The sequence below is a fragment of the Streptomyces sp. UC4497 genome, from assembly GCF_054871485.1.
The window spans coordinates 1-55,262 of record NZ_JBTYHB010000032.1 but is presented as its reverse complement, the minus strand read 5'-3'; the positions used below and the strand labels follow the sequence as shown (position 1 = coordinate 55,262).

Annotated in this window: 55 protein-coding genes and 2 pseudogenes (1 of these 57 running past the window's edge); 35 read left to right on the top strand and 22 right to left on the bottom strand. The window is 69.1% G+C overall.

The window, feature by feature from the left end:
• From ACYSUO_RS32465 to ACYSUO_RS32440, 6 genes and pseudogenes are all read left to right on the top strand, one after another.
• A protein-coding gene (locus ACYSUO_RS32465; RefSeq protein WP_461779828.1) for a hypothetical protein crosses the window boundary here: on the top strand, positions 1-23 show its end. The gene continues 490 nt to the left of window position 1, outside the view; only the last 23 of its 513 coding nucleotides appear in the window; its start codon lies off the left edge, out of view; its stop codon occupies positions 21-23.
• Between the two features lie 209 nt (positions 24-232).
• On the top strand, positions 233-694 hold the full coding sequence (locus ACYSUO_RS32460) for a hypothetical protein (protein WP_461779785.1): 462 nt from the start codon (positions 233-235) through the stop codon (positions 692-694).
• A pseudogene (locus tag ACYSUO_RS32455) lies at positions 691-924 on the top strand (Imm50 family immunity protein); the annotation flags it as partial. The gene ACYSUO_RS32460 and the pseudogene ACYSUO_RS32455, both read left to right, overlap by 4 nt.
• Before the next feature lie 60 nt (positions 925-984).
• The gene (locus tag ACYSUO_RS32450; protein ID WP_461779830.1) at positions 985-1,176 is read left to right on the top strand and encodes a hypothetical protein; all 192 of its coding nucleotides are present in this window, start codon (positions 985-987) and stop codon (positions 1,174-1,176) included.
• Positions 1,166-1,573: an Imm50 family immunity protein gene (locus tag ACYSUO_RS32445; RefSeq protein ID WP_461779784.1), complete on the top strand. Its 408-nt coding sequence runs from the start codon at positions 1,166-1,168 to the stop codon at positions 1,571-1,573. Before ACYSUO_RS32450 ends, ACYSUO_RS32445 begins: the two co-directional genes overlap by 11 nt.
• Before the next feature lie 168 nt (positions 1,574-1,741).
• Entirely contained in the window at positions 1,742-2,452 is a 711-nt protein-coding gene (locus ACYSUO_RS32440) for a polyamine aminopropyltransferase (protein ID WP_461779783.1), read from the top strand.
• Positions 2,453-2,538: 86 nt separating this feature from the next.
• Here the strand turns inward: ACYSUO_RS32440 and ACYSUO_RS32435 are convergent, their stop codons facing one another.
• Positions 2,539-2,979 (bottom strand): CBS domain-containing protein, encoded by a 441-nt coding sequence (locus ACYSUO_RS32435; RefSeq protein ID WP_461779782.1) that lies wholly within the window; start codon positions 2,977-2,979, stop codon positions 2,539-2,541.
• 102 nt (positions 2,980-3,081) lie between these two features.
• Positions 3,082-3,861, bottom strand: a complete 780-nt coding sequence (locus tag ACYSUO_RS32430) for an OBAP family protein (protein ID WP_461779781.1) — start codon at positions 3,859-3,861, stop codon at positions 3,082-3,084.
• A 173-nt stretch (positions 3,862-4,034) separates the two neighbouring features.
• On the opposite strand from ACYSUO_RS32430, the gene ACYSUO_RS32425 reads away from it, so the two are divergent.
• The 4 genes from ACYSUO_RS32425 (at position 4,035) to ACYSUO_RS32410 (ending at position 6,590) form a co-directional block, all read left to right on the top strand.
• Positions 4,035-4,556 (top strand): DUF6328 family protein, encoded by a 522-nt coding sequence (locus ACYSUO_RS32425; RefSeq protein ID WP_461779780.1) that lies wholly within the window; start codon positions 4,035-4,037, stop codon positions 4,554-4,556.
• 135 nt (positions 4,557-4,691) lie between these two features.
• Positions 4,692-4,925: a hypothetical protein gene (locus ACYSUO_RS32420; RefSeq protein ID WP_461779779.1), complete on the top strand. Its 234-nt coding sequence runs from the start codon at positions 4,692-4,694 to the stop codon at positions 4,923-4,925.
• A gap of 107 nt (positions 4,926-5,032) precedes the next feature.
• Positions 5,033-5,518 (top strand): DUF5709 domain-containing protein, encoded by a 486-nt coding sequence (locus ACYSUO_RS32415; protein ID WP_461779778.1) that lies wholly within the window; start codon positions 5,033-5,035, stop codon positions 5,516-5,518.
• Positions 5,519-5,675: 157 nt separating this feature from the next.
• Entirely contained in the window at positions 5,676-6,590 is a 915-nt protein-coding gene (locus ACYSUO_RS32410; protein WP_461779777.1) for an SDR family oxidoreductase, read from the top strand.
• Positions 6,591-6,612: 22 nt separating this feature from the next.
• Here the strand turns inward: ACYSUO_RS32410 and ACYSUO_RS32405 are convergent, their stop codons facing one another.
• The 3 genes from ACYSUO_RS32405 to ACYSUO_RS32395 are packed head-to-tail and all read right to left on the bottom strand — an operon-like array spanning position 6,613 to position 8,574.
• Positions 6,613-7,674, bottom strand: coding sequence for an iron-containing redox enzyme family protein (locus ACYSUO_RS32405; protein WP_461779776.1), 1,062 nt, complete (start codon positions 7,672-7,674; stop codon positions 6,613-6,615).
• On the bottom strand, positions 7,671-7,922 hold the full coding sequence (locus tag ACYSUO_RS32400) for a CDGSH iron-sulfur domain-containing protein (protein ID WP_461779775.1): 252 nt from the start codon (positions 7,920-7,922) through the stop codon (positions 7,671-7,673). The genes ACYSUO_RS32405 and ACYSUO_RS32400 overlap by 4 nt, the downstream gene beginning before the upstream one ends.
• On the bottom strand, positions 7,906-8,574 hold the full coding sequence (locus ACYSUO_RS32395) for a HemK2/MTQ2 family protein methyltransferase (RefSeq protein WP_461779774.1): 669 nt from the start codon (positions 8,572-8,574) through the stop codon (positions 7,906-7,908). The genes ACYSUO_RS32400 and ACYSUO_RS32395 overlap by 17 nt, the downstream gene beginning before the upstream one ends.
• A 318-nt stretch (positions 8,575-8,892) precedes the next feature.
• Between ACYSUO_RS32395 and ACYSUO_RS32390 the strand changes: the two genes are divergently transcribed.
• The gene (locus tag ACYSUO_RS32390) at positions 8,893-10,416 is read left to right on the top strand and encodes an MFS transporter (RefSeq protein ID WP_461779773.1); all 1,524 of its coding nucleotides are present in this window, start codon (positions 8,893-8,895) and stop codon (positions 10,414-10,416) included.
• 64 nt (positions 10,417-10,480) lie between these two features.
• Here ACYSUO_RS32390 and ACYSUO_RS32385 read toward each other — a convergent pair whose 3' ends face one another.
• The 4 genes from ACYSUO_RS32385 to ACYSUO_RS32370 form a co-directional block, all read right to left on the bottom strand.
• Positions 10,481-11,569, bottom strand: coding sequence for a glutamate--cysteine ligase 2 (locus tag ACYSUO_RS32385; RefSeq protein ID WP_461779772.1), 1,089 nt, complete (start codon positions 11,567-11,569; stop codon positions 10,481-10,483).
• Between the two features lie 113 nt (positions 11,570-11,682).
• Positions 11,683-12,489, bottom strand: a complete 807-nt coding sequence (locus ACYSUO_RS32380) for a SigB/SigF/SigG family RNA polymerase sigma factor (RefSeq protein WP_461779771.1) — start codon at positions 12,487-12,489, stop codon at positions 11,683-11,685.
• Between the two features lie 180 nt (positions 12,490-12,669).
• Entirely contained in the window at positions 12,670-14,751 is a 2,082-nt protein-coding gene (gene glgX / locus ACYSUO_RS32375) for a glycogen debranching protein GlgX (protein WP_461779770.1), read from the bottom strand.
• On the bottom strand, positions 14,748-15,251 hold the full coding sequence (locus ACYSUO_RS32370) for a pep a2 (RefSeq protein ID WP_461779769.1): 504 nt from the start codon (positions 15,249-15,251) through the stop codon (positions 14,748-14,750). Before ACYSUO_RS32370 ends, glgX begins: the two co-directional genes overlap by 4 nt.
• Before the next feature lie 282 nt (positions 15,252-15,533).
• Between ACYSUO_RS32370 and ACYSUO_RS32365 the strand changes: the two genes are divergently transcribed.
• The 10 genes from ACYSUO_RS32365 to lpdA all read left to right on the top strand — a co-directional run bounded on the left by ACYSUO_RS32365 (position 15,534) and on the right by lpdA (position 29,428).
• Complete coding sequence (locus tag ACYSUO_RS32365) at positions 15,534-15,761, top strand: DUF5133 domain-containing protein (protein WP_461779768.1); 228 nt, start codon at positions 15,534-15,536, stop codon at positions 15,759-15,761.
• Complete coding sequence (locus ACYSUO_RS32360; RefSeq protein WP_461779767.1) at positions 15,758-17,743, top strand: alpha-1,4-glucan--maltose-1-phosphate maltosyltransferase; 1,986 nt, start codon at positions 15,758-15,760, stop codon at positions 17,741-17,743. The genes ACYSUO_RS32365 and ACYSUO_RS32360 overlap by 4 nt, the downstream gene beginning before the upstream one ends.
• Before the next feature lie 52 nt (positions 17,744-17,795).
• A complete protein-coding gene (treS, locus tag ACYSUO_RS32355) occupies positions 17,796-19,556 on the top strand; it encodes a maltose alpha-D-glucosyltransferase (RefSeq protein ID WP_461779766.1) in 1,761 nt (586 codons plus the stop codon).
• Complete coding sequence (locus ACYSUO_RS32350) at positions 19,553-20,893, top strand: maltokinase N-terminal cap-like domain-containing protein (protein WP_461779765.1); 1,341 nt, start codon at positions 19,553-19,555, stop codon at positions 20,891-20,893. The genes treS and ACYSUO_RS32350 overlap by 4 nt, the downstream gene beginning before the upstream one ends.
• Before the next feature lie 42 nt (positions 20,894-20,935).
• On the top strand, positions 20,936-23,182 hold the full coding sequence (gene glgB / locus ACYSUO_RS32345) for a 1,4-alpha-glucan branching enzyme (RefSeq protein WP_461779764.1): 2,247 nt from the start codon (positions 20,936-20,938) through the stop codon (positions 23,180-23,182).
• 21 nt (positions 23,183-23,203) lie between these two features.
• A complete protein-coding gene (locus ACYSUO_RS32340) occupies positions 23,204-24,004 on the top strand; it encodes a VOC family protein (RefSeq protein ID WP_461779763.1) in 801 nt (266 codons plus the stop codon).
• A 119-nt stretch (positions 24,005-24,123) separates the two neighbouring features.
• Positions 24,124-24,918 (top strand): alpha/beta fold hydrolase, encoded by a 795-nt coding sequence (locus tag ACYSUO_RS32335; RefSeq protein ID WP_461779762.1) that lies wholly within the window; start codon positions 24,124-24,126, stop codon positions 24,916-24,918.
• 294 nt (positions 24,919-25,212) lie between these two features.
• Positions 25,213-25,557: a hypothetical protein gene (locus ACYSUO_RS32330; protein WP_461779761.1), complete on the top strand. Its 345-nt coding sequence runs from the start codon at positions 25,213-25,215 to the stop codon at positions 25,555-25,557.
• Positions 25,558-25,756: 199 nt separating this feature from the next.
• Complete coding sequence (locus ACYSUO_RS32325; protein WP_461779760.1) at positions 25,757-27,745, top strand: GTP-binding protein; 1,989 nt, start codon at positions 25,757-25,759, stop codon at positions 27,743-27,745.
• Positions 27,746-28,024: 279 nt separating this feature from the next.
• Positions 28,025-29,428, top strand: a complete 1,404-nt coding sequence (lpdA, locus tag ACYSUO_RS32320) for a dihydrolipoyl dehydrogenase (RefSeq protein ID WP_461779759.1) — start codon at positions 28,025-28,027, stop codon at positions 29,426-29,428.
• 41 nt (positions 29,429-29,469) lie between these two features.
• On the opposite strand, the gene ACYSUO_RS32315 is transcribed toward lpdA, so the two are convergent.
• Entirely contained in the window at positions 29,470-29,961 is a 492-nt protein-coding gene (locus tag ACYSUO_RS32315; protein ID WP_461779758.1) for a PaaI family thioesterase, read from the bottom strand.
• A 118-nt stretch (positions 29,962-30,079) separates the two neighbouring features.
• Here ACYSUO_RS32315 and ACYSUO_RS32310 point away from each other — a divergent pair, with 118 nt between their 5' ends.
• Positions 30,080-30,553 (top strand): winged helix-turn-helix transcriptional regulator, encoded by a 474-nt coding sequence (locus tag ACYSUO_RS32310; protein ID WP_461779757.1) that lies wholly within the window; start codon positions 30,080-30,082, stop codon positions 30,551-30,553.
• A gap of 403 nt (positions 30,554-30,956) precedes the next feature.
• On the opposite strand, the gene ACYSUO_RS32305 is transcribed toward ACYSUO_RS32310, so the two are convergent.
• The 4 genes from ACYSUO_RS32305 to ACYSUO_RS32290 all read right to left on the bottom strand — a co-directional run bounded on the left by ACYSUO_RS32305 (position 30,957) and on the right by ACYSUO_RS32290 (position 34,074).
• Positions 30,957-31,517: a GNAT family N-acetyltransferase gene (locus ACYSUO_RS32305; RefSeq protein ID WP_461779756.1), complete on the bottom strand. Its 561-nt coding sequence runs from the start codon at positions 31,515-31,517 to the stop codon at positions 30,957-30,959.
• Positions 31,518-31,976: 459 nt separating this feature from the next.
• The gene (locus ACYSUO_RS32300; protein ID WP_461779827.1) at positions 31,977-32,444 is read right to left on the bottom strand and encodes a DUF4352 domain-containing protein; all 468 of its coding nucleotides are present in this window, start codon (positions 32,442-32,444) and stop codon (positions 31,977-31,979) included.
• Between the two features lie 315 nt (positions 32,445-32,759).
• On the bottom strand, positions 32,760-33,344 hold the full coding sequence (locus tag ACYSUO_RS32295) for an SUKH-4 family immunity protein (protein ID WP_461779755.1): 585 nt from the start codon (positions 33,342-33,344) through the stop codon (positions 32,760-32,762).
• A gap of 58 nt (positions 33,345-33,402) precedes the next feature.
• The gene (locus tag ACYSUO_RS32290) at positions 33,403-34,074 is read right to left on the bottom strand and encodes a TetR/AcrR family transcriptional regulator (protein WP_461779754.1); all 672 of its coding nucleotides are present in this window, start codon (positions 34,072-34,074) and stop codon (positions 33,403-33,405) included.
• A gap of 196 nt (positions 34,075-34,270) precedes the next feature.
• Here ACYSUO_RS32290 and ACYSUO_RS32285 point away from each other — a divergent pair, with 196 nt between their 5' ends.
• On the top strand, positions 34,271-35,521 hold the full coding sequence (locus ACYSUO_RS32285; RefSeq protein WP_461779753.1) for an FAD-dependent oxidoreductase: 1,251 nt from the start codon (positions 34,271-34,273) through the stop codon (positions 35,519-35,521).
• 47 nt (positions 35,522-35,568) lie between these two features.
• Here ACYSUO_RS32285 and ACYSUO_RS32280 read toward each other — a convergent pair whose 3' ends face one another.
• On the bottom strand, positions 35,569-36,795 hold the full coding sequence (locus ACYSUO_RS32280; protein WP_461779752.1) for a serine hydrolase domain-containing protein: 1,227 nt from the start codon (positions 36,793-36,795) through the stop codon (positions 35,569-35,571).
• A gap of 192 nt (positions 36,796-36,987) precedes the next feature.
• Between ACYSUO_RS32280 and ACYSUO_RS32275 the strand changes: the two genes are divergently transcribed.
• A complete protein-coding gene (locus ACYSUO_RS32275) occupies positions 36,988-37,764 on the top strand; it encodes a MerR family transcriptional regulator (RefSeq protein ID WP_461779751.1) in 777 nt (258 codons plus the stop codon).
• 56 nt (positions 37,765-37,820) lie between these two features.
• On the opposite strand, the gene ACYSUO_RS32270 is transcribed toward ACYSUO_RS32275, so the two are convergent.
• The 4 genes from ACYSUO_RS32270 to ACYSUO_RS32255 form a co-directional block, all read right to left on the bottom strand.
• Positions 37,821-39,149 (bottom strand): ROK family protein, encoded by a 1,329-nt coding sequence (locus tag ACYSUO_RS32270; RefSeq protein WP_461779750.1) that lies wholly within the window; start codon positions 39,147-39,149, stop codon positions 37,821-37,823.
• A gap of 125 nt (positions 39,150-39,274) precedes the next feature.
• Positions 39,275-40,198, bottom strand: coding sequence for a sugar phosphate isomerase/epimerase family protein (locus ACYSUO_RS32265; RefSeq protein WP_461779749.1), 924 nt, complete (start codon positions 40,196-40,198; stop codon positions 39,275-39,277).
• A complete protein-coding gene (locus ACYSUO_RS32260) occupies positions 40,195-40,593 on the bottom strand; it encodes a C-glycoside deglycosidase beta subunit domain-containing protein (protein ID WP_461779748.1) in 399 nt (132 codons plus the stop codon). Before ACYSUO_RS32260 ends, ACYSUO_RS32265 begins: the two co-directional genes overlap by 4 nt.
• 48 nt (positions 40,594-40,641) lie before the next feature.
• Positions 40,642-42,189: a GMC oxidoreductase gene (locus ACYSUO_RS32255; RefSeq protein ID WP_461779747.1), complete on the bottom strand. Its 1,548-nt coding sequence runs from the start codon at positions 42,187-42,189 to the stop codon at positions 40,642-40,644.
• 200 nt (positions 42,190-42,389) lie between these two features.
• On the opposite strand from ACYSUO_RS32255, the gene ACYSUO_RS32250 reads away from it, so the two are divergent.
• Positions 42,390-43,829 carry an MFS transporter gene (locus ACYSUO_RS32250; RefSeq protein WP_461779746.1) on the top strand — a complete coding sequence of 480 codons (1,440 nt, stop codon included), beginning with the start codon at positions 42,390-42,392 and terminating at the stop codon, positions 43,827-43,829.
• Between the two features lie 106 nt (positions 43,830-43,935).
• Complete coding sequence (locus ACYSUO_RS32245; RefSeq protein ID WP_461779745.1) at positions 43,936-45,891, top strand: acyl-CoA dehydrogenase family protein; 1,956 nt, start codon at positions 43,936-43,938, stop codon at positions 45,889-45,891.
• 11 nt (positions 45,892-45,902) lie between these two features.
• Here ACYSUO_RS32245 and ACYSUO_RS32240 read toward each other — a convergent pair whose 3' ends face one another.
• Positions 45,903-46,418 carry an SRPBCC family protein gene (locus ACYSUO_RS32240; protein ID WP_461779744.1) on the bottom strand — a complete coding sequence of 172 codons (516 nt, stop codon included), beginning with the start codon at positions 46,416-46,418 and terminating at the stop codon, positions 45,903-45,905.
• A gap of 196 nt (positions 46,419-46,614) precedes the next feature.
• Between ACYSUO_RS32240 and ACYSUO_RS32235 the strand changes: the two genes are divergently transcribed.
• From ACYSUO_RS32235 to ACYSUO_RS32210, 6 genes are all read left to right on the top strand, one after another.
• Positions 46,615-47,172, top strand: coding sequence for a Dps family protein (locus ACYSUO_RS32235; RefSeq protein WP_461779743.1), 558 nt, complete (start codon positions 46,615-46,617; stop codon positions 47,170-47,172).
• A gap of 104 nt (positions 47,173-47,276) precedes the next feature.
• Complete coding sequence (locus ACYSUO_RS32230) at positions 47,277-47,711, top strand: ATP-binding protein (protein WP_461779742.1); 435 nt, start codon at positions 47,277-47,279, stop codon at positions 47,709-47,711.
• Positions 47,712-47,825: 114 nt separating this feature from the next.
• Positions 47,826-48,695, top strand: a complete 870-nt coding sequence (locus ACYSUO_RS32225; protein WP_461779741.1) for a SigB/SigF/SigG family RNA polymerase sigma factor — start codon at positions 47,826-47,828, stop codon at positions 48,693-48,695.
• A gap of 163 nt (positions 48,696-48,858) precedes the next feature.
• Positions 48,859-49,146 carry a TspO/MBR family protein gene (locus tag ACYSUO_RS32220; protein WP_461779740.1) on the top strand — a complete coding sequence of 96 codons (288 nt, stop codon included), beginning with the start codon at positions 48,859-48,861 and terminating at the stop codon, positions 49,144-49,146.
• 117 nt (positions 49,147-49,263) lie between these two features.
• Positions 49,264-49,767 carry a MarR family winged helix-turn-helix transcriptional regulator gene (locus ACYSUO_RS32215; RefSeq protein ID WP_461779739.1) on the top strand — a complete coding sequence of 168 codons (504 nt, stop codon included), beginning with the start codon at positions 49,264-49,266 and terminating at the stop codon, positions 49,765-49,767.
• Positions 49,768-49,934: 167 nt separating this feature from the next.
• Positions 49,935-51,116, top strand: a complete 1,182-nt coding sequence (locus ACYSUO_RS32210; protein WP_461779738.1) for a PP2C family protein-serine/threonine phosphatase — start codon at positions 49,935-49,937, stop codon at positions 51,114-51,116.
• Between the two features lie 96 nt (positions 51,117-51,212).
• Here the strand turns inward: ACYSUO_RS32210 and ACYSUO_RS32205 are convergent, their stop codons facing one another.
• A complete protein-coding gene (locus ACYSUO_RS32205) occupies positions 51,213-51,386 on the bottom strand; it encodes a CsbD family protein (protein WP_461779737.1) in 174 nt (57 codons plus the stop codon).
• Between the two features lie 354 nt (positions 51,387-51,740).
• On the opposite strand from ACYSUO_RS32205, the gene ACYSUO_RS32200 reads away from it, so the two are divergent.
• From ACYSUO_RS32200 to ACYSUO_RS32190, 3 genes are all read left to right on the top strand, one after another.
• A complete protein-coding gene (locus tag ACYSUO_RS32200) occupies positions 51,741-53,414 on the top strand; it encodes a PP2C family protein-serine/threonine phosphatase (protein WP_461779736.1) in 1,674 nt (557 codons plus the stop codon).
• Positions 53,411-54,544, top strand: a complete 1,134-nt coding sequence (locus tag ACYSUO_RS32195) for a cobalamin B12-binding domain-containing protein (protein WP_461779735.1) — start codon at positions 53,411-53,413, stop codon at positions 54,542-54,544. Before ACYSUO_RS32200 ends, ACYSUO_RS32195 begins: the two co-directional genes overlap by 4 nt.
• 345 nt (positions 54,545-54,889) lie before the next feature.
• On the top strand, positions 54,890-55,069 hold the full coding sequence (locus tag ACYSUO_RS32190; RefSeq protein ID WP_164300995.1) for a hypothetical protein: 180 nt from the start codon (positions 54,890-54,892) through the stop codon (positions 55,067-55,069).
• Positions 55,070-55,111: 42 nt separating this feature from the next.
• Here ACYSUO_RS32190 and ACYSUO_RS32185 read toward each other — a convergent pair.
• Positions 55,112-55,262, bottom strand: a pseudogene (locus ACYSUO_RS32185) (MerR family transcriptional regulator); the annotation flags it as partial.

The window sequence follows — 55,262 nt, the reverse complement described above, 5'->3', positions numbered from 1 at the left end:
GAGTCGTCACGGGCAAACTGTGAGACGGGCCCTTCCGAGGCCTGGCTCGATACTGGGCAGCAAGCCCCCGATCGTCGTGGCAGCGATCTTGTTCATCCGCCTGAGTAGGTACTCGAGATGCTCGAACGGTGAAGTCGAACCCGCGTCGCTGCTGACCGGCACGGCGACGCAGGTGACGCCGGGGGCGGCCGTGCGGTGCAGGGCAGGTCGACAGAGAGTCGGAAACGAGTACATGAACAGGGACGAGCTGGAAAAGCTCACGACGACGTTCTACGTTGCAGCGCCCGAGGGCAAACCCTGGGGCCTCAACGCCGAACAGTTCGAAGCCGGACTGCGAAGGCTGACCGCCCAGGCCATGACGGCACCTCTGGCGGCGCCGCAGGACATGACCGAGCAGCTCGCATTTGACGGCCACTCACTGGTGTTCGCCGTGCACATGGGGGACGTTCCGGTCGAGGGCCAATTCATGGACGCAGCACAAAGCCTGAACATCGGACCGTGCACCGTCGGCGAGGCCGCAGCGTTCATCGAATGGTTCCAAGCCTTGCTGCCCGAGGGAGCGCGCATGCGCTTCAACAGTGAAGAGGGAGTCGAGAGCGGCGACATGAGCGACTACTGGATCCCAGTGGGTGCACAGCGCGACGCGGTTGCCGAGGAACTGCTCGGCCACCTCGAGGAGGTAGTGGACGAGTGATTCCAGCAAACCCTGAACCACTCCAACGTCTCTACGGTGAATTTCCCAGTCTGGGCAAATTCCGGCTTCGTTCGATCAACCTCGACGTGCGAGGCCCCTCTCTCGCTCTCCGTGTCGACCTTCCAGACTTCCCTGCGCACCCGCCCGAGGACTGGGCGGCGAACGAGTGCGATGTGGTGCAGTGCCAAATTCACTTTGCGGCAGTCGAGCACCTTGACCTGCAGGCCTGGAGTCCACCGACGATGGCACAACTCGCTGCGGTGCCCACGGGGCAGCCACGGATGCTTAGCGTGTCCGTCAACGGGCCCGGTGTCTCGCTCCGGTTCCGTAGCCACGAGTCCGTGGTCATCCGTCACATCAGCGCCTTCCGGGCCACGCCCGACGCGTCCGACGAGGGTCCCCATCACTTCCTGGGCAAGGTCGACGCGCGTCTCTTCTCGACGCTGCCAGGAACCCATGAAAGGACCTTCTATGAACGGTGACAGATGGGCTCAACTCCTTACTGATCCGCACACCATGACGGACCTGTACGACTTGCTGCCCGAGCTGAGTTGCTGCGACCTTTTCTACGTACACATCGACGAGCGCGAGAACTCTGTCACGCTGGGCTTCGACACCTCATACCTCCCCGTACGCCCCTTCCCTGAATGGCAAGCAAGGGACTTCAACGCCTTCGAGTTCCACCTGCGGTTCAGCTCGATTTCGGAACTGCGCGTTTCGGGATGGGCTGCGCCGGCGCAGAAGACCGTACTGATGGCCGCTGGTGACCACGGAGGGCTGCAATTCTCCGCGCGCGGACCCGGGTCACTTCTCGAATTCACGGCAGGTCAGGTAGAGGTCGCCCGCACGCGTACCTACCTCGCCTCTGCGGCGCCCTGACCACTCACTCATCGGTGGCGTGCGCAGGGCGCGCGAAGGCGTGGGTGGCGGCGAGGTACGCCAGGCGGGCCAGCGGTCGTCGTCGAGTGGTGCCGAGCCTGGCGAGCGTGCGCCTCTCCGTGCGCGAAGATGGTCGCGTTTCCCGGTTCGACTCGGCGGAGGCCGCGTATGAGTACTCGTTTTCAGGAGATCGACTGGCGTCCCACGCCCCTGGGGGACATCAGCCTGCGCCGCAGACGGGACCCGGTCTCCGGTGAGGACGTGTACGAGGTGAAGCTGGGGGAGGAGTTCCTGATGTCGAGCCTCTTCACCGCGGCCGAGATCGAGCTTGCCCGGCTCGGCCTCGGTGTCCTTGCGGACACGGAGCTGGACGTCGCCGTGGGCGGTCTCGGCCTCGGATACACGGCTGGGGCCGCACTCGACGATCCGCGGGTGCGTTCGGTGACGGTGATCGAGGCGCTGGGAGAGGTGATCGAGTGGCACCAGCGCGGGTACGTGCCACTGGGCAGTCGTCTTGTGTCGGACCACCGGTGTCGGCTGGTCCAGGGCGACTTCTTCGCGATGGTCGCCGAGGGCGCTGGCCTGGACCCGAGTGAACCGGACCGCCGCTTCCACGCCATCTTGCTCGACGTGGACCATTCTCCCCGGCACGTGCTGCATCCCCGGAACGCGGCCCTCTATCGGCCTGACGGGCTGCGCGCGCTTGCCCAACTGCTTGTCCCGGACGGTGTGTTCGCCCTCTGGTCGAACGACCCGCCGGACCGCGAGTTCGAAGCCGAGGCCGAGGAGGTCTTCTCGAGCGTGCGGAGCCACGTCGTGGAGTTTCCCAATCCCCTGCAAGGCGGTACTTCCACCAACACGGTATACGTGGCGCGGTAGTTCCGCGGCGAGCAGCCTGAGCAAGGCGGACAGAGAGGTCACCACTCTGCATCACGGTGAACGCGGACGCGCCGGGCGAAGATGCCTCAGGGAGCCACGGTGCCCTGGTCGGGGCTCGGTTCGGACCTGCTGATGTCGGCGAGGGTCGCGCCGGTGTCGTGGTGCTCGGTGAGGTCGCCGATGCTGACCATGCCGATCGCCCGGCCGGCGCTGACGACCGGCAGCCGGCGCACCGCGTGCCGACGCATGAGGGCCGCGGCGTGCTCCGTCTCTTCCTCCGGGCCGACGTATACGGGGTCCGGGGTACACACCGTGCCGACATCGACGATCCGCGGGTCGGCGCCGTCGGCGATGACGCGCAAGGTGATGTCCCGGTCGGTGACGAGGCCGAGCAGCCGGTTGCCGTCGCAGACCAGCACGTTGCCGATGTCGTGCTCCCGCATCAACTGCGCGGTCTCCGCGACGGGAGTGTCGGGTGCGACAGCGGTCACGCGCGGGGTCATCACGTCATGTACGAGTTGCGGCATGAAGCGGTCTCCATAGGTGGGCTCGACGTCAGTGGAGTCGTTATGTGTGGGGGGTGTCTGCGAGTACCCGGAACGGGCGGCGTGCATTCCGCGGCTGCCCGGCTATCGCTTGAAGTCGATCTCTTCGACGCGGGTCTGTACGGTGCGGCCGCTTTCCCATGCGTTGGCGCCCGGCGCCACTTCCGGCATGGGGATGTCCGCCCGGTTCCGCTGCTTGTGGGCTGTCGAGATGCCGAGCCGCTCGTCCCTGGCCCGGATCAGCTCCTGCGTGGCCTGCCCGTCCTCGGTGAAGCCCATCATCAGCTGCGGGATCCCGTACGGGAAGTCGTCGCGGTCGTACTGCCACGTGTGGAAGGTCTTGCCATAGGTGGTCACGAGGTCCTCGAAGTACGCGTGTTCCGCCATGTCGGGGATGCCGGGGGCGGTGAGGATGCCGGACTTCACCTCGTAATGGTGGCTGTGCCACAACCGCTTCTCGTCCTCGGGCAGAGCGCGGAAGCGCTCCTCGCTGATGATGTACTCGATGCCGATCAGGCGTGCGTCGGGCGCGTTGCGGTCGAAGATCACGCACTGGTGCAGGTCGTGCTCGAGGTGAATGCAGAAGTGGGTGGCTTCCACCTGACGGCCCATGTCGTCGGCATACATGTGGAAACCGTTGAGGTACGTGCTCATCGCGTCGATCGGGTACTTCGGCTGCATCGCGCCGGCCGCCAGGTCCAGCGCGCGGTGCTTGAGCGGATGCCCCTTGCCGATCTTGCTGATCGTCGCCGCTTTGCGGCCGGACAGAAGGCCGAGAGCAGCCGTCAGTCCGGCCGCGGCGCCGGCGCCGAAGGTCGCGGCCGATCCCCAGCCCGAGCGGTGCGTTCTCCGAGTGAATGACATGTGCGGCGAGTGCCCCGTGCCCGGCGGCCGTAACGGGCAGCTCATCGGTGGCGCAAAGCAGGCGGACTCGGCTGTACGACGCTGCGCGATTCCCGGCCGCGCCGACCTCACTCGTCCCGCGGATGATGCGAATCTACGCAGGAACCAAGAGACGCATGAGCCAAGGGAGAAGCATGGAGGGGCCGAATCCTCACGATGGGCGCGGCGAGTCCGTCGAGCAGCGGGCGGACCGGCAGTGGATGGACCTGGTACAGGAGATGCGGGTGGCCCTCACGGGTGTGCAGATCCTCTTCGGGTTCCTGCTCACCGTGGTCTTCACCCCGCGCTTCCCGGACCTGTCCGACACCGACCGCACGATCTACGTCATCACGGTCCTGCTCGGGTCGGCCTCGACGGGCGCGCTCATCGGGCCCGTCGCGTTCCACCGGCTGGTCAGCGGACAGCGGATCAAACCGCAGGCGGTCCGCTGGGCCTCCCGGCTCACCATGGCCGGCCTCGTCCTGCTCCTGTGCACGCTGACCTCGGCGCTTCTGCTCATCCTGCGGGTCGCGATGCACGACGCGCTCGTACCGGCCCTCGTCGGGGGGATCCTCTTCTGGTACGTGCTGTGCTGGTTCTTGCTGCCCCTGTGGGCCAGGTCTCGCTACACGGACAACGAGACGGACGACACCGACGCGCCGTCCCCCTGTACCTGACCCGGCCGTGCCGAAGCATGGCGTGCGCCCGCGTGGTTACCCGCCCGGTCCACGTCGATTGGCGGAGCGCGACAGCCATCCGGCGTGGTGCCCGCGCACGACACGGTGCGCGTGGAAAGGCGAGAGGAGCAGGGGATGACCCATTCCGCCGAGACCGGTCACGTCACCGGCACTCAGGACAAGGACTACAACCTGGTCTGGTACGTGGAGGCGTGTCTCTCCAACGCGCTGCGCCTGGAGACCTATGTCCAGGACGCGGAGCGCGAGAAGGACACCGAAGTCGCCGAGCTGTTCCGCAAGGCGCAAGCGGACAGTCAAAAGGGAGCGGAGCTCGGCAAGCGGCTCCTGGGGGCGCGCTTGACCAGCTGACGACAGGGTCGTCGGTCCGCCGCGGGCCACGTCGTTCGGCCGACCCGAACGGCGTGGCCCGCGGTCCCAGCGCTGGAGAGGCCGGAGAGAACGAACACGAGGCGATCATGAGCGACCAGAGCATGGCGGACGACGCCTACCAGCCCACGGGCAGCAACGAGGAACAGGAGGACGCCGCGCCCCTGGATCTCCAGGACGCGGTGGACGAACGGGACTACGACGAGATGCTCGACGAGGGGTACTCCCCGCCGGAGAAGCCGCTCGGTGTCACCAAGCCAGGCGTCACGGCGGCGGAACAGCACGAGGGCGAGACCCTGGACGAGCGGCTGCGCCAGGAGACCCCCGAGGCGGACGAGATCCCGGGCGACGGGATCGGCGACCTGCCCGACGGATCCGGCGAGACCCTCGATCCCGAGACGGGTACGGACCGCGCCGGGCGACTGGTCGCACCGGACGAGGGCTCCCACCCGGATACGACGAAGGAGGCGATCGCCTTCGACCAGGGTGTGGACGGCGGTGCGGCCGCGGCCGAGGAGGCCGCCGAGCATGTGGTGCCCGACGAGCAGCTGCCGCCCGGGGAAGAGGACCAGTAGCCGTGGAACGGGCCGATCACCATGCGGTGCGTGCCGCAATCTCCTCCGCCCGACCCTTGGAGGTGCCGCGCTTCCTCACGCCCGGCTCCGTTTCACCGGCTGAAGCCTGGTTACGCGACGGACAACCACTGATGCCTGTGAGCTGGAGGTCTGTCTGATGACTGACGCGCGTGACGTTCCTTCCGCCCGTCCGGACGAGGCCGGGGAGCCGGCGCCGCCGTACCGGTTCGAGCGACAGCCGCGGCCCGGCCTGGAGTCGAGGATGTCGACGCCGCCCCGCTACATGGCGCCGCGGTACCACGGCTCGGGCAAGCTGCGGGACAAGGTCGCGCTGATCACGGGTGGTGACTCCGGCATCGGCAGGGCGGTGGCCGTGCTGTACGCGCGTGAGGGCGCCGACGTGTCGATCGTGTACCTGCCGGAGGAGCAGGAGGACGCGGAGCAGACCCGCAAGGCGGTCGAGGGGGAGGGGCGCCGGTGTCTGCTGATCCCGGGTGACCTGTGTGATCCGGACTTCTGCCGGCACGCGGTGGACACGACGGTGCAGGGCCTGGGCGACCTCAACGTCTTGGTGAGCAACGCGGCCCGTCTCAACAGCCAGAACTCGCTCGAGGACCTGAACTTCGAGGACTTCGACCTGGCCTTCAAGACGAACGTCTACGCCTACTTCCACCTCGTCCAGGCCTCCCTGCCCCACCTGGAGCGCGGTGACGCGATCATCGCGACGGCGTCGGAGGAGGGCCTCAAGGGCAGCGACATGATGATGGACTACGCGGCGTCGAAGGCCGCGCAGATCACCTTCACGAAGTCGATCTCCTCGCACCTGGCCAAGCGCGGAGTCCGGGCCAACGTGGTGGCACCCGGCCCGACCTGGACCGTCCTCAATCTCGCAGGCCAGCGTTTTCCCGACGACTACCTGAAGGAGAACCTGGCGGCCGCGGATCCCATGGGCCGCGCGGCCCAACCGGAGGAACTCGCCCCGGCGTACGTCTACCTCGCCTCGGAACCCGATTCCAGCTACACGATCGGCGAGACCATCGCGGTGACCGGCGGGATGACCGACAGCCGCTGAAACGGGCCAGGTGCCCTGGACCTCAGGAGGTCCGCCGTGCGTCCGGCAGGGGTTGCAGCAGCGCGCTCCTGCCCTGGCGCCAACGGGCCAACAGCCTTTCGCCCAGGCGGTCTTCGAGAAAGCTGGTGGCGCACACGCCGAAGGCGATGTCGCCGTCGAGGGAGGGCTCGGCTTCCAGCAGGCCTTCGACGACCTCGTGGCGCACCACCTGTTCGTGCACCGCGTCGGCCTCCACGTGCTCGTCGTAGAACCGCTGGGCCGCCGGGCCCGCGCCCAGCCGCCGCAGGGCTGCCGCGAGGCGTCGCGAGCCCGGCGACGAAGTGATCTCGACCGTCGCGAAGTGGCCCACCAGCGCGCCGCGCAGACTGCGGTGCAGCCCGAACAGGGACATGACGTTCACGGTGGCGAGGGCGGCCGCCGGCGCGAAGTCGAGGTAGTGGCCGTAGGCGGTCTCCAGGTGGAGGTCCGTCATCAGGTCGGCGAACAGGTCGGCGTGGATGTCCTCGGCGCGGCCCGCCCCGAACTCGTCGTACTCGACGGCCACCATCGCGGCCTTGGCCCGGCCGTGCAGGCGGGGGATGACCCAGGCGTGCGGGTCGGCCTCCTTGAGGTGGTAGAGCGAGCGCAGGGCGGCGTACTCCCTGAACTGCCCTGTGTGGCCGTCGCGTTCGAGGTAGTGGCTCACGCTGTCGTCCTGGTGGCCGACGGGCTCGACCTGTAGCTCGGCCAGCATCCGGGCGGCGCCCGCCTTCGGTGCGGCGTCGGAGCGCAGCGCGTCGAGGAAGCGGCGTTCGAGCCGGCGTCGCAGCGCCAACAGGCCCGGCTCCCACTCCAGTTCGGGATCGACGCCCTGAAATCCTTGGTAGTGGAGCTCGTAGAGCGTGTACAGGGCGAGTTGGAGGTCGTCGCCGTACGGCTCGGCGCGCGTGATGGTGTGCTGGTGCGCGGGATCGTCGGGAGGGGTGCCGTCGCGCAGCGCGGTGATCACCTGGCGGGACAACTCGCCGCGCGGAGCGGGGAGTTCGGGCCGGTGTGTGCGCGATGCGGGCGGACGTGGCGGGGACTTCAGGTGTGCAGCGGTCATGTCTCCTCTCCTTCGGCACGGTCCGGCTGTGGGGCGGCTTTGCGGCGGCGGTGGCTGGTGTCGCACCAGGGGAACGTACGGCTGCGTCGGCAGGTGCAGATCGCGACCTGGAAGCGGTCGGACTCGTGCACCACCCCGTCGGCGTCGGTCACCTCGACGGGCCCCTCCACGAGCAGGGGGCCCTCGCGGTCGACCCTGATGCGGCGCGGGCGCTCAGGGGAGCACGGGCGCTCAGAGGAGTTCGGCACGGATGACCACCAGCTCTTCCGTCGTCGCTTCCCTGTCGAGCAGGCCCTGGGCACAGAGCCAGCCACGGCGCGCACGCATCACCGGGCCGAACGGCACGAAGGCCCGGTCGATCACCGCCGGTTTCATGCCGAGCCCGTCCAGGCGTTCCAGGGTCTCTTCCTCGTCGCACAGTGCGGAGTGGACCAGCAGCAGCGTGCCGCCGGGGCGCAGCGCCCGAGCCGCGCCATCACAGACCCGGTCGACGACCGTACGACCGGAGGGTCCGCCCTCCCACGCCACCGCGGCGCCGTGCGACGGCAGCGACTCCGGGGACGGCACATAGGGCGGATTACTTAGGACAAGGTCGAACGTGCCGAGACCCGGTACCGCCCCGAGATCGCCGTGCCGGACGGTGACGGCGGCACCGTTCAGAAGAGCGTTGAGCCGCGTCGTCCACACCGCACGCCACGAGATGTCGACCGCGGTCACCCGCGCCCCGTGCCGCGCCGCGGCGAGGGCCAGCGCACCCGAACCGGTACCCAGGTCCAGCACTGCGGTGCCCCGGTCGAGAGGTTCGTCGTCGAGGGACTGGAGCAGCAGCGCGGTGTCCGCGCCGGGCCTGTACACGCCCCGAGGCGCCAGCAGGCGGTGTCGACGGGGTGGCAGTGCCATGTGTGCCGTCCTGGGCTGTGTCGTCATGCGGTGCTCACCACACTGGGGATCACAGAGTTCAAGACCGGTCCGTCCCTTCACCTTGCGACGCCGTGCCTCGATCGGCCACTCGACGCATGCCGTGACGCGCCGTACATCTCGGCCATGGGTACGCGCCGACACGTAGGAGTGCCCCGGTGTCGGCGGATGAACCGTGGCGGGTTCTCCGTGATCGGTCGGCCGGCGTCTGCCACGGATGGGTTTGCCGTGAGCGAAGGAGGTCAACCGGTCTAGTCGGACGTGTGAGCCGATGTACGCCACGAACGAAAGGAGCCCGGTATGACGAAGGCGCCTTCGGGTGGCGACGGCCAGGGTGGTCGGGTGGGCGGTCAGGAGGCCGGGTACACACCGGACCCGCATCGGTGGCGGGCCCTGTGGGTCACGTTGGTGGCCGGATTCATGAGCCTGCTCGACGTGACGATCGTGGCGGTGGCACTGCCCACCATCCAGCGCGACCTCGGCGCCTCACCGGCACAGGTGCAGTGGGTGGTCTCCGGTTACGCACTTGCCTTCGCCCTCGCCCTGGTGACCGCCGGCCGCCTCGGCGACGCCCTGGACCGGCGCCGCATCTTCCTGCTCGCGCTCGGCGGCTTCGTGTTCTGCAGCGCCGCCTGCGGGGCCGCCCCCAGCGTCGGGCTGCTGGTGGTGGCGCGGCTCGCACAGGGCCTGGCCGCCGGGTTCATGGCCCCGCAGAATTCGGCGTTCATCCAGCAGCTGTTCCGCGGCGCCGAACGCGGACGCGCCTTCGGCCTCTTCGGCGCGACCGTCGGCATCTCCTCGGCCATCGGCCCCCTGGCCGGCGGCGCGATCCTCGGCCTCGCCTCAGGACCGGACGGCTGGCGCTGGATCTTCTACGTGAATGTGCCCATCGGCCTCGTGGCCGTCCTGCTCGGCCTCCGTCTCCTGCCGCGCGTGAGCCGCTCCGGCCGCGGCCATGTGGACGTTCCCGGCGTCGTGCTCCTCGGACTCGGCGTACTCGCCCTGATGTACCCGTTGGTGCAGGCGGACTCGGGTGGCCTCGCCCGGCTGTGGTGGATGTTCCCGCTCGGCGCCGCGCTGCTGATCGCGTTCACGGCGTGGCAGCGCCGCCTCGTGGCCCGCGACGTTCAGCCGCTGCTCGACCCGCGGCTGTTCACCACCGTGCGCGGCTATGCCGTCGGCGCCGGTGTCGGCACCCTCTACTTCATCGGATTCAGCGGCGTATGGCTGGTGTTCGCGCTCTTCTACCAGCACGGGCTCGGCTTCTCGCCGCTGCGCTCCGGGCTCGCCGTGACCCCCTTCGCCCTGGGATCCGCGAGCGCGGCGGTGGTCGCGGGGCGCCTCGTGGACCGGTTCGGGCGCCTGCTCACGGTCTGCGGCCTGACCGGCGTGATCGTCGGCCTCGGCGGCACCGCCCTGCTGCTGCGCCTCGCCCCGCTGGACATCGCGCCCTGGGTGGCCGCGCCGGTGCTCTTCGTCGGCGGGGTGGGCAGCGGCTTCGTGGTCTCACCGAACATCACGATGACGCTGCGTGACGTGCCGGTGCGGATGGCGGGCGCGGCGGGCGGCGCCCTGCAGACCGGGCAGCGGCTCGGCGCGGCGGTCGGGACGGCGGCCCTGCCCGGCCTGTTCTACCTGGTGCTCGGTGAGGGCGAGGACTACCGGGGCGCTCTGGCCATCGCACTGGGAACCGCCCTGATCGGGATGGCGGCGTCGCTGGTGCTCGCCACGTTCGACTGGCGACGTGACCGGCTCGCCCGCGGCGCCCACCGCACATGCCCACAGGAGCTGGAGAACGACCCGGTGCACTCGCGGCAGACCTGACTTCGGTGTGACTTCAGCGTCGCCTTCGCGGAGGTGGGTGTCTCTATGCGGAGGCAGGGGTGCCTCACACGCCGCTGTGGGTCCTGCGCACACACTCCGCGACCACCTCCCGCAGGCTCTCCGTACGCCGGAAGGCCTCGCGCTGCCGGTAGGTGCCGTTGCCGTCGCGCAGCAGCCGGGACACCAGCGCGCGGGCCTCCTCGAAGTCACCGGCGTCCTCCAGCGCCGGCCGCACGTGTTCCAGGAGCGAGTCCACCGCGGCCCGGGCCGGAACCGGCTGCATCAGCCGGGGGCTCACGAGCTGATCGTCGAGGCCCGAGCGGCTCGCGCGCCAGGCCGCGAGGCGCAGCAGCGCCACGGCGTGGTCGGCAGCGGGCCCGCCGGAGCGCCACTCGCGCGCCGCCGTCTCGACCAGACCACGTACCAGCATGGCGAGCAGAACGGTCGTCGACGGCTCGAGACACACATCGGCGACGCGCACCTCGACGGTCGGGTGGGCGGCCGACAGCCGGGCGTCGAAGTAGACCATGCCCTTGTCCCGTACGACGCCGGTGGCGACCATGGCCTCGACCTGGCGGTGGTACGCGGCGGCGTCCTCGAAGAGCTCCACCGGCCCCGCCGACGGCCACCGCCCCCACACCTGGCTTCGATAGCTGCTGTACCCGGAGTCCTTGCCCTGCCAGAACGGCGAGTTGGCGCTCAGCGCGACGAGCACGGACAGCCAGGGGCGGATCCGGTTCAGCACGGCGACGCCCTCTTCGTCCGACTCGATGGCCACATGGACGTGGCAGCCGCAGGTGAGCTGCTCCTGCGTGGTCAGGCCGAACTCCCGCGCCAGCCACTGGTGGCGTGCACCGGCACCCACGGTGGGGCTCACCGGGAGCGGGGACGTGGCGAGAGCGGCGGCCGCGCAGCCCAGCCGCTCCGCGTGATCGGTGGCGGCCCTGCGCCACTGGGCGATGTCCTCGGCGAGATCCGACATCGCCTCGTGCGGACGGGTGGCGAACTCCAGCTGTTCGCGGTGCAGTTCAGCCTCGAAGTCCTCGTCGCCGCTGCGGGCGGCCACCGCCATGACCGCGCTCGACATCGAGCGCGGCTCTCCGCTGTCACGGTCGACGAGCAGCAGTTCCTCTTCCACCCCGACAGTGCGCATATGTCACGTTCCCTCTCGGTGTCCCGGATCCGCCGCGTACCCAGGCTCACCGAAGCGAACCGGCGGGCAGGCCCCCGCCGGCCCGTGTCGGGGTACGGCGAGGGCCTGAACCGTCAGGCGGCCTGTTGAGTCTCGGGGACACCGTGTGTCGCGTACTCCCTCACCTGGGCGCAGCTGCGGCTGATGAGGCGGGAGACGTGCATCTGGGAGACGCCGATCTCCTGGGCGATGTGGGACTGGGTCATGTCCTCGAAGAAGCGCATGTAGAGGATGGAGCGTTCACGTTCCGGGAGTGTCCGCAGGCCTTCCTTGGCGGCTTCCCGGTCGGCGACCAGGTCGTAGTGGGGCTCCTCCTGGCCGAGCGTGTCGGCGAGACTGATTCCCTCCCCTCCGTCCGGGGACGAGCCGAGCTCGGCGTCCAGGGACAGGCTGCTGTAGCTCTCCAGCGCCTCCATACCGTCGCGGACCTCGTCCAGGGTCAGCCCGGCGCGGGCCGCGATCTCCTCCAGATCGGGTTCGTGCTGGTGATCGGGCTCGTCGAGCAGGGCTCGGCGCGCGACTCGGACCTTGTTGCGCAGGTCCTGGACGCGCCGCGGGACGCGCACGTCCCAGGTGTGGTCACGGAAGTGGCGGCGCAGCTCGCCGGTGATCGTGGGAACCGCGTACGCCTCGAAGGCCCCGCGCCCGGGCTCATAGCGTTCGACGGCCTTCACGAGGCCCAGAGCCGCGACCTGGTTCAGGTCGTCGGGGCTCTCGCCCTTGTTGCGGTACCGGCCGGCCAGGCGGTGTGCCATGGGCAGCCAGGCCTCCACCAGTTGCTCGATCAGGGCGTCCCGTTCGCGCCCCTCGGGTGTGTTCGCGAGCCGGAGAAAATCCTGTTCGGTATCAGGGGCGTCGTCGTGCACGTGACGTGTGGCCATGGTTCGCTCCTCATCGTCGCGGTCCGCAAGATGACCAGGGGCCGATCAACACCCGTTCCGGGTGGCTCGTGCTCCTGGAGCGAGCCTGTTTTCCCAAGCTCGTGCTCGTTGTGTCTTCGACTCTACAAAAGAGCGGGCGCTGTCGACCACCGGGGAGGAAAGTCGCACGTTGTCTGCCTCTCACATGCCGGAGCGGTGGGAGAGGACGGCCAGCGAGTGCGCCTCCAGCCGGATGGTCGCTTCAGCCTTGAATTCGGACTCGTCCGGCACGCCGTCGGCCTCCGCCGTGTTGATGCGTGTCGTCCAGGAGACGCCGTACGACGCGTCGGGCAACTGGAACTCCATCGCGTTCCAGTAGAAGTTGAAGAGGAACAGGAACGAGTCGTCGACGACCCGCTCTCCGAGGCTGTCCCGCCCGACCATCGCGTCGCCGTTGAGGAACGCGGCCAGGGCATGTGCGTCGGGCCGGTTCCAGTCCTCTTCCGTCATCTCTGTCGCGTCGGGGCGGAGCCAGACCAGGTCCGGCAGGCCGTGGTCATGGCCCGAGGGGGCCTCGCCGCGGAAGAAGCGACGCTGACGCAACACCGGGTGGGTGGTGCGCAGTTCGATGAGATCGCGGGTGAAGGCCAGCAGGGAGGCGCGCTCGTCGTCGAGGTCCCAGTCGACCCATGTCAGTTCGTTGTCCTGGCAGTAGGCGTTGTTGTTGCCCTGCTGGGTGCGGCCCAGTTCGTCCCCGTGACTCAGCATCGGCACGCCCTGGGACAGCACCAGGGTCGCCAGAAGGTTGCGCTGCTGTCTGGCGCGCAGGGACAGCACACCGGGGTCGTCGCTCGGCCCCTCCTGCCCGCAGTTCCAGGACCGGTTGTCGCTCTCACCGTCGTTGTTGTGCTCGCCGTTGGCCTCGTTGTGCTTCTCGTTGTAGGACACGAGGTCACGCAGAGTGAATCCGTCGTGCGCGGTGACGAAGTTGATACTGGCCCGCGGGCGGCGGCGCTCGTGCTGGTAGAGGTCCGCGGACCCGGTGAGCCGGGAGGCGAACTCCGCGAGGGTGCCGTCCCGGGCCCGCCAGACGTCCCTGACGCAGTCGCGGTACTTGCCGTTCCACTCGGACCACAGGGGCGGGAAGTTGCCCACCTGGTATCCGCCCTCGCCGAGGTCCCAGGGTTCGGCGATCAGCTTGACGCGGCTGATCACGGGGTCCTGCTGGATGAGGTCGAAGAAGGCCGACAACCGGTCGACCTCATGGAACTGGCGGGCCAACGTGGCCGCCAGGTCGAAGCGGAAGCCGTCCACGTGACACTCGGTGACCCAGTACCGCAGCGAATCCATGAGCAGCTGCAGCACGTTGGGGTGCCGCATGAGGAGGCTGTTGCCGGTGCCCGTGGTGTCGTAGTAACGGCTGAAGTCGTCCTCGGCGAGGCGGTAGTACGCCGCGTTGTCGATACCGCGGAAGGACAGGGTGGGCCCGTTCTCGTTCCCCTCCGCCGTGTGGTTGTAGACCACGTCGAGGATCACCTCGAGGCCCGCGGCGTGCAGCGACTTGACCATGCTCTTGAACTCGGTGACCTGTTCGCCGAGCGTGCCGTGTGCCGCATAGGCATGGTGCGGTGCGAAGAAGCCGATCGTGTTGTAGCCCCAGTAGTTGGAAAGGCCGCGGTCCCGCAGGAAGCCGTCCTGTACGAACTGGTGGACAGGGAGCAGCTCGACCGCGGTCACCTTCAAGTCGGTGAGGTGGTCGAGGACCGCGGGCGTGGCCAGGCCCGCATAGGTGCCCCGCAGGTCCTCGGGCACACCGGGGTGTCTTGCGGTCAGTCCCCGCACATGTGCTTCGTAGATGACGGAATCGGCGTAGGCGTGATCCGGCGGTGTGTCGCCGGACCAGTCGAAGGCCGGGTCGACGACCACGCCGCACAGGCCCTCCCCGTCGACTCCTGCCGCGCCGGCGCGACAGTGGACCGCCTTGGCGTAGGGATCGAGAAGGAATGCCTCGGCATCACACCGGTGCCCCGACGCCGGCTCCCACGGGCCGTGGATGCGGTACCCGTACTGCTGGGGCGGCCCGGCATCCGGCACGTAGCCGTGCCACACGGATCCGTAGACCTCGGGCAGTGGCACCGTGCGTTCGGTGCCGTCGGCGTCAAGGAGGACGAGATCCACCTGGTCGGCCACGGCACTGAACAAGGCGAAGTTCGTGCCGTGGCCGTCGTAGGTCGCTCCGAGCGGGTAGGGACGCCCGCTCCGAACGCGGACCCCGGCCGTCACGAAGCGGTGCCGGTGGTGACGGGCACGGACTCCGGAGCGGCCGTCGGCAGCGCGGAGCGGGGCAGCTGGAGCGCTTCGCTCGCATCCGGAACCGGAAGCTTGGGGACCAGGATCTCCCGTACCCCGGCCCTGCTGCGCAGGGAGAACCACACGATGCGCCGGGCTTCCTGCGTGCAGCTGCCCCACCCGTCGCTCAGGGCCGCGAGCTGCGCGGAGCAACGCTGGGGGAACCCGCGAGCGGCTCCGCAGGCCGGGGCCTCGTAGGACACGGCGTTGATCAAGTGCTGCCCGTTCCACCACGTCTCGACCTCGATGCGGCTGTCCGGCCGCCCCTCCACGGCCATTTCCAGCAGGACGCCGAGACCGCGGATCGTCGAGGGCGTCAGACGCTCGAGTCCCCAGTAGCGGGTGTGTGCGGCCACGATGCGCTGGACCTGGCCGACGCGCTCGGGGGCCGGCTCCACGGCGATGTGGTAGTAGCTGGGCGTTGCCTGGTGCATGGTTCCTGCTCCTCACCGCGTAGCTCACGGCCTTGCCGGGACGGCGGAGGAATGTGGACGGACCGTGAGCATGAATCGCTTGAGAGTCATCGATCAGCCTGTGCGCTGTACTCCATTCGTGCAACCGGACGTGACCGCGGGGCGACGCTGCGCTCAACAGGACGGATCGCCGACCGCGTCGCAAGATGGGGAAGGAGCAGCCCACGGTAACGATGGGAACTCTCTCCGTGAACGGCAGGCGAGCCCGTTGGGCTCGGCGTCGCGGAGGCCCGGAGGCCAACCATGGCGACACCGCGTGTCACCGCAGAGGTTGACCAGTGCCTGGCGAGCTACCGCTTCTGGGAGCGTCGATTCCTGGCTTCTCCGGACGATGCCGAGGCGCGCGAGAACTTCGAGCGTGCCGTCGCCGCCTTGTGCCGGGTCACGGGTGAGCGGTGCGGCCGGGAGGCCGCCGAAGCGGCCCAGCGCTCACGTCACGCGCTTGCGATCGAGAAGGGTGACACCGCATGACGACGCCGTCGAACACCGCTGTGCCCATCCCGATCGAGGATGTGAGGCCGTCCGTCGACGGAGGCCGACGTCCGGCCAAGGCGGTCGTGGGGGAGTCCTTCACCGTCACGGCCCTGGTGTTCGTCGAGGGCGACGGGATCCTCGGCGCCGAAGTGGTGCTGCGCACGTCCGACGGGGACGAGGCGGGCCGGTGGCCGATGACACCGGTGGCTCCCGGGACCGACCGCTGGAGCGCCGAGGTCGGCTCCGACAGGTGCGGGCGACTGAGCTACTGCGTCCGGGCATGGCGCGATCCCGTGGCCACGTGGCTGCGAGACGCCACGATCAAGGTACGGGCCGGCGTCGACTGCGAGAGCACGCTGGAACAGGGGGCCGTGTACCTGGAAGAGGCCCTGGCCCGGGCCTCGACGAAAGAGACGCGCGAGGTTCTGGCCGCAGCCGCGGACGCGCTGTGCGATGCGGCCCAAAGCCCGCTGGACCGATTGGCCACGGTCGCGGCCCCCGCGGTGCGCGCCGCGCTGAGGGACGCCCCGCTGCGTGAACGCCTGACCGAGAGCCGGCCTTTTCCGTTGCTCGTGGAGCGGGAGCGGGCGTTGTTCGGGTCCTGGTACGAGTTCTTTCCGCGTTCCGAGGGTGCCGTGGTGGAGCCGGGCCGGCCGCCGGTGAGCGGTACGTTCCGTACGGCGGCCCGTCGTCTTCCGGCCATCGCGGAGATGGGTTTCGACGTGGTGTACCTGCCACCCATCCACCCCATCGGCACCACGTTTCGCAAGGGCCCCAACAACTCGCTGTCTCCGGGCCCGTACGACGTGGGTGTCCCCTGGGCCATCGGCTCGCCCGAGGGCGGCCACGACGCGATCCACCCGGACCTGGGCACGTTCGAGGACTTCGACGCGTTCGTGGACCGGGCCCGAGGCCTGGGCATGGAGGTGGCCCTGGATTTCGCGCTGCAGTGCTCGCCCGACCACCCCTGGGTGGACAAGCACCCCGACTGGTTCCAGCACCGCGCCGACGGCACGATCGCGTATGCGGAGAACCCGCCGAAGAAGTACCAGGACATCTATCCCATCGCCTTCGACAAGGACATGCCGGGCCTGATCGCCGAAACGACCCGGATCCTGCGCCTGTGGATGGACCACGGCGTCCGCATCTTCCGCGTCGACAACCCGCACACCAAACCCGTCGTCTTCTGGGAACGCGTCATCGCCGACATCAACGGCACGGACCCGGACGTGATCTTCCTGGCGGAGGCCTTCACCCGGCCGGCGATGATGCACACCCTGGCCGCGATCGGCTTCCAGCAGTCGTACACGTACTTCACCTGGCGCAATTCGAAGCAGGAACTCACCGAGTACGCCGCGGAGTTGAGCGGGGAGGCGGCCTGCTACATGCGGCCGAACTTCTTCGTGAACACCCCCGACATCCTGCACGAGTTCCTGCAGGACGGCGGCCGCCCCGCCTTCGAGCTCCGCGCCGTCCTGGCCGCGACCCTCTCACCGACGTGGGGTGTCTACAGCGGCTACGAACTCTGTGAGAACACCCCGCTGCGCGCCGGAAGCGAGGAGTATCTGCACTCCGAGAAGTATCAACTGCGGCCCCGTGACTGGGAGTCGGCCGAACGAGAGGGCCGCACGATCGCCCCGCTGATCACCGCGCTCAACGCGATACGCCGCCGCAACCCGGCCCTGCACACCCTGCGCGACGTGCACTTCCACCACGCCGACCAGGACGCGGTACTCGTGTACTCCAAAACCACCACGTCCGCACAGGGCTCGAACACGGTACTGGTGGTCGTGAACCTCGACCCGCACCACACCCAGGAAGCCACGGTCCGCCTCGATTGCGAGGCTCTGAAGGTCCCGCCGGACAGCACTTTCCGCGTGCGCGACGAGTTGACCGGCCGGACGTACACCTGGAGTGCCACCAACTACGTCTGTCTGACGCCGGGCGAGACGCCCGCGCACATTTTCACCATCGGTTGAGTCAGGAAGCGCTCTTCCGCAATTGTCATGAACGACCGAGGGAGAAGCCCTCATGACAACGGACGAATACATGCGTCCCGAACGGCCAGGAATCCTGTCCCGGGACCCTGATTGGTTCAAGCGCGCGGTCTTCTACGAGGTCCTGGTCCGCTCTTTCCAGGACAGCAACGGAGACGGCGTAGGCGACCTGAAGGGCATCACGGCGAAGCTGGACTATCTCCAGTGGCTGGGCGTCGACTGCCTCTGGCTGCCGCCCTTCTTCAAGTCACCGCTGCTGGACAACGGTTACGACGTCGCCAACTACATCGTCACCTTGCCCGAGACCGGTGACCTGGTCGACTTCGTCGAGTTCGTCGACGCGGCGCACCAGCGCGGGATGCGCGTGATCATCGACTTCGTCATGAACCACACCAGTGATCAGCACGAGTGGTTCCAGCAGTCCCGCTCCGACCCGGAGGGGCCCTACGGCGACTATTACGTGTGGGCCGACGACGACAAGCAGTACGAGGACGCCCGGATCATCTTCGTGGACACCGAGGCGTCGAACTGGACCTTCGACCCGGTGCGCAAGCAGTACTACTGGCACCGCTTCTTCTCCCACCAGCCGGACCTCAACTACGAGAACCCGGCCGTCCAGGAAGAGATCCTCGCCGCCCTGCGCTTCTGGCTCGACCTCGGCATCGACGGCTTCCGCCTGGACGCGGTCCCCTACCTCTACGCCGAGGAGGGCACCAACTGCGAAAACCTCCCGGCCACCCACGAGATGCTGAAACGGGTCCGCAAGGAGATCGACTCCCAGTACCCGGACGTGGTGCTGCTCGCGGAAGCCAACCAGTGGCCGGAGGACGTCGTCGACTACTTCGGCGCACCCGACACCGGCGGCGACGAGTGCCACATGGCCTTCCACTTCCCCGTCATGCCGCGGATCTTCATGGCGGTGCGGCGCGAGTCCCGCTATCCGGTCTCGGAGATCCTGGCCAAGACGCCGCCGATCCCGTCGGGCTGCCAGTGGGGCATCTTCCTGCGCAACCACGACGAGCTGACCCTCGAAATGGTCACCGACGAAGAACGCGACTACATGTACGCGGAGTACGCCAAGGACCCGCGAATGCGCGCCAACATCGGCATCCGCCGCCGCCTCGCACCCCTCCTCGACAACGACCGCAACCAGATCGAACTGTTCACCGCACTCCTCCTCTCGCTGCCCGGCACGCCGATCCTGTATTACGGCGACGAGATCGGGATGGGCGACAACATCTGGCTCGGCGACCGCGACGCGGTACGCACCCCGATGCAGTGGACCCCGGACCGCAACGCCGGCTTCTCCTCCTGCGACCCGGGCCGTCTCTTCCTGCCCACGATCATGGATCCGGTCTACGGCTACCAGGTCACGAACGTGGAGGCGTCGATGTCCTCCCCGTCGTCCCTGCTGCACTGGACCCGCCGGATGATCGAGATCCGCAAACAGAATCCGGCCTTCGGCCTCGGCTCCTACACCGAACTCCCCTCCTCCAACCCGGCCGTGCTCGCGTTCCTGCGCGAGGCCCCCGCGAGCGAGGACGGAGCGGACGACCTGGTCCTGTGCGTGCACAACTTCTCCCGCTTCGCCCAGCCCACCGAACTCGACCTCCAGTCCTTCGCCGGGCGGCACCCGGTGGAACTGATCGGCGGGGTGCGCTTCCCGGCCATCGGCGAACTGCCGTACCTGCTGACACTGGCGGGACACAGCTTCTACTGGTTCCGGCTGAGCGAGGCCTCAGCGCCGGACGACCACACCGCGGGGGGCTCCGCACGATTGGACCTCACGCCATGACCCGCCCCCTGATCGAACTCGGCGACCCGCGCCCCGCGCTTCTCGGCTCCTCGCTCAACGAACTGCTCAGCCGCTGGCTCCCGAGACAGCGCTGGTACGCGAGCAGCGGCCGCCGGATCACCGAGATCTCGGTAGTGGCCGCGACCGCACTGACACCCGAGTGCTTCCACCTGCTCGTGCGCGTGGAGGAAGCCGGTCAACAGGACGAGAACCACTACCAGTTGATACTCGGCGCGGCCGTCGACCCACCCCCGCGGCTGTGGCAGCACGCCCTCGGGCAGATGGACGGACCCGCCGGCGGCACCCTGATGGTCTACGACGCCCTTCATGACCACCGCGTCGCGGTCCTGCTGCTGGACCGTCTGCGCGAGGGCGGGAAGGTCGGGGCGCTCCGCTTCGAGTCCTTCCGCCATGCGTCGGTGCCGACGGGTCTTGCCCCCCGCGTCCTGGACACCGAGCAGTCCAACTCCTCGATCGTTTATGGCGACAGGCTCATTCTCAAGCTGTTCCGTCGCATCCAGCGAGGCATCAACCCCGACCTCGAGGTGACCGCTCGGCTGGGCCGCTGGGGGCACCCCTCGGTGCCGGCGCCCGAGGCCTGGTTCTTCGTGACCGAACCGTTCTGGGGCACCCTCGGCATGGTCCAGCCCTTCCTGGCCGGGGCGACGGACGGCTGGCAGCTGGCCCTGGACTCGGCCGCGGCCCAAGGTGACTTCGTCAAGCAGGCGTGGGGCCTTGGCCGCACGACGGGCGAACTGCACGCGGCCCTCGCCCATGTCTTTCCCACCGCGAAGCCCGAGGAGCATCACCGCGCCCGTCTCGCCGAGGAGATGATGCACCGGCTGAAACGCTCGGCCGAGACGGTGCCGGCCCTGCGCCGTCATGTGCCCGCCATCCAGGGCATCTTCGCGGCTGCGGCAGCGACCCACAGTGAGCCGTCCCTGCAACGGATCCATGGAGACCTCCACCTGGGGCAGGTCCTGTGGGCCGACGGGAGTTGGCATGCGGTCGATTTCGAGGGGGAGCCCTCGCGCCCGCTGGCGGAACGCCGTGCGGACCGATCGCCTATCCGCGACGTGGTCGGCATGCTCAGGTCCTTCGACTACGCGGCGCACATGGGCGCCACCCCGTGCCCCCAGTGGGCCGACCAGTGCCGCACCGCCTTCTGCTCCGGCTACAGCGAAGCCGGGGGCTTCGAGCCGACGGCGGCGCCGGAACTGATGCGTGCCTACGAGGTCGACCGCGCCGTCTATGAGGTGCTGTACGAGGCGACACACCGCCCCGACTGGATCACCGTCCCCCTGGAGGCCGTGGCCCGTCTCACCGGCACACGCTGAGGTTGTCGTGACGCTGCCCCACACCTTCCGAAGGAGCCGACCATGACCGCCGACACCACCGCCGATCCGCTCCTGCAGCGACGCGCCGGGCCGGGGCCGGGCGTCGACGGAGGTACGCGTACGGCACTGCTGAGCGGAACCCACCACGATCCGCATGCCGTGCTCGGGGCGCACCCGGGGCCGGAGGGCGTGATCGTACGCTGTCTCCTCCCGTACGCCCTCGATGTGGCGGTGCTGGCAGGTGACACGTCCTGGGGACTGCCGGAGACGGGCGACGGCCTGTTCGAAGGCGAACTCCCGAACGCCACCGTCCGTGAATACCGGCTGCGGGTGACCACCGCCGAGGGCGTCGTCGAGGTGGAGGATCCCTACCGATTCCTGCCGTCCTTGGGGGAGTTGGACCTGCATCTCATCGGCGAGGGCCGGCACGAGGGACTGTGGACGGCGCTGGGCGCACATGTCATGGAACATCAAGGTGTGCGAGGGACCCGCTTCGCCGTGTGGGCCCCCAACGCGCGTGGTGTCCGCATGGTCGGCGACTTCAATTGCTGGAACGGCACATCAACACCCATGCGCTCGCTGGGTCGTTCCGGGGTGTGGGAGCTGTTCGTGCCGGGCATCGGCGAGGGCGAGCTGTACAAGTTCGAGATCGTCGGCCCCGACGGCTCGCCCCGACAGCACGCGGACCCCATGGCGCGCCGCACCGAGAAGCCGCCGGCGACCGCGTCCATCGTCGATGTCTCCCATCACACGTGGGGTGACGAGGCCTGGCTGGAGCGGCGCACCGCGCACCCCGTCCACGAGTCGCCGTTCTCGGTGTACGAGGTGCACCTGCCGTCCTGGCGCCCCGGTCTCACCTACCGCCAACTCGCCGAGCAACTCCCCGCCTACGTACAGGACTTGGGCTTCACACACGTAGAGCTGCTCCCGGTCGCCGAACACCCCTTCGGCGGCTCCTGGGGCTACCAGGTCACCGGCTTCTACGCACCGACGGCCCGCCTGGGCAGCCCCGACGACTTCAAGCACCTGATCGACAAGCTCCACCAGGCCGGCATCGGCGTCCTCATGGACTGGGTCCCCGCCCACTTCCCCCGCGACGACTGGGCCTTGGCAGAGTTCGACGGCCGCACACTCTACGAACACGAGGACCCGCTGCGCGCCGCGCACCCCGACTGGGGCACCCTCGAGTTCGACTACGGCCGCAAGGAGGTCCGCAACTTCCTGGTGGCGAACGCCCTTTACTGGTGCCAGGAGTTCCACATCGACGGCCTGCGGGTCGACGCGGTCGCCTCGATGCTCTACCTCGACTACTCGCGCGAGGAGGGCCAGTGGACGCCGAACCAGTTCGGCGGCCGCGAGAACCTCGACGCCGTCGCCTTCCTCCAGGAGATGAACGCCACCCTGTACCGGGAAGTACCGGGCGTGGTGACGATCGCCGAAGAGTCGACCGCCTGGGACGGCGTCACCCGCGCCACCCACCACATCGGCCCCGGCGGCTTCGGCGGCCTCGGTTTCGGCCTGAAGTGGAACATGGGCTGGATGCACGACTCGCTGGACTACATGAGCCACGAGCCGGTGCACCGCAAGTTCCACCACCACGAGATGACGTTCTCGATGGTGTACGCGTACAGCGAGAACTACGTACTCCCCATCTCCCACGACGAGGTCGTGCACGGCAAGAAGTCCCTGGTCTCCAAGATGCCCGGCGACTGGTGGCAACAACGCGCCAACCAGCGCGCCTACATGGGCTTCATGTGGGCCCACCCCGGCAAGCAACTCCTCTTCATGGGCCAGGAGTTCGCCCAGGGCGCCGAATGGTCCGAGGAACACGGCCTGGATTGGCACCTCATCGAAGAAGGCAATGCCGGCAGAGAAGACCATCTGGGAGTGCAACGCCTGGTCCGGGACCTCAACCGACGCTACACGGACCTCCCCGCGCTCTGGGAGAGGGACTCCGACCCGGCAGGCTTCCGTTGGGTCATCGCCGACAACGCGGACGACAATGTGCTCGCGTTCCTGCGCCACTCGGCCGACGGCAGCCCTCTGCTGGCCATCTGCAATTTTTCGCCCGTGGTACGGGAGGGTGTCCGGCTCGGCGTCCCGCAGACGGCCTCCGGCACATGGCAGGAAATCCTCAACACCGATGCGAAGCGATACGGCGGCAGTGGGGTTGCCAACCGCGCCCCGCTGACTCAGGAGCCGACCGCCTGCCACGGCCTGCCCGCTTCGCTGGACGTATGCCTTCCGCCGCTGTCCACTCTGTGGCTGACGCCGAAGGCCTGCACGTAATGAACCTCGGATCGGTATGAAATGAACACCTCTACGACAGCTCAGTGCACGGATCTGAACAGCAACTCGGTGCTGGGCGCGCCCTGTTGGGTGAGCCTGTCCACACATGACCTGGGCGAGGCGGAAGACTTCTACCAGGCGGTCTTGGGCTGGGACTGGCGTGTGGGCAGACTGGGCGAGCGGTACCGGTTCGCGAGTGTGCGCGGGGTACCCGTGGCGGGGGTGTCCGCCATGGGGATGGGCTCGATGCCCGGCGTGTGGACACCCTTCTTCGCTGCGGCAAGCGCCGACGACACGGTGGCCCGCAGCCGCGAACGCGGTGGGACGACCGCGGTGGGGCCCTTGTCCTTCCCTCCGGGGAGGGCGGCCGTGCTCGCCGACCGGGACGGGGCGGTCTTCGGCGTGTGGGAGGGCGAGCTGGTGAGCGACTGGGAGACATGGCGCCGTGCGGCACCGGCGTTCGTGGAGTTGCATACGCGCGATGCCTTCGACGCGACGATGTTCTACGCAGAGGTTCTGGGGTGGGCGTCCGAGGAGCCCGGATGCTGTGAAGTCCGCTACGAGAACGAGGAAGTCGTCCTGCGCAGCCACGGTGATGTCGTGGCCCGCATTCATTCGGGTGCGGTGGACTCGGCGCCTGATCCGGCGGTCCGCCCGCGGTGGCAAGTCCACTTCTCGGTCGACGACGTGGCCGCGTGCATGCAGGCGGCACGAGCCCACGGCGGCCAAGCCCTGCAACTGGGAACGGACTCGTCCGAGGCAGTCCTGACCGACCCGGCCGGAGCCAGATTCGTGGCGAACGCGACAGCACGTGCCGCGTAGTCGGGCCAGGGAGCACGGCTACGAGGTGGTGGACCACGCACGCGTGCGCACCGAGATTCATACGGCCGTATTAAACAAACGTATTGTACGCTCGTATAGATCTGCTCTACGGTGACGCCATGGACACCGACATCGCCAAGCGCTCCGCGCTCACCATCGACGGCCGCACCCTTTCCTACGTGGACTTCGGCGGCCCCGGCCGTCCGCTGCTCGCCCTGCACGGGCACATGTCCGAAGGCCTGTCGTACGCCGGGCTCGCCGCCACGCTCGCCCCGGAGTGGCGGGTCATAGCCCCCGACCAGCGCGGCCACGGCGAGTCCGACCGGGCGGCCGACTACAGCCGGGAGGGCTACCTCGCCGACCTGGAGGCCCTCATGGATCACCTGGATCTGGATCGGGCGGCCCTCCTCGGCCACTCGCTCGGCGCGATCAACGTCTACCAGTTCGCGGCCCGCCACCCCGAGCGCGTCACCGCGCTGGTCAATGCCGAAGGATGCGCTGAACTCGGCCTGGACGGCAGCAATCCGCTGTCGTTCGTCCTGAACCTGCCGCAGGGCAGCGCCCCCGACCGGGAGGCGTTCGTCGCGCAACTCGGCCCGTTCGCACCGCACTTCGAGTCGGCCGTCCGTGAGCGGCCGGACGGCACCTGGGGCCTGCCCTTCCACCCCCAGGACATCTACGACTCCGAGGATCAGGTGCACGGCGACCACTGGGCCGACTGGACCGGCTCCACCTGCCCGGCGCTGCTGGTGCGTGGCACCAAGGGCGGCGTGCTGTCGGCGGAGCAGGCCGAGCAGATGGTCGCCCGACGCCCCGGCACCCGCCTCGTCGAGCTGGAGACCGACCACTTCGTATACGCCAACGACCCGACCGGCTTCGCGGCCGCGGTCCGCGACTTCCTCGCCACGGCCTGACGGGGGTCCGCAGCCGTCCCCACGGCCCTGTCGTGCGGGACTCCAGCCGTGGAAGTTGGTGGTCATCTCCAAGGTCGCCCGGTCGGTCGCGATCCGGTTCACCGGCGCGGTCTCGTCCGCGTAGCCGAAGGAGACCCCCGCCTGCGCCTGGGCCTGTTGCCCGTGGCTGACCACCGGTATCAACCGCAGGCCCCGACGCACCCCAACCGCCCCTCGCACGAAGGACGTTGACGAGGTCTCCGCGCCACGGGAGGATCGGGAGAGTCGGCGCTGGCCAGCGAAACGGGGTTCACCGTGAGTGAGGACCGTAGGGAAGATCCCTCGAACGCGGACATCGATCGGCAGTTCGCCGCCATCGTCCAGGGCATAGCCGCCGACATGGAGGCCGGAGGCCCATACGATCGCATTCAGCCCGCAGGGGCCGCGAGCGAATTCAAGCCGGCGTGGTACCTGGTCCCGCTGCGAATGCTCTGCTCGATCATGTTCTTCATGACCCTGTGCTCCTGCCTCGCGGCCTATGGCTGCGTCATGAACGACCAACGTTGGGGCACTGCCACGCTGATCAGTTTCTGCGTGGCGGTCGGGAGCGGCGTCTGCCGTCGCATGGCCAAGGCACGGTACGACCGACGCAACCGATAGTCGGCGCCGACAAGTACCGCATCTGCTGCATCATCTGTTGCGACCCAACCGGACCCGTGCGGAATTGCGTTGACAGCGCTGGATGCCGCTTGGAACATCGCCCCTGACCAAGCGATCCCTGATCGACCGAGAGAAACGGACTTCAACATGCGCCAACTCGTGTGCCCCGCCGTCGCCGCCGACCCGCACACGAGGAGCCATGAACCGTCCGAACTCTCCCGCCCCCACACACCATGACACCGCTACCACCCGCCCGGCGCTCAGCGCCCGGCGGCTCAACTTGGGCGTGGTGGCCCACGTCGATGCCGGCAAGACCAGTCTGACCGAGGCGCTGCTGCATGTCGGCGGTGCCATCGAACAGGTCGGCCGGGTGGATGACGGCACGACCCAGACCGACACCCTCTCCCTGGAGCGGCAGCGGGGCATCACGATCCGGTCCTCCGTCGCGGCGTTCGCGATCGACGACGTCACCGTCAACCTCGTCGACACTCCGGGCCACCCCGACTTCATCGCCGAGGTCGACCGCTCGCTGGCGGTCCTCGACGGCACCGTCCTGGTGTTGTCCGCGGTGGAGGGTGTGCAGGCTCAGACCATCGTGCTGTACCGGGCATTGCGTCGCCTCGGCATCCCCGTCGTCTTCTTCGTCAACAAGATCGACAGGTCCGGCGCGGCGCCCGAGCGGGTCCTTGAGGGAATCCGGAGCCGCCTGAGCCCCGCACTCGTACCGCTCGGTCACGTACGCAACCCGGGCACGGCCGCGGCCGAGGTGGCACCGTGCGCGTGGGACGACCCGGTCGAGTCGGAGCATCTGACGGAATTGATCGCGGACCATGACGACGACCTGCTCGAGTACTGGCTCGCCTGGGAGGGGCTATCCATCGGACCGCAACGGCTGCGTGCAGCCCTCGGCGCGCTGACCCGTGCCGGTGGTGGTGTCCACCCGGTTCTGTTCGGTTCGGCCAGGACCGGTGCGGGCGTCCGCCCTCTGATCGAGTCCGTCATCGACCTGCTTGCCGTAGCGCTTCCCGTGGCGGCCGGCGATGACGACGCACCGGCGGTGGCGCAGGTGTTCAAGGTCGAACGGTCGGGAGGGCAGCGGGTCTGCACGGTGCGGATGCGTGCCGGAACGCTCGGCGTCCGCGATCGGGTGTCGCTCGGCGGTGACCGGTCGGCGACGGTGACAGCTCTGGAGGTCTTCAGGCCCGGCGGCGCCATGCGGTGCGACCGTGCGACGGCCGGTGAGATCGCCCGCGTGCGGGGCCTGGACGGTGCCCGGATCGGAGACTGGCTCGGTTGCCGCCCGTCCGCCACCGCGGCGGCGGCAGCGTTGCCGGCACCGGGCTTCGAGACCAGGGTGGTTGCCCACGACCCGTCCCGGCAGGGCGAGTTGCACCGGGCCCTGTCCGAACTCGCCGACATCGACCCGCTGATCGGCCTGCGGCCCGAGCGTGGTGCCGCGCGGATCAGGATCTACGGCGAGGTGCAACAGGAGGTGCTGGCCGACACGTTGGCAGCCGAATACGGCATCGACGTCGACTTCCGCGACACCGGTGTGGTCTGCATCGAACGCCCTTCCGGTACCGGCAGCGCCGCGCTGTATCGGGGCACCCCCGGCCATCTGTACGACTACACGCTCGCAGTGACCGTCGAGCCGGCCGCACCCGGCACCGGAGTCGAACTCGTCATCGCTGCGGACCGTTCCACGCTGCCCCTGCACGTGTACGGCAACGTCGACGGATACCGGGCGGCGCTGCTGGACTACCTCCACGAGCCGTTGTCCGTGGGCCCGCACGGCTGGCGGGTGACCGACGCGCGGATCACGGTCACCGACAGCGGCTACCAGCCGCCGGCACCACAGGCCGCAGAGGTAAGGCGCACCACCGGCCTGGTGGTCCGCCAGGCCCTCGAACGGGCCGGGACGACTGTCTGCGAACCCGTCGACCGGTTCGTACTCGAAGCGCCAACGCAGGACCTGTCCCCGGTGCTTGCCCTGCTGGCCCGCCACGGCGCCGTCCCCGATGCCCATCGGACCACCGGCCCCCTCGCCGTGATCACCGGAACCCTTCGGAAGGCAGAGGTGAACGCGGTACGCGGAGGCTTGCACGGCGCGGCTCGTGGCGAAGGCGTCCTGGAATCCACCCACGACCACTACCGGCCCGTACGAACCACCGGCAGGAGGCGTGAGTGACGCTTCCGGCGCGGCCAGGTACCGCCCATCACGATCCGCGCCGGCTCGTACGTGGTTCGGGCGCGTATCGGAAGCGGATCTCGCAGGATGCGGATCAGGACGGAAAAGGGCCGGCCGGATCCATACCCGCACCTACGAACACGCGCCCTGTGGTTGAGGAGTTGCTGCGCAGAATCAGCGAGGGTGACTCCGAGCGCACCGCCGAGCTGTGTGCCAAGCCGTACGCCCTTCTATCCCCGGCGGGACCATGACCGGGGTGGAGCGACAAGGAGAAACCGAATGAGCAACACGCACTACGACGTCGTCGTCCTCGGCGCGGGTCCCGGCGGCTACGTCGCCGCGATCCGCGCCGCCCAGCTCGGCAAGAGTGTCGCCGTCGTCGAGCAGCAGTACTGGGGAGGTGTCTGCCTGAACGTCGGGTGCATCCCCTCCAAGGCGCTGCTGCGCAACGCCGAGCTCGCCCACACCTTCCACCACCAGGCGAAGGAGTTCGGGATCTCGGGCGAGGTGACGTTCGACTACGGCGCCGCGTACGACCGCAGCCGTCAGGTGGCCGACGGGCGGGTCAAGGGCGTCCACTTCCTGATGAAGAAGAACGGCATCACCGAGATCGACGGGCGCGGCACCTTCACCGACGCGCGCACCCTCGACGTCGCCCTCACCGCGGGCGGCACCGAGATCGTGACCTTCGACGACGCCATCATCGCCACCGGCTCGACGGTGAAGCTGCTACCCGGCGTCGAACTCAGCGAGAACGTCGTCACGTACGAGACCCAGATCCTCGCGCGCGACCTGCCCGCCTCGATCGTCATCGTCGGCGCCGGGGCGATCGGCATGGAGTTCGCCTACGTACTGCGCAACTACGGCGTCGAGGTCACCGTCATCGAATTCCTCGACCGGGCCCTGCCGAACGAGGACGTCGAGGTGTCGAAGGAGATCGCCCGCCAGTACAAGAAGCTGGGCATCAACCTCCTCACCTCCACCAAGGTCGAGACCGTCGACGACGAGGGCTCCTCCGTCACCGTCACGTACACCGACAGCAAGGGCGAGCGCGCCGCGATCCGGGCCGACAAGGTGCTCATGTCCGTCGGCTTCGCGCCCCGCACCGCCGGCTACGGCCTGGAGAACACCGGCGTCACCCTCACCGAGCGCGGGGCCATCGCGATCGACGAGTACATGCGCACCTCGGTCCCGCACCTGTACGCCATCGGTGACGTCACCGCGAAGCTTCAACTCGCCCATGTCGCCGAGGCCCAGGGCGTCGTCGCCGCCGAGACCATCGCCGGGGCCGAGACCATGCCGCTCGGCGACTACCGGATGATGCCGCGCGCGACGTTCAGCTCACCGCAGGTCGCCTCGTTCGGGCTGACCGAGCAGCAGGCGCGGGACGAGGGCCACGACGTACTGGTCGCGAAGTTCCCGTTCACCGCCAACGGCAAGGCGCACGGCCTCGGCGAGCCCGGCGGGTTCGTCAAGCTCGTCGCCGACGCCGCGTACGGCGAGCTCCTGGGCGGACACCTGATCGGCGCCGACGTCGCCGAGCTCCTGCCCGAACTCACCCTCGCGCAGAAGTGGGACCTGACCGCCGCCGAACTGGCCCGCAACGTCCACACCCACCCCACGCTCAGCGAGGCACTCCAGGAGGCGTTCCACGGCCTCACCGGCCACATGATCAACTTCTGAGCGGGCATCCGGCACCGGACCCCTGCGGCGGGGCTCCGGTGCTACGCGGGTACCGGGAAGAGCAGGCAGCTGCTGGTGGCGTGGGCGAGCAGGCGGTCGTCCGCGTCGACCAGCTGGGCCTGGGCGAGGGCGGTGCGGCGCCCGCCGTTGACCACCGTGCCGATGGCGCGAACCCGGCCCGTCTCCGCGGTGATCGGCCGCAGGAACTTCACGGTCAGGTCGAGCGACGTGTACGCCATCCCCTGCGGAAGTGTGGACTGGACGGCGCAGCCCGCCGCCGAGTCGAGCAGGGTGGCGAACACGCCCCCGTGCACGCTGCCGATCGGGTTGTAGTGCTCCTCGCCGGGCAGCACGGAGAAGACCGCCCGGCCGTGCTCCACCTCGTCCAGGTCGAAGTCGAGGGTCTGGCCGATGGGCGGCCGCGGGATCTTCCCCGCCTGCAGCGCGCGCAGGAAGTCCAGGCCGGCCATCTCGCGGGCGGACTGCGCCGGGATCGAGGGATCGTCCCAGCTGTACGTACGCGTGCGTCCCACAGTCCAGCGCCTTCCGTCCGGCCGCCCTCGGGCGCCTCACCATCTGACTTCTTTCAGTGAAGCTAGCCCCGCCCGCATCTGACTGTCAACGGTGAAGCCAGGGCCCTACGATGACGGGATGGAGTGGCTTGAGGCGAGCACGGAGAACTGCCCGGTCCAGCGCGCCCTGGACGTGGTGGGGGAGAAGTGGACGCTGCTGATCCTGCGCGACGCCGTCAACGGGGTGCGCCGCTTCGACGACTTCCACCGCCACATCGGGCTCTCGGAGGCCGTCCTCAGCGACCGGCTGCGTAAACTGACCGCGGTCGGCGTCCTGGAGACCGTCCGCTATCAGGAGCCGGGCCGCCGCTCCCGCAACGAGTACCGACTGACCCGCAAGGGCTGGGAACTGTGGCCCGTCCTGATGGCGCTCGGCCAGTGGGGAGAGCGCCACGCCCTCGGCCCGGAGAGCCCCGGCCCGGTCCTGGACATCCGCCACACCGACTGCGGCGCGCCGGTCCATGTCACCGTCCAGTGCGCGGCGGAGCACACTTCGCTGACTCCCCGGGACGTCACCGCAGAACTGGGGCCGGGGGCGCGCCGGCGGGTGTGAGCGGGGTGGGCGTTGCGGGGGACTCGCCGTGGGGCCGGGTGCAGGCGCCGTACTGGATCAGGCGCGGGTGGAGGGCTGCTCGGACGACCTCACCAGTGAGTGGTCCTCCCTGCCGTCCGGTCGTGACTGCTACTGCTATGTGAGCGGTGCTGGTGGGCACTTCGGGCCCGGGCGGCGGTTGAGGGCGCGCCCCAGAGGTCGTTGGTGTTGCTGCGTCTCAAGTGTGCGACCAGGACGACGCGTTGTCGCAGGAACAGACTGCCGGCCCGGCCGTGCCCGCGGCCCGCGCGCCGTCGCCCCTGCGGCGGCGATCCCAGGAACCTGCAACTGCGTTCGTCCGGTGCGAGGAGGCGGAGGGGGTCCGCATGATGCAGGTATGTGACCTGGGAATTGACGACAGGTCCTAGCGGTCGGCCGTCGGGTGCCACTCGCGGCGGAGGAGGCCGAAGACCCAGGAGTCGGAGACGTCGCCGTTGACGACGCAGTCCTCGCGGAGGGTGCCTTCGCGGACGAAGCCGAGCTTCTCCAGGACCCGGGCGGACGCCACATTGCGGGTGTCGGTCTCGGCCTGGACGCGGTTCAGGTCCAAGGTCTCGAACGCCCACCGCAGGACGGCGTGCGCGGTCTCCGTGGCGTATCCGTGGCCCCACGCGGCGGCGTCGAAGACGTAGCCCAGGGACGCGCTGCGGAAGTCCGGGTTCCAGCTGGTCAGGCCGCACCAGCCGATGAACGCGCCGTCGGAGACGCGGTCGATTGCCACCCGCGCTCCCGTGCTTTCCTCCTCGATCGTCCGGCAGGTCGCGATGAAGCGCTGGGCGCGGGCCGGTTCGGTCCACGGCGGGGAGTCCCAGTAATGCATCACGTGGGCGCTGCTGTGCAGCTCGTAGAGCGGTGCCGCGTCGGCCTCGGTGAACGGCCGCAGTCGCAGCCGGGCCGTTTGCAGCTCGGGGGTGGGCAATGTCATGCGGAGCATCCTGCCGCGTCACGCTCACCCCCGGCCATCCGTTTATCCGCACGGTCGGAGGCGCGTACGTCCCCGGTGACGCCGGAAGCACCACATGGGCGGTGAGCCCGCACTACCGTGCCGGCATGGCGAGCAAACGGCGGGCCGTACTGGCGCACCCTCGGAACGCCGACCAGCCTCGCCCTGTACCGGACCCGATGAGTACCTGCACGAACTCAACTGTGCCGCCGGGAAACGTCGTCCCGCTGAAGCCGCTCTCAAGAAGCGCTGGCTGCAGGTGAATTGACATTGGGGCGACAGCACCGCTGCACCGCAGCGCTTCTGAACGCGCAGCGTGGCGGGCTCGCGCAGCGAGCGGCGTTCTCCATCTCGGCCCGGCGCCGGCCAGTTCGCCGCGCGTGATGGCGCACGACACGGCCCTGCCGCGGAGGAACTCTCCCGCGACGGGGCTCACTACGTTCACGAGGGCGGTAGGAGTACGGCGAACGAGCCTGTACCCGGGGCGTCGTGGTACGTGACGGTGCCGCCCGTGCGTGGAACGTCGAGGATGACGGTCCCTGTCGCGGACTGTCCCGGTGCGTACTCCGTGTCGAGGTCCGGACCGTCGACGATCTCAAGCGTGGTGCAGTCCTGAGGCGCGGTCTTCGAGTCCTGCCACGTCATCGCGCCGTACGCTGCGAACTGGCCGGGCGCCTTGCCGACGTTCTTCAACGTCAGCTTGAGGGCGACGTATTGGCCGTGCTCCGGCTTGTTCGACGTGTCGAGCTCCGTTGCCGTCACGTACTTCGCTGACTCCACCTTGACGTTCATCCGCGTCTTCACGGCCTTGCCTGAGTCGTCGTGGACGTCGAAGGGGCCGTTTGTCCCGGCGACAAGCACCGGCGCCTGAACGGCCGGTGGCTCTTCGGCCGGCGTGGCGGCGTCCATCTCCGCCACGGACGCAGACGCCTTCGCCGGCTTCGCCTCACCCTTGGCCGCATCCCCGCTTGAGCATCCCGTCAGCACAGCGACGAGGACTGCAGGAACGGCCAGGAAAACGGCACGTCGAATGTAGGCCCTCTTAACAACCCCCCCATGGAACAGCGGACTCCCCAGACCGCGTGAAGCGCAAGCGTAAGGCATGCGCGGAGAGCAGGAGGCGCAATCGTATGGGCAGGAGGCACGCCCAGACAGCCTCCGCCTACAGCAAAAGCAACAGCATTGGCTTCAAAGTGCCTTGCAGGGTGATCCTGTCATGCGGGATCAATAATGCAATTCAGGATCGACGATGCAGTCCAGGACTTCATGCCAGCGGGAATCTGGATGCTCCAGTGCCGTTGGGTCGATTTTCTCCATGGCGTCCTTGGCTCGGCGGCGCGTTGCCTCCGGGTCGCCCTCGCCTTCCTGCTCATACCTTGCGTGTTCGACGTCGAATTTCGGTCGTTCCGACTGCAGTACATAAAGAAAATGAATGAAATTTCGGAGACTGCTGTTGAGTGGATAGATTCCAGATTCATCGGAGAGGCAGTAGACGACCCCGGTGGATGCGTCGAACGCAATGTCGTCATACGGGATTGTCCCGAGTGAGATCCACTCTTCGGCGCCCTGCGGAATTTCATCAAACCGATCCGTGAGGCCGACGTCCCAGTCTGAAGTGTGCTGGAGTCGTTCGGAGACCTCGTCGTCCATGTCGAACCATGGATTCTCCCAGACCGGGAGTCCAAGCGTGCGCAGTACCTCCCTGGAGTCGACGTCTGAGATCTCTCCCAGGAGCTCCTCACCGAGGAGTATCAACTCGTCCTCAGCAAAGACAGTCAACATTTCATCTCGAGTTAGCGGGCTGCTCACGTCGCTCCATTTCCATCCGCGGGCTCCTGACACACCATGAAGGCGATGCGGTGGTGTCTCACCGCACCGGGGCGGCCGGGGACGCGGCCAGCAGGCTGCGGCCGGCCGTCAGGGCGAGGTGGGCGGTGAAGGTGTCGTGGTCCACCGCCTCCGTGGCGAAGTCCGCGCCGTGGGCGGTGCGGACGACGCACGCGGAGAAGATCGTGGCGAAGCACTGGCGTACGGCCGTCTCCGGGTCCGGGTGGGTGATCTCGTCGCGGACGCCGAGCAGGAGCGCGGTGAAGGTGTCGGCGAGGGTGTGGACGTGGGACCGGCCGCGCCGCAGCACTTCGGGGTGGGCGCCGGACAGCAGGAGCACGGGCTTGAGGAAGGCCGCGTGTCGCCTGAAGAGGTCCGTCAGTTGGGCGACGGCGGCGGTGATCAGCTCGTCCGCGGGCATGTCCCGCCAACGCTCCGGGTCACGGAAGGGCTGCTGGTCGGCGACGACGCGGGCGATGCCGTGCTCGTAGACGGCGAGGAAGAGCGCGTCCTTGTTGGTGGTTCGGTCGTACAGCGCCCGGGGAGCGACCCGCGCCTTTTCGCAGAGGGCCGCGATGGTGAACGCCTCGTAGCCGCCCTCCTCGACGAGTGAGACACCGGCGTCCAGGATGCGGGCCCACGCGCGGCGGGTGCGCTCCTGGCGCGGCTCGCGGATCTCCAGGTCGTCGGTGCGGCCTTCGGTGGTGGACATGGTGGCCATTCTCGCTCCTGCTCCCGTACTGCCGAACTCCCGGCCTCCTGGCGGAAAACCTGCTCGTAGCCATTGACACATGGGCCGGTCCGGCCGATCTAATGTCCCCGGAACAGAAAGCGTATCGCACACTACGCTTTTGATTGTCGGGATCACCGGAACCATCGGAACCATCGGGATCATCGGGAGACGCCTCATGCCGCACACCCCTTCCGCCGCAGGCCGACCGGGCCGGGTCGCCGTCGTCGGTGCCGGGCCCGCCGGGATGGCCGCCGCGCTCTCCGCCCACCAGGCGGGCCATGAGGTCACGCTCTTCGAGCGGCACGCCCAGACCCGGCCGGCCGGCAACATCCTGAATTTGTGGCCCGCGCCCATCAAAGCCCTCGGCCTGCTCGGCGTGGACATCGAGGACCTCGGAGCCCCCTGCCAGAGCGAGTTCCGCAATGTGCGCGGCAAGCGGCGCGTACGGGTCCGGCTGCCCGAGCATGTGGTGCGTGATTACGGTGGCGGCTTCATCGGCCTGCTCCGCCCCGACCTGTACGAGCGGCTGCTCGCCGCGCTCCCGCCGGGCGTGCTGCGCACCGACCACGCGCTGGAGAAGGTGGAGCAGGACGAGCGCGTGGTCCGGCTCCACATGGGCGACGGAACCGTGCACGAGGCCGACGTCCTGATCGGTGCCGACGGGATCAACTCCCTTGTCCGCCGCACCCTTTGGGGCGACTCGCCCATCCGGCCGCACCATCTGCAGCTCTACGGGGGCTACACCCTCGCCGACACCGTCTCCGCGCCCAAGGGGCTGTGCGTGCTGACCCACAGCCCCACCGTTCAGGGCGCCTGGACCGCCATCCGCAGCAAGGGCCGTGACGGCTTCCAGTGGTGGGTGCTCAGCGCCCACGACATCGACCGCCCGGTGCCGGACGATCTGCACGGCGCCGCCGCCCGCCTCGCCCGCGGCTTCCCCGACCCGCTGCCGCAGCTCATCGCCGCCACCGACCCTGACCATGTGCAGAGTTGGCCGCTGCGGGACCGTAAGCCGCTCAAGCAGTGGTCGAAGGGCCGGGTCACGCTGATCGGCGATGCCGCCCACCCCACTTCCCCGTACGCTGCCTACGGAGCCGGGATGGCAACCGAGGACGGCTACTTCCTCGGTCGGCGCCTTGCGGGTGTCGACCTCACGGATGGGCTGGCCGTACGCCGGGCCCTCGACGCCTTCGAGACGCCGCGCAAGCCGCACACCGCCCGGCAGTCGCAGACGGCGTGGGCGCTCGGCAAGGTGTTCCATCACGCGCCGGCTCCTCTACGTCCGCTGCGCGACGCCGTCCTCGATCACACGCCGCTGCTTCAGAAGGTCGTCGGGGAGGGGACGCCGGGGGAGATCCTCAAGCAGTTGGAGGAGATCGACCGGGCAGAGCGGGCGTTCACCGCCGTACGGGGCGGTGCGCGCTGATCTCCGCCCGGTCGAGTCCGTAACTGAGCCGACGGTCCACCCCGTGGTCAGTCGACTGCCTGGTAGAGCGTGGTCCAGAAGTCGTTCATCGCACGCGGCGAATCCGCGGTGGATAGTCCGACCTGGGTGAGCAGGATCCCGGTGAGCTGGTTGGTCCTGTCCGCGTAGGCGGTGGTGCCGGTGCCGCCGAACCAGCCGAACTGTCCGGCGGGCGCGTAGCCATTGCGCTCGGTGCGCACCGACATTCCGAAGCCCCAGCCGCCGTCCACTCCCTGGCCGGACGACACATGGGCGACGTTGCTGAACATGGCGTTCCTGGCTGCTTGTTGAGCAGGCGTCAGGCGGTTGGTGGTCATCAGCTCGACGGCGGCCCGGGACAGGATCCGCTCGCCCTCGTGCATCCCGTCGTTCAACAGCATCTGGAAGTAGGCGTGGTAGTCGTCGACGGTGGAGACGAGCCCGCCGCCGGCGCCCTGGAAGGCGGGAGGCGTGGCGGACCGGCCCCCTTCCGCCTCGTCCCACACCAGGAACTCGCCGGTCGCCGGGTCGGGCCCGTACAGCGGCGGCAGCCGGTCGATCTTCCCGGCGGGCACGTGGAAGGCGGTGTCCTTCATCCCCAGCGGATCGAGGACCCGTGCCCGCAGGAACGTCTCCAGCGGCTGTCCTGCGACCCGGGAGACGAGCACACCGACGACCTCGTTGCTGAGGTCGTACTGCCACCGGACTCCGGGCTGGTACTGCAGCGGCAGCTCGCCGAGGCGGCGCATCCACTCGTCCGGCTCGGGCGCGGGCCCGGAGGCCACGCTGTAGTCGAGACGCTCGAAGGTCGCGGCCCTGATCGGGGAGGCCATCGACTCGAAGTCGACGCCGAGTCCGAACGTGGAGGTCAGCAAATCCCGTACGGTGATCGGCCGTTGCGCGGGCACGGTGTCGTCCAGCGGTCCGTCGGGACGCTTCAGGACCTGCCGGTCGGCGAGTTCGGGCAGCCACGGATCCACCGGGTCGTCGAGCCGCAGCCGGCACTCGTCGAGCAGGATCATCGCCGCGGCCATCGTGACCGGTTTGGACGTGGACGCCATCCGGAAGATCGTGTCCCGGCGCATCGGTGAGCCACCGTCATGACGCATCGTCCCGATCGCCTCGACGTGCGTCCGGCCGCCGCGGCCGACGAGGGCGACAAGGCCGGGGATCTTCTTGGACTCGACATGCCGTGCGAGCACCTCGCGCAGTCGGCGCAGCCCCGCCTCGGAGAAGCCGTTGTCGCTCGTTCCCATGATGACGCTCCTGTTCACAGTGTGTGCTGTCACCGCGGCGCGGTGGCTGCCCGGCCCTTCGAAGCGACCGTATGGAGAGCGTGCATCCTTGACCCAGGGGCAAGGTCAACCCCCGGTCGGAACAGTGGGGTTGGATCAGAGGCAGCGGTCCGCAGTCATTCACGGACCACGAGGGGAAGGTGTGCAGAGTCGATGGTCAACGGACTCACGATCGGTCAGGCGGCGGCGTTCGTCGGTGTCACGATCAAGACGGTGCGGCACTATCACCGGCTCGGCCTGGTCGCCGAGCCGGAACGCGACGCCTCCGGCTACCGCCGATACCGATCGGGCGAGCTGTTCCGGCTGGTCCAGGTACGGACCCTGGCCGCGTCCGGTGTGCCACTGGCCGGGATAGGCGACCTGCTCGACGCCGATGCCGAGACCTTCGCCACCACCCTCGACAGCGTCCACCTGCGGCTCACCGAGCAGATCGAGGACCTGACCGCGCGCCGCGACCGGCTGCACCGTCTGGATCACGGCGACCGGGCCCTGCTGCCCGACCGGGCCTGCGCGGTCCTGGAGCGGCTGGCCGAACTCGGCTTCGGTCCCGACTACGTGTCCGTGCAGCGGGAGGCCCTGGTGCTGTCCCGGGCGCTGGTCCCGGAGATCTTCGACATCTTCCTGACCCAGCTCGAGCGTTCGCTCGACGATCCCGAGTCCGTCGAGCTGACCAAGCGGGGGTGGGAGGCGAGGTCCTGGGATCCGGACGACCCGCGGATCGAGGAACTGGCGTCGGCGATGGCCGACAAGCTGCTGGCCGACCGCGCGCTGCTGGCCATGCCGACGGAGTTCCAGAACCAGTCCGACGCCGCCTCCCGGTACGCACTGGTCAACCACCACCGGGAAGACGAGTCGGCGTCCGTCGTCCGGTTGAACAGGCTGGTCGAGGCGAAACTGGGGGCGGCCGGCATCGCCGTTCCCGGGCAGTGACGACCGTACGGGAGTACTGACGGCCGTCCGTAAGTGCTGCCGGCCGTCCGCGAGGATCAGGTGAGTTCCGCCGAGAGGCGTTGCAGCGTGGTGGCGTGGCCGAGAGGGGTGCCGCTCTCCACCCAGTGGGTGAGCGGTCCCGTGGCGAAGAGCCCCGAAGCGGCGAGGAGGCCTGCGCCGGTGACGCCTTCGAGATGGTCGAGGGACGCGGCGCGCACGGTCAGCCCGGCGGTGACGAGGCGGATGCACCGCGCGCGGACCGTCGACGAGACGAGGTCGACGAACCGGGGACCGGTGCGCAGCACACCGCCGCCCAGGACGAGGACTCCGGGGTTGCAGAAGTTGACCAGGTTGGCGATGACGTCGGCGACCAGACGGGAGCGCTTGTCGATCATCTCCAGGGCCAGCGCGTCGCCGGTGACCGCGGCCGCGCCGATCTCGCCGAGGGTCAGCCGGCCGGTCCGCTCCAGCGTCTTGGTGAGGTAGGGGCTCTCCGCCACCCGGCGGTGGGACTCCTCGAGCATGGACCAGCCGCTCGCGACGGCTTCCAGGCAGCCGGTCTGCCCGCACCGGCAGACCGCTGACGGGTCGTCGGTGACGTGCGTGTGGCCGATGTCGCCGGCCGCCCCGCGGTCTCCGCGCAACAGACGGCCCCCGTTCACCAGGCCCGCTCCGATGCCGGTGCCCACCTTGATGAACAGCATGTCGCGGCCGTCGCGCGGGGTTCCGCACGTCCACTCGCCGAGGGCCATGAGGTTCACGTCGTTGTCGACCCAGACGGGTGCGTCGTAGTGCTCGCGCAGCCAGGACCGGACGCTGAAGCCGTCCCAGCCGGGCATGATCGGCGGCGCCACCAGCCGGCCGGTGGCGAACTCCACCGGTCCCGGCACCCCGATCCCGATGGCCCACGGCCTGCCGAGCCCGGTCTTGAGGGCCAGCGCGGAGAACGCCGACTGCACGCGCTCCATCGTGGGCTGGGGGCCGGCATCGACGTCCCAGTCCTCGTGGTGCGAGGCGATGACGGCGCCGGAGAGGTCCATGATCGCGACGGTGAACTCGGACGCGCCCATGACCGCGGCGTAGAGGTGTCCCGCTCCGGCCCGGAAGCGCAGGGTCCGCGCCTGCCGGCCGCCGGACGACGCGGCCAGCTCACCGTCCTCGACCAGTCCCAGTGCGAGGGCCTGGTCGACGCGCTGGGCGACGACCTTGCGGCTGAGGCCGGTCGCGGTGACCAGCTCCGGGCGGGTGGTCGCGCGGCCCGAGCGGACGAGGCCGACGACGATCGCGAGGGGCGCCGCTTCGAGGGTCGGCAGGGTGGCGGCGGGGGAGAACGGCATCGGCTGCTCCGGTGGCGGAGCGCTGCCGGTCGGGACCGGGCGGTCCATGTCTTCCCCGTTCGTCGTTCCGCGTTCGCCGTCAGGGCGGTTGCCTTTGACGCGATGTTACGACAGCGCCGATGCGCCCCGAGGGCGGTGTCGCGGTGGCACCGCCGGCGGGGAGTCGACGGGCGTCAGTGCCCTCTGGCCTCGCGCTCCAGCTTCCGCAGCAGCGCGTGCTGGCGGCGGACCTGTTCGAGCGAGCGGTAGGGGATCCGGTCGCCCTCGTACTCGCTGGAGAGGTAGCCGGTGTAGCCGTGCTCGACGAGTGTCGTGACGATCTCCTGCCACGGGATGTGCGGATCGGTGAGGTCCTCGGTGATGTCGAAGAACTTCGCCTGGATGAAGGCGACATACGGCAGCACCGCCACCAGATCCGCCATCGGTACGGCCAGGGGGCGGCGCCACCCGGCCTCCTGGGCCTCCTCGTCGAGCCCGGCGTGGTGCGCGTCGGTCGCGGCGCGCTGGAAGACGCCGGTGTCGATCAGCAGCCGGAAGTGGTCGGTCCCGGTGCGCTCGATGAACGCGAGGTAGTCGTCGACGACTTCGTGCTTGATGGGGGTGGGCGCGTGGATCTCGGGGCAGATGACGATGTCGAGTTCGGCCGCGCGGTCCAGTACGCGCTCGATGACCGCCTCCCAGATGGGGTGCGGCTTGAGGTCCATCGAGATCACGCCGATCTTGGGGCGCAGGGTGGTGAAACCGAGGGTGGAGGCCAGTTCCAGGTCCCGGCGGAGGATGGTGACACCCTCGTCGACCGTCAGATCGCGGTGCTGCCACATGCGCGAGTCGATCCAGGACCCGTAGTTGGTGGCGGTGAGCCCGTGGCGGGCCAGGCCGGTGTGCCAGTCGTCGATCCACCGGGTGCTCGGCGTGGGGTAGCCACTGATGTTGCCCTCGCCGAGGATCTCGATGCCGCTCGCGCCGAGGTCGGCGATCTCGGCCATGGCGTCGTCGAGGGTGAGCAGGGTGTTGATGTCTCCGGTGTAGCTGTAGAGGGAGACGCCGTACTTCAAGGTGTCGTGTCCGCTGTCGAGGGTGTCGTGTCCGCGCGTCACAGGAGCGTGACCTTTCGCTCGGCGTGGAAGACCGAGGGCTGGAACTCGGCCGGGATGTACGGGGCTTGGAGGGCGATGTCGACCTCGAGGAGGTGCACGCCCGCGGGCAGGCCGCCGGGGTGGGGGACCGTGATGGTGGCCGCCTCGTCGAGCTGCCAGCGGACATCGGTCGAGGTACGCAGTTCGGCGCAGGTGAACTCGCGGCCCTGCAGCGTCCACCGTGGTGTCCCGCGGTCCCAGCGCAGGTCGCCGACCTTTACGGAGACACCTTCGATGAGGCTGCCCCACAGTCCTCGGTAGTTGGGCATCCGCAGGCGGAACTGGAAGCCGATGGTCTCCCCGTCGGCGTCGACGTTGCGTACGCCGCGGTTCTGGATGATGTCCCGGTCGAGCATGAAGCCTCCGGTGGTATGGATCGGGAAGGGGCGGTGAGGGCGGTGAGGTCAGCTTTCGGCGGCGGCGATGCTTCGCGCGCCTCCGACGGCGAGGGCGACCGAGGTCAGGGTCGGGTTGCAGGCCGTGGCGGTGGGGATGACGCCGTTGCCGGCGACGAACAGGCCGCGTACACCCCAGACTTGGCTTCTCGGGTCGCACACGGAGGTGCCGTCGTCGGTGGCGCCCATCCGGACGGTGCCCTGGTAGTGCAGCGAGGCGCCGGCCGGGAAGAGGAGGGGCGGGGTGTCGTCGAGGGGCTCGCCGAGGGCGGCCGCCGCGTGCAGGATCTCGGTCCGGGCGCCGTCGATGGCCGCGTGGTCCGCCTCGGTGAGCCGGTAGTGGATGTCCATCGCCGGCATGCCGTAGCCGTCCAACTCGTCGTCCCGGAAGGCGATCCGGTCCTCGGCCCGCAGATCCTTGGCGCAGAACCAGCCGAGCCCGACGACGGAGCCGGGCGCCAGGTCGTCGTCGGCCAGGGGCACCGGTGAGGCGTCCAGCTGCATGACCTGGCCGTGGTACGGGTGGGCGTCGGTGAAGGGCACCCAGGCCACGCCGCTGCTGGCCGTGACACCCACGCCGTCGTCCTGAGCGGGCGGGAGATCCGGCAGGTCCCGCATGCGCACGGCGTACACGAGCTGCGGCTGGTCGTTGAGGTAGCGCCCGAGAGCGGTGGGGCGGACGCCGGACGCGTACAGCAGTTGTGGGGTGCGCAGGCTGTCGGCGGCCACCACGACGTAGCGGGCCGCGACTTGGTGTTCGGTGTCCGTACGCCGGTCACGTACGCGCACGCCGCGGGCGGCCTGCCCGCCCTGCCCATCGTCACCGAGTAGGACCTGGGTCACCAGCGCTTCCGCGTGCAGCGAGAAGTTGGGGTTGGTCCGGGTGACGTCGCCGAACACCATGTCCGCGCCGCACCACAGGAGTTGGCCGTCCGGTGTGCGACGCACGGCCATCGGCATCGGCTGGATCTGCCGGTCCCCTGAGCGGTCGTGGTCGAGAGCCACCGAAAGGCGCTTGCGGACCTCGTCGGCGAACGGCGCGTCGGCCAGCACCTCGGCGGAGACGCCGAGCAGCCGCTCGGCCTCGCCCAGCCAGTCGGTCAACTCCGGGAGAAAATCGATGACTTCGCTGTCTCCGGGGCGTGGACACGCTCCCGTCCAGTGCGCGCCCATGCCGCCGACGTTGCTCGACATCGCCGCGGCGGGCAGCCCGTCCTCGGAGTCCCGCTGCCGTGTCTTCTCCAGCAGGAACGTCCCCGGACGCCGCAGCGTCGGCTGGTCACTGGCGTAGTCGTCCATGGTGTCGGTCGACACGGCCTCGGCGATCGGACGGGGTCCCTCGGAGGCGCGCTGGGCGCGGGCCCGCTGCTCGGGGTCACCGATGTTCTTCACGTGCGTACCCGGCGGGTCACTGATCAGCGGCCCGGCCTCGAAGACCGCGAGCCTCAACTGCGGCGCGAGTTCGCTCAGTGCGCGGGCGTAGGCGGCTCCGGCCGGGCCACTGCCGACGATCGCGACATCGACCTCGTCGGGGAATCCACTGGCAGAACGGGGCATCCGGGCCTCCTCTGTCTGACGCATTCACGGGCGCTCAACTTATGTGCCTGCAGAGCCTAAGGCAAGAGTGATCGCGTGATGAGGCATGAAGTGCTCCGCTGTCCGAAAGGTTCCGTCCGAAGCGTTGACTTAGGTCCGCGAGGCACACAAGATGCGCTGCAAGCCATCCAGGCATTGACGCTGAGGTGAAGGACTCGATGATGAGCACCAGGCAGCCCAGAACGCCCGGCAGGGACTCCGTTCAGCCGGACCCCGCCCAAGACGATGGCGTCGCCGGTGTGCCGCTCGGCGCGGCGGACGACCCACGCGCGGTGCGCCGCGGTGAACGGGCGGCCTTCGCCCTCGGAGACGTGGCGTCGAACCTGACGTGGACCACGATCTCCAGCTATCTGCTCTTCTTCTACACCGACGTCGCCGGAATCGTGGCGGGCGCCGCCGGCACGCTGATGCTGATCGCGCGGCTGCTCGACGCCTTCTTCGATCCGGCGGTCGGCCTGGTCGTCGACCGCACGACCTCGCGGTGGGGGCGCGCCCGGCCCTACCTCCTGTTCGGCGCACCGCTGCTCGGCGCGCTGACCCTGCTGACGTTCCTCACGCCGGGCGGCGGCGGTACGGCCGCGATCGTCTACGCGTACGTGACGTTCGTGCTCGTCGGACTGGCGTACTCGCTGGTCAACGTCCCGTACGGCGCGCTCATGGCCATGGCCACGCGGGACTCCGGGACGCGGATGCAGCTGGCGGGGATGCGCTCGTTCGGTGTCGGTATCGGCCTCATCGTGGTCTCCACCGCGACGCAGCCGCTGATCAGCCTGTTCGGTGGCTCGTCGACCTCGCGGTCCGGGTTCGCCTGGACGATGGCGCTGTACGCGGCGATCGGCGTGATCCTCTTCTGGGCCGTGTTCGGCCTCGTCAAGGAACGTGTACCGGTGGCTCCGATCGCCAAGGACAGGGCCGGGATCTGGCTCTCCATCAAGTCGCTGGCGCACAACCGCCCCTGGCTGACGGTCTTTTCGTTCTCGATCCTGTCCTTCGCGCGGCTCGGCATCATCACCGGCGGCGCCGTGTACTTCGCCCTCCACGTCCTGCACAAGCCGTCGGCCGTCCCGGTCATCCTGCTGGCGTTCTCGCTGTCCGCGGTGCTCGGTTCCCTGGTCACCGCGAGGCTCCTGCGGCTGTTGGGTCAGCGCCGGGGCATCCTGCTGGGCCTGGTGATGTGCATCGTCCTCAGCGGCCTGCTGTTTTTCCTGCGCGAGAACCTCATCGCGTTCACCGCGGTGTTCTTCGTCGCCAACCTGGTCGGGGGCCTGGGATTCGTCGCGGGCCCCGCGCTGGTGGCCGACACGGCGGAGTGGCACGAGTGGCGCAGCAGGCGCCGCGACGAGGGCCTGCTGTTCGCCGGCTACAGCATGAGCACCAAGATCGGCGCCGCCCTCGGGTCGGCGTGTCTCGCCTGGGGCCTGTCGGGCATCAACTACCGCCCCGGCGCCGTCACTTCAGAGGTGAGCGACGGCATCGCCCTGCTGTTCATCGGCCTGCCCATCCTGGTCGCGGCGCTTCAGGCCGCGGTGATCGCCACGTACTCGCTGGAAGCGAAGCTGCCCGGCATCAAGGCGGACAACCTCCGCCTTCGTGAGGGGTGACAGCCGAAGGTCATCCGCTTCCAGCAGCGCCGCTCACACCATGGGAAGCACCCGTGTGGCCTCGGGGGACCGCTTGCAACGTGCCTTCACGGGGTACCAGAAGTCCATGATCAACGATGCCTCCAAGTCCCCCGTCGTCGACGTACAGGCCCTGACCGCGCTGCTCGACGGCGAGTACGCCGAGATCCGCGACCTGGTCCGCACGAACCTGTCGACGCACGCCTCCGTTCTCGAAGAGGCCGAGGAACTCGGCATCGACGCGTTCCGCGAGCGGGTGCGCGAGCTCACGGTCGAACTGGCGGCCACGGGCCAGACGGGGATGGGGTTCCCGAAGGAGTACGGCGGGGGCGGTGACATCGGCGCCTCGATCGCCGCGTTCGAGACGCTCGCCTACGGCGATCTGTCGCTCCTGGTGAAGGTGGGGGTGCAGTTCGGCCTCTTCGGCGGCGCGATCCTGCACCTCGGCACCGAGCGGCACCACCGGGCCCATCTGCCGGATCTGATCACCGGGAAGCTGATGGGCTGCTTCGCGATGACCGAGACCGGGCACGGCTCCAACGTCCAGGCGCTCGGCACCGTGGCGACGTACGACGCCGCGAGCCAGGAGTTCGTGATCACCACGCACGGCGACGCCGCGCGCAAGGACTACATCGGCAACGCCGCCCGGCACGCCGAACTGGCCGTCGTCTTCGCCCAGTTGGAGGTGGACGGCAAGAGGGAAGGGGTGCACGCGTTCGTCGTGCCGATCCGTGTCGACGGCGCACCGGCACCTGGCGTACGGATCGAGGACGCCGGCCGGAAGATGGGGCTCAACGGAGTCGACAACGGCCGCCTCTGGTTCGACGGAGTGCGGGTGCCGCGCGAGGCGCTGCTCAACCGGTTCGCCGACGTCACGCCCGACGGCACGTACGAGAGCCCGATCGAGAACCCCGGCCGCCGCTTCTTCACCATGCTCGGAACCCTCGTCCAGGGGCGGGTCAGCGTCGGTGGCGGTGCGATCAACGCGGCCAAGGTCGCCCTCGCGATCGCCACGAAGTACGCGGTGCGCCGCCGGCAGTTCGAGGCGGCGTCGGACGGCGAGGAGCAACTGCTGCTCGACTACGGGATGCACCAGCGCCGACTGCTGCCGCTGCTCGCCCGCACCTATGCCCTGCACTTCGCCCAGGACGTGGTGCGCACCCAGCTGCACGAGGTCTTCTCGGGGGACCAGGACGACGAGCAGGCGCGGCGGGAGCTGGAGGCCCGGGCCGCCGGCACGAAGGCGCTGGGCACCTGGCACGCGACGCGGACGATCCAGGAGTGCCGCGAGGCGTGCGGCGGCGCCGGCTACCTCGCCGTCAACCGGTTCGCCGCGCTCAAGGCCGACAGCGACGTCTTCACCACCTTCGAGGGCGACAACCACGTCCTGCTGCAACTCGTGGCGAAGGGGCTCCTCACGAACTACGCGCACGAGTTCGAGGACCTCGACCAGCTCGGCATGGTCCGGTTCGTGACCGGTCAGGCCGTGGAGACGGTCATAGAGCGGACGTCGGTGCACAAGCTGCTGGAGCGCGTGCGCGACCTGCTGCCCGGTGGCGACGACTGGGACCAGGAGGCCGGTCTGCTCGACCCGGACTACCAACTCGCCATGGTCCGCTTCCGCGAGGAGCACATGCTCGCCGGCCTGGCCCGGCGGCTCAAGCGCGGCCTCGACGAGAAGCGCGATCCCGGCGTCGTCTTCTCCCACGTACAGGATCACGTGATCGCGGTGGCCCGCGCGCATGTCGAACGCCTGATCCTCGAGGCGTTCGTCGACAAACTGCGCACGCTGCCGGACGGCGACGACAATGACGACGGCAACAAGGTCGCACTGGGGCTGCTGTGCGACCTGTTCGCCCTGTCCACGATCGAGGCCGACCGGGCGTGGTTCATGGAACACGGCCGGCTGACCGTCCAGCGTTCCAAGACGATCAGCCGTGAGATCAACAACCTCTGCCGCAAGATCAGGCCCCTCGCGGTCGATCTCGTCGACGCGTGGGGCATCCCGTCGGCGATGCTGCGCTCTCCCGATCTGGTGGGCTGAACCGGTTCCGATCAGTGCGTGGTGTCGTGTTCGCCTTCGAGTTCGCGCTTGAGGTTGTGCAGCGTCAGCTCGATGTTGCGCTTCTGGAATACGGCGAACGTCTTCCCGGAGGTGGCGACACGGTCGAAGGCGTTGGCCACGAACGTCGGCCAGGCGCGCCGGTCGTCGGTCCAGGTCTCCGTCACGCGGGTGCCGCTGCCGGCCGGCTCGAACCGGTACTCCCAGGTGGCGATGGGGCCGCGCAGGAAGGGCCGGTTGAGCCCGATCGCATGGACGCGGAACGCGAAGCGGCGCCCCGGCTCGGCCGCCGTCACCGTGCATCGGGTCGTCCACCGGAACGCTCCGCGCTTGTTGCGGCCGACGAACGTGGTGCCGGGACCGGCCGGCCCCGCGGGCGACTCGTCCGTCGTGCCGAGGTTCTCCGGGCTCCAGCGCCCCATGTCCGCGGGGCGGCTGACGGCCTCGTACGCGGAGTCCGGCGACACGGCGATGGTGATGCTGTCGCTCACGGTGAAGACGCGGGCCACGGGATTCCTCCAACTGACGGCGTTCGGCATTCGGCTTCCGACTCACGACGCAAAGCTACTGCTGAGTAGGATCATGGCATGCCGGAGCCCCGAGGGGTGCCGTGAGGGAAATCGAGGGCTGAAGTTCCTGGGACATACCCAGCAGGAACGGGGGTACGAGGTCGGGACAATCCCGTACGAGACAGGAGATATGACCTTGACCTCCGAGGCTGCCCCGAAGTACACCGTGCCCGGCATCCCGACCAAGGATGCCGAGACCATGATCTCGCTGCTCCAGCAGCGGCTGCACGCGCTGAACGACCTTCATCTGACGCTGAAGCACGTGCACTGGAACGTCGTGGGCCCGCATTTCATCGCCGTGCACGAAATGCTCGACCCGCAGGTCGACCGCGTCCGGGCCATGGCGGACGACGTCGCCGAGCGCATGGCCACCCTGGGTGGGGTCGCCCAGGGCACGCCGGGCGCGCTGGTCGCGGAGCGCTCGTGGCAGGACTACAGCGTGGGCCGGGCCGATGCCATCGCCCATCTCGGTGCGCTCGATCTCGTCTACACCGGTGTGATCGGGGACCTGCGTGCCGCGGTCAAGGAGGTGGGAGCCATCGACGCGGCCACCGAGGACCTGCTGATCGGGCAGTTGCGGGACCTGGAACAGTTCCAGTGGTTCGTACGAGCCCATCTGGAGACCGCAGGCGGCACCCTCGCCACGGCCGACGCCTCCACCGAACTCGACGCGGCGCGTTCCAGCGCACAGTGACCGACACCGCGAGGGCAGGACAGGTGCGAACGCCGGGCAACGTGTGGGGCCCGCCGGGTCGGGCATACGGACACGGACCGATCCGATGAGAGCGGTGACCGTACATGTACGACGCCACAACCGACGGCGTGATGGCCGTTGTGGAAGCGGGGGAAACGGCGACTGAGTCGGAGCCCGAGGACATCAGTTGCGCGGACGCCCGGATGCAGGTCCGCTCGGTACTGATGGGGGCGTGCGGCGGTCTGTCCGTGGCCCGCGCGCAGCAACTGCGCGACGACGCGCTGCTCGTGGTCAGCGAGTTGGTCACGAACGCGCTGCTGCACGCGGGAGCGGTGACCGGCTTCTGCGCCCGACTGGCCGGGAACGAGCTGCAGTTGAAGGTCAGCGATGCCAGCCGTGAGGTGCCGAGGGCCCTGGCCCCGGCGCTCGGCAGCCAGGGCGGGTACGGCTGGATGGTCGTCCAGCGCCTGTGCTCGCGCGTGCAGGTCGACAGGGAGCCGGGCGGGAAGACGGTCACAGCCGTCCTGACGTTGGCGTGAACGCCCGTGTGCCAGGACACAACTGACCGTATGTATACGCGCATGACTCGGGGGTAACCGCAGGCGTACGGGGAAGTCCGAAGGCCATACGACGAGAGACAGGGGAGTACGGCGATGACCACCGCGGCAGTTCACCAGCAGACGCACATCACGACCGACGAGGTCGAGGTGAACCTGATCGAGCGCGCCTATGCCGACCCTTCCTCCGTTCGCCCGAAAGACGCCCGTGAGATCGGCCGGCACTTCTTCGGCCGCCTCGCTGAGTTGGAAGAGGGCACGCACGAGTACAGCTACGTGCGCAACGTGCTGATCGAGATGAATCTTTCTCTGGTGCGCTACGCGGCCGCCAGGTTCAAGCACCGTGGGCCCGAGGAGATGGAGGACATCGTCCAGGTCGGCACGATCGGCCTGATCAAGGCGATCGACCGATTCGAGCTGACCCGCGAGGTCGAGTTCACGTCGTTCGCCGTGCCCTACATCGTCGGTGAGATCAAGCGGTTCTTCCGTGACACGTCCTGGGCCGTGCATGTGCCGCGCCGTCTGCAGGAGGCGCGGGTCGAACTGTCCAAGGCGAGGGAGGAGTTGAGCACCCGGCTGGGCCGCTCGCCCTCGACGGCGGAGCTGGCCGAGCTGATGCAGCTCGACGTGGCGGAGGTGGCCGAGGCGCAGAAGGCGTCCAACGGCTACAACAGCGTCTCCCTGGACGCGGCGGTGAACGGGGCCGACGACGAGTCCGAAACGATGCTCGCCGAGTTCATCGGCATGGACGAGGAACGCTTCGAACTCGTGGAGAACTTCCACTCCCTCGCCCCGCTGATCGTGGACCTGAACGAGCGGGACCGGCGCCTGATCCATCTCCGCTTCGTCGAGGAACGCACCCAGCAGGACATCGCCGACGAGCTCGGCTGCTCCCAGATGCATGTGTCCCGCCTGATCTCGAAGGTGGTGGCCGGGCTCCGCGAGGGGCTGATGGCTACGGAGTAACGCCTTCTGAAACCTTTCCGGAGAGAATTGAGCGCTGCGCCGCCCGCCGGGCGGCGCAGCGCCATGTTCAGGCTCTGGCACGACGTGTGGAGGTATGCGGCTCTTGACCAGGTTGACGAGGTCGGCGCACCGGCCGGCGCCGAGCGCACTGCGAAGCCATGGCGTGGCGGGCGCCGGAGTGGTGGCCGCGGCGGTCACGGGATCGCTGGTCATCGACCCCGACGACTCCTGGTACCGGTCCTTGAAGAAGCCGCCGTGGCAGCCGCCGCCCCGGGCGTTCGGCGCGGTGTGGACGCCGTTGTACCTCTCCATCGCCGGCGCCGGAGGGCGCGCTCTGCGGCAGGCTCCGCCGGACGAGCGCAGTCGGTGGGGGAAGGCGTTCGCCGTGAACCTCGCACTGAACGCGGGCTTCGGCTGGTCGTTCTTCAAGGCGCGCACCCCACTGCTCTGAACGCCGACATCGCCCGGCGCAACGGGTAGCCGGGTGCGCCGCGCGGTCCGGGTGGTTTGTCCGTGGCGGTATGCTCGGCAGCCAGCCACGACACTCTCCGGCAGAGAGGGTGCATGAATGCCCCGCGATCTTCCTCCCCGTAACCCCGAGCAGGTGGCGCACACCGCGAACCACGTGGGCGAGCTGCTCGAGGTCCTGTGGGGACGGGCACAGGAAAAGGCGCCGTCGGGGCCGATCCCCCCTTCGCAGCTGCGCGCCTTGAAGGCGATCGAGGAGCAGCGAAGCGTGAACCAGCGCACGTTGGGAGACGTGCTGGGCATCGGACCGTCCTCCGTCAGCCGCCTGTGCGACCGCCTGGAAGCCGCCGGCCTGCTGGAGCGGGTCCCCAGCGCGACGAGCCGGCGCGAGATCGAACTGACCCTGAGCGCTCAGGGCGCGAAGGTGCTCGAGGAATTGCGCCGGGCGCGCACGCGCGAGGTCGAGGCGGTGCTGCGGACGATGGAGCCGGCTCATCTCGGCATACTGTCCGAGGGCTTGGAGAAGCTGCGGCAAGCCGCGACGGCCCACGTCGGCCTGCGGGGGGCAGCGGACGAGGATGGGGACGCGCCCGCGATCGCCTGACGCCCTCTGGTGACCCCCTCTGGCACGCCGAGGTCATGAGCCCGTCGGGCACGGGAGATACTCTGAACCGTTGCCCCACGACAATATTTTCCTGGTGGCCACGATTCTGTTCGGCATCATCTCCCGACCACCGCTGAGCTGCGCTCGCACCACCAATAAAGGCTGCCGTGACCAACTTCTTGGCTGTGGAACGCGCTCTGCGCACCGCCGCACCGTACGACCTCGTTCCCACGGCTCGGGCCGCACTGGTCGAGCACTACGGGGCGCTGCACGTCGATCTGCTGCTCGTCGACTACAGCTACACGGTGCTTCAATCCGTCACCGCAGGCCCGAGCGGGCGTCTGTCGCTGCCGGTCCACGGCAGCCCGCAGGGGCGGGCCCTCGAAAGCCGCGAGCCCGCGCAGACCGTCCGGCACGAGGACTCCGTCGAGCTGCACGTGCCGGTCACCGCGCACGGCGACCGGCTCGGAGTCCTGTCCGTGCGGCTGCCGGAGGAGAAGGTCCTGCCGCACGTCGTCGACGAGGTCACGGCGATCGCCGACGTCATCGGACACGAGATCCTCGTCGCGGAACGGGACACGGACGTATACCTCCAGGCCCGTCGGGCCGGTCGCCTCACGCTGGCGGCCGAGGTGCAGTGGCACCTCCTGCCCGGACGGGCCTGCGTCGGCAAGGAGTACGCGATCGGGGCCCAACTGGAGCCCGCGTACGCCATCTACGGCGACAACTTCGACTGGGCCGAGACCGAGAGGACGCTCACCCTCAGCATCACCAACGGGATGGGCGAGGGCATCCAGGCGTCGTTGCTGACCAGCCTGGCCGTCAACGCCCTGCGCAACGCACGGCGAGCGGGTATCGGCATCGCGGACCAGGCGGCGCTGGCCGATCAGGCCCTCTACGCCCAGTACCGCGGCAAGCAGTACGTCGCGACGCTGCTGCTCTCCTTCGACCTGGACACCGGCCGGGTCAAGGTCGTCGACGGCGGGTCTCCGCAGCTGTGGCGCCACCGGGGCAAGGCGGTGGAGCACATCTCCTTCCACGAACAGCTGCCGCTGGGCATGTTCGAGGAGACCGACTACGTCACTCAGGACTTCCAGGTGGTGCCGGGGGACCGGCTGGTCTTCGTCAGCGACGGCGTGTTCGCCGCGCTGTCGGACAAGGGCGAGGTCTTCGGCGAGAGGATGCTGGCGCGTGCGATCCAGGCGGCGCGCCTCCTCCCGGCGGCCGCCGTGCCCCGCGCGATCCTGCGCGAGCTGTCCGAGTACCTGGATGCGGGCTCCGGCCCTGAAGTCCACGACGACGCACTGGTGTTGTGCCTGGACTGGTTCGGCCGCGACGCCCGCTCCTGATGTCCGGACGCTGTGCCGGGCTCCCCGAAACGGGCGCATACGTGGTGGGGCGCCCCATGGAAGGGGCGGCCCACCACGTGTGCGAGTGCGATGAATTCAGTGCTTGCCGATGTCCTTGGTCTTTTCCTTGGCCTGGCGGGCGTCGCCCTTCATCCGCTGGGTGCGGCCTTCCGCGGTGAGTCGTTCGTTGCCCATGGCGCGTCCGGCGGCCTCCTTGGCGGCGCCAGTGGCCTGCTCGGTCTTTGCCTTGGCCTTCTCGCCGGCGGTCATTTCCGCTCACTCCCTTGGCATCGACTTCATGTGCTGCCCTCCGACTGGCCGCTCCGCAGCGAGGCAAACATCCTCGGGGCCAACGGATTTCGGTTTATCTCCGACGTCTTGGGTACCCGGCGCGTGCTCTTGACGGCTCGGCAGCTTTTGTCGAGTCGGCGGGGCCGCGGGTGCGCCGGGTCGGACGGGGTGTCGCGTACTCTTCGATCGTGCCATTGTTGCCCTATGGCAACAATGAAGACTTGTGATGACCATGGAGCAGCCTAGGGCGGCCGTCCAGCGTTGATGGCGGCCCCAGGGCCCCCGGGTCCCAGCGAAGGGTGGTGGGGTCCCGCACTGTGCGGGACCCGCGTGATGAAGTCCCCAACGGAGCCGGTGAGTTACCGAAGCGCCAGACCTGCTGCCGACCTCGGCGCCGCGTACCCGTCGGTCACGGTGGACGGGACGGGCCGAGTGCTGTCGTACACCGACGAGGCCGTCGCCCTCCTGGAGGGTGTGCGGATCGGCGCGCTGCTCGCGGACGTGGCGCCCTCCTGGCTGACCGAAGCGCACGCCCACGTCGCCGGGGCCGCCAGGGACGACGGGGCGGGCCCGGCCGCGGCGGTGAGAGGCCGCATCGGCGAGGCGACGGTGGACGCGTTCCCGAGCCGCGCGGCCGACGGCGCAGTGTCGTGGTGGCTGGTCGAAGACCGTGAACTGCGCCACGTACGCGAGGAGTTGACCCAGGAGAGGGCCCGCTCACGCATCCTGCGGGAGGTGTCCAGCGAGCTTCTGGCATCGCTGAACGTGAACCGGTGCATGGAGGCGACCGCCCGCATGGCCGCACAGCATCTCGCGGACGCGGCGGTCGTCGTCGGCGTCCGGTCCGGCCGTATGCACCCCGTCACCCGCTGCGTCACCGGCGGGCCGGTGGAGCAGGAGACGGTCGCGCTGGATCCGGAGAGCATGCCGGGCCTCGCGGAGGCGCTGGCGGGCTTCCCTCCCGTGCCCTCGCGATGGATCGACCCGGGCCTCGTCCCGGACTGGGCGCTCCCGGAGCAGTTCACAGGCGGGCGGGCGCAGATCGGCTCCATCGTGGTGGTGCCGCTGCCCGGGCACGGTCTGCCGGCCGGTGCCCTCGTGCTGCTGCGGCAGAGCCGGGAAGCGGTGTTCACCGAGACCGAGGAGGCATTCGTCCGGCTCTTCGCCGCCCGCGCGGGCGTGGCCCTGTCCTCGGCGCGCATCCATGCCGAGCAGGTCCACATAACGGACGTACTGATGCGGGATCTGCTGCCGCCGTCCCTGGAGAGCGTGCACGGAATCGACTACTCCGGCCGCTACCGTGCGGCGTCGGCCACCGACCGGATCGGCGGCGACTTCTACGACGTCCATCCCGCCGACAGCGACGACGCGGAGACCTTCGTGGTCCTGGGCGACGTGTGCGGCAAGGGACTTGAGGCCGCCGTACTGACCGGGAAGATCCGTAACACGATCGAGGCGCTGCTGCCGTTCGCCGCCGACCACCTCAAGCTGCTCATGCTGCTCAACAACGCGCTGTTGTCCTCGCGCCATTCACGGTTCGCGACACTGGCCCTGGCCTCCGTCCGGCGTGAAGGAAGCCGCGTACGGCTGCGGGTCTCCAGCGCCGGGCACCCCGCCCCCCTGATCCTGCGCGTCGACGGACGGGTGGAAGAGGTGGACACCAAGGGTGTGCTGATAGGCGTCCTCCCCACGGACCGGGTCACGATCACCACCGCGGCCGTGGACCTTGCCCCGGGGGAGACCTGTCTCCTGTACACCGACGGCGTCACCGAGGCCCGCGGCGGCCCGCTCGGCGATGTCATGTTCGGCGAACAGCGCCTGCACCACACGCTGACCGAGTGCGCGGGCCTGCCCGCCGAAGCGGTCACCGAACGGCTCCAGATGGTCGCCACGCAATGGGTCGGCGACGGGCCGCACGACGACACGGCCGTACTGGCCATCACCGCGCCGCCCACCAGCCACCACGTGGCCGTGGACGGACACACCCGAGGCAGGTTCGCTTCATGACCGCATCAGACGTCACCGCGCACATCGCATCAGATGTCACCGCACACAGGGCGGCGCCCAGCCACGACGAACTGCGCGAGCAGTTGTGGCGGGCGGCGCTCGACTGCGACGTGATCCATGCCGTGGCCCTCGTACGGTACGCCGTGGGCGACGGATCTTCCGCGCAGGTGCTGGCCGCGGCGGAGCGGACGCTGCTGCAGCTGATCGCGCCGGTGCAGGAACGCGTCGGCATCCAATGGGCGGCCAACGCCATCACGGTGGCGCAGGAGCACGCGGCAACCGCCATCAACGAACGCTGCATCTCCGCCGTCGCCGACCTGGCCGCTCCGATACTGGCCGACGCGGCGCCGCTGGGCCGGGTGACGGTCGCGTGCGTGGACGGCGAATGGCACGCCCTGCCCGCCCGCCTGGTCGCAGAGGTGCTGCGCCTGCGCGGCTGGCACGTGGACTACCTGGGCGCACAGGTCCCCACCGAGCACCTCATGGCCCACCTCCACCAGCGGCCGACCGACGCCGTACTGCTGTCCTCGTCGATCTCCGCGCATCTGCCCACCGCCCACACCGCGATCAGCGCCTGTCAGGCCTCCGGCGTCCCCGTCATGGCCGGCGGCGCCGCGTTCGGCCCCCGAGGCCGCTACGCCCACCGTATGCAGGCCGCCTGGGCCCCGGACGCCCCCGGTGCCCACACCCTGCTGAAGCAGGGCCTCGAACGGCCCACCGCGGACGCGGCCCGCCTGCCCGACCTGGACCTGCCGCATCTGAGCGACCAGGAGTACACCCTGATAAGGCAGACGAAACGGCAGTTGGTCGCACAGACCCTCACGGACGTCGAGGACGCGTTCCCTCCCATGCGCTCCTACACCGAGTACCAACTCGAGCGCACCGCCGAGGACATCGACCACATCGTCACCCACCTGGCCACCGCCGTGTACGTCGACGACGCCGACCTGTTCACCGTCTTCATCAGGTGGACCGCCGACATCCTCCAGGCCAGGGGCGTTCCGCCGCAGAGCCTGCTGCCCGCCCTCGACTCCCTGCGGCGCCAGCTGAACGACTTCCCGCGCGCCACGGGCATCCTCACCGCAGCGCGCACCGCCCTCTCCGTTCCCGCACCCGGACAGCCCGCCTGACCGGGTCCTCGACGACCCTCGCGGCGCCTGTGCCTACCGGTCCCGCACCGCGCTCACCGGCGGCGCAGCCGAGCGAGCCACCCGCGAGCCTGGGCCTGCCTGCGGGGGTCCGATGCGGTCCGGCGCGCCGTCGCGATCGCCCGCCTGCCCTGCGGGCTACGGCTGAACCGCTTGATCCGGTCGAGAATGCCGGCCATGAATCCTCCAGGGTGTTGGTCGTTCGGCAAGGGCAGCGACACTGCGTCCTCGCTCTCCCTGCAACTACCCGGGAAGCGGTACGGAACACAAAAGCGGGCACTCGGTAGTCAACGCCTTCAACAACACCGACGAGGAACAGGACTTCACATGTTCGCGATAGCTGCCGCCGTGCTGTTCTTCCTGGCCTTCCTGATCAACGCCGCCGACATCTCGACGAACGACGTCTTCACCTCCGTGAACGTCATGCTCCTCGGACTCACCGCTCTGGCCCTCCATCTGGCGGGAGCCGGAGGCTGGGCACGCAGCAGGTCGTCGCGTCGACGCTGAACCCGGCCCTCGCCCGGGAGTACCCAGAGCTCAGCCCGCGCCTCAGCCCGACGGGGTCTTGGGGTTCTCCGATTCGGCGGCGGCGCGGTATTCGGCGTTGATGCGCTGGGCTTCTTCGAGTTGGTCCTCGAGGATGATGATGCGGCAGGCGGCCTCGATGGGGGTGCCCTGGTCGACGAGTTCCCGGGCGCGC

Excerpts from the sequence above, each read along its gene's own strand:
- treS (WP_461779766.1), top strand. The coding sequence starts at position 17,796 with ATGACAACGGACGAATACATGCGTCCCGAACGGCCAGGAATCCTGTCC.
- ACYSUO_RS32385 (WP_461779772.1), bottom strand. The coding sequence starts at position 11,569 with ATGCGCACTGTCGGGGTGGAAGAGGAACTGCTGCTCGTCGACCGTGAC.
- ACYSUO_RS32275 (WP_461779751.1), top strand. The coding sequence starts at position 36,988 with ATGGTCAACGGACTCACGATCGGTCAGGCGGCGGCGTTCGTCGGTGTC.
- ACYSUO_RS32460 (WP_461779785.1), top strand. The coding sequence starts at position 233 with ATGAACAGGGACGAGCTGGAAAAGCTCACGACGACGTTCTACGTTGCA.
- ACYSUO_RS32255 (WP_461779747.1), bottom strand. The coding sequence starts at position 42,189 with ATGCCCCGTTCTGCCAGTGGATTCCCCGACGAGGTCGATGTCGCGATC.
- ACYSUO_RS32440 (WP_461779783.1), top strand. The coding sequence starts at position 1,742 with ATGAGTACTCGTTTTCAGGAGATCGACTGGCGTCCCACGCCCCTGGGG.
- ACYSUO_RS32290 (WP_461779754.1), bottom strand. The coding sequence starts at position 34,074 with ATGTCCACCACCGAAGGCCGCACCGACGACCTGGAGATCCGCGAGCCG.
- ACYSUO_RS32380 (WP_461779771.1), bottom strand. The coding sequence starts at position 12,489 with ATGGCCACACGTCACGTGCACGACGACGCCCCTGATACCGAACAGGAT.
- ACYSUO_RS32410 (WP_461779777.1), top strand. The coding sequence starts at position 5,676 with ATGACTGACGCGCGTGACGTTCCTTCCGCCCGTCCGGACGAGGCCGGG.
- ACYSUO_RS32195 (WP_461779735.1), top strand. The coding sequence starts at position 53,411 with ATGACCGCATCAGACGTCACCGCGCACATCGCATCAGATGTCACCGCA.
- ACYSUO_RS32420 (WP_461779779.1), top strand. The coding sequence starts at position 4,692 with ATGACCCATTCCGCCGAGACCGGTCACGTCACCGGCACTCAGGACAAG.
- ACYSUO_RS32335 (WP_461779762.1), top strand. The coding sequence starts at position 24,124 with ATGGACACCGACATCGCCAAGCGCTCCGCGCTCACCATCGACGGCCGC.
- ACYSUO_RS32390 (WP_461779773.1), top strand. The coding sequence starts at position 8,893 with ATGACGAAGGCGCCTTCGGGTGGCGACGGCCAGGGTGGTCGGGTGGGC.
- ACYSUO_RS32365 (WP_461779768.1), top strand. The coding sequence starts at position 15,534 with ATGGCGACACCGCGTGTCACCGCAGAGGTTGACCAGTGCCTGGCGAGC.
- ACYSUO_RS32310 (WP_461779757.1), top strand. The coding sequence starts at position 30,080 with ATGGAGTGGCTTGAGGCGAGCACGGAGAACTGCCCGGTCCAGCGCGCC.
- ACYSUO_RS32260 (WP_461779748.1), bottom strand. The coding sequence starts at position 40,593 with ATGCTCGACCGGGACATCATCCAGAACCGCGGCGTACGCAACGTCGAC.
- ACYSUO_RS32445 (WP_461779784.1), top strand. The coding sequence starts at position 1,166 with ATGAACGGTGACAGATGGGCTCAACTCCTTACTGATCCGCACACCATG.
- ACYSUO_RS32395 (WP_461779774.1), bottom strand. The coding sequence starts at position 8,574 with ATGGCACTGCCACCCCGTCGACACCGCCTGCTGGCGCCTCGGGGCGTG.
- ACYSUO_RS32325 (WP_461779760.1), top strand. The coding sequence starts at position 25,757 with ATGAACCGTCCGAACTCTCCCGCCCCCACACACCATGACACCGCTACC.
- ACYSUO_RS32415 (WP_461779778.1), top strand. The coding sequence starts at position 5,033 with ATGAGCGACCAGAGCATGGCGGACGACGCCTACCAGCCCACGGGCAGC.
- glgB (WP_461779764.1), top strand. The coding sequence starts at position 20,936 with ATGACCGCCGACACCACCGCCGATCCGCTCCTGCAGCGACGCGCCGGG.
- ACYSUO_RS32425 (WP_461779780.1), top strand. The coding sequence starts at position 4,035 with ATGGAGGGGCCGAATCCTCACGATGGGCGCGGCGAGTCCGTCGAGCAG.
- ACYSUO_RS32250 (WP_461779746.1), top strand. The coding sequence starts at position 42,390 with ATGAGCACCAGGCAGCCCAGAACGCCCGGCAGGGACTCCGTTCAGCCG.
- ACYSUO_RS32270 (WP_461779750.1), bottom strand. The coding sequence starts at position 39,149 with ATGGACCGCCCGGTCCCGACCGGCAGCGCTCCGCCACCGGAGCAGCCG.
- ACYSUO_RS32200 (WP_461779736.1), top strand. The coding sequence starts at position 51,741 with ATGAAGTCCCCAACGGAGCCGGTGAGTTACCGAAGCGCCAGACCTGCT.
- ACYSUO_RS32280 (WP_461779752.1), bottom strand. The coding sequence starts at position 36,795 with ATGGGAACGAGCGACAACGGCTTCTCCGAGGCGGGGCTGCGCCGACTG.
- ACYSUO_RS32435 (WP_461779782.1), bottom strand. The coding sequence starts at position 2,979 with ATGCCGCAACTCGTACATGACGTGATGACCCCGCGCGTGACCGCTGTC.
- ACYSUO_RS32405 (WP_461779776.1), bottom strand. The coding sequence starts at position 7,674 with ATGACCGCTGCACACCTGAAGTCCCCGCCACGTCCGCCCGCATCGCGC.
- ACYSUO_RS32350 (WP_461779765.1), top strand. The coding sequence starts at position 19,553 with ATGACCCGCCCCCTGATCGAACTCGGCGACCCGCGCCCCGCGCTTCTC.
- ACYSUO_RS32285 (WP_461779753.1), top strand. The coding sequence starts at position 34,271 with ATGCCGCACACCCCTTCCGCCGCAGGCCGACCGGGCCGGGTCGCCGTC.
- ACYSUO_RS32340 (WP_461779763.1), top strand. The coding sequence starts at position 23,204 with ATGAACACCTCTACGACAGCTCAGTGCACGGATCTGAACAGCAACTCG.
- ACYSUO_RS32230 (WP_461779742.1), top strand. The coding sequence starts at position 47,277 with ATGTACGACGCCACAACCGACGGCGTGATGGCCGTTGTGGAAGCGGGG.
- ACYSUO_RS32225 (WP_461779741.1), top strand. The coding sequence starts at position 47,826 with ATGACCACCGCGGCAGTTCACCAGCAGACGCACATCACGACCGACGAG.
- ACYSUO_RS32300 (WP_461779827.1), bottom strand. The coding sequence starts at position 32,444 with ATGGACGCCGCCACGCCGGCCGAAGAGCCACCGGCCGTTCAGGCGCCG.
- ACYSUO_RS32430 (WP_461779781.1), bottom strand. The coding sequence starts at position 3,861 with ATGTCATTCACTCGGAGAACGCACCGCTCGGGCTGGGGATCGGCCGCG.
- ACYSUO_RS32305 (WP_461779756.1), bottom strand. The coding sequence starts at position 31,517 with ATGACATTGCCCACCCCCGAGCTGCAAACGGCCCGGCTGCGACTGCGG.
- ACYSUO_RS32370 (WP_461779769.1), bottom strand. The coding sequence starts at position 15,251 with ATGCACCAGGCAACGCCCAGCTACTACCACATCGCCGTGGAGCCGGCC.
- ACYSUO_RS32215 (WP_461779739.1), top strand. The coding sequence starts at position 49,264 with ATGCCCCGCGATCTTCCTCCCCGTAACCCCGAGCAGGTGGCGCACACC.
- ACYSUO_RS32360 (WP_461779767.1), top strand. The coding sequence starts at position 15,758 with ATGACGACGCCGTCGAACACCGCTGTGCCCATCCCGATCGAGGATGTG.
- lpdA (WP_461779759.1), top strand. The coding sequence starts at position 28,025 with ATGAGCAACACGCACTACGACGTCGTCGTCCTCGGCGCGGGTCCCGGC.
- ACYSUO_RS32205 (WP_461779737.1), bottom strand. The coding sequence starts at position 51,386 with ATGACCGCCGGCGAGAAGGCCAAGGCAAAGACCGAGCAGGCCACTGGC.
- ACYSUO_RS32190 (WP_164300995.1), top strand. The coding sequence starts at position 54,890 with ATGTTCGCGATAGCTGCCGCCGTGCTGTTCTTCCTGGCCTTCCTGATC.
- ACYSUO_RS32245 (WP_461779745.1), top strand. The coding sequence starts at position 43,936 with ATGATCAACGATGCCTCCAAGTCCCCCGTCGTCGACGTACAGGCCCTG.